Genomic DNA, 53,899 nt, shown 5'->3' with positions numbered 1-53,899 from the left:
TGAGGTCCCTGCCCGGAAGTCTGCGGTGATGGTGCGATGGTGGAGATCGCGCGGCGGCGTGATGCGCCTGCGGGAAGGTTGCAAGGATGCCGTTGAGCGCCTCATCTTCGGGCGCCAGATTACGCTGCGCGTGTGACAGCCGCGCGAAGTTTTTATGACAATTGCGTGAAAACGCCCTGAAACCGCCCCTCGCGCGTCCGCCTTAATGAAAGATTCATCGTTTCGTTACAAAAGCGTCATGCGCCCGTGAGATATATTGCGCGCCGGATAATTAGCGGGGGAATCTCGATGGGAAAATTAACGGTACGTTCCATCTTCGTGTCCGATATACATTTAGGCACGCGGGGTGCTCAGGCGGAATATCTGCTCGACCTGCTCAATAATACGGAATCGGAATACCTCTACCTGGTCGGCGATGTGTTCGACCTGTGGAAGCTGCGCTCGGGCTGGTTCTGGCCGCAGCTCAATAACCGTGTCGTCCAGTCACTGTTTGCCAAGGCGCGGCGCGGCACCCGGGTGGTCTACATCCCCGGCAACCACGACGCGCTGATGCGCGACTACGCGGGAATGGAGTTCAACGGGGTGCGGATCCTGCACCAGACGGAACACGTCACCGCGGACGGACGCCGCCTGCTGGTCACGCACGGCGACGAACTGGACGGCGTGGTCGCCGTCAACCGCTGGCTGCGCCATATCGGCGACCTGAACTACTACTTCCTGCTCATGCTCAACCGCCACTGCGACCGGATGCGCCGGCTGTTCGGGCGGCCCTACTGGTCCCTCTCCGCCTACATCAAGAGCCGTGTGGGCAATGCCGTCGACTACGTGCGCCGCTTCGAGGCCGCGGCCGTCGAGCGCGCGCGCCACGCCGGCCTGGACGGCGTCGTGTGCGGCCACATCCACGTCGGGAACGTGCGCACCATCGACGGCCTGCTCTACGCCAACTCCGGCGACTGGGTCGAGAACTGCACCGCCCTGGTCGAAGAGGCCTCGGGCGAGATCCGCCTGCTGCACTGGGCGCGCGACAGCGTGTTCCTGCTGCCGGCGCGGGAGGCGGCCGCGGAGGTCGGCGTCGAGGAAGGCGTGCCTGGATAAAAGGTGAGGGAGAGGAGTGAGGGGAGAGGAGTAAAATACAAAACTTTAATCGACAAAGCGCTTGACAGGAAAAATGAAGCGAACAGGCTTTTCTGCCTCACGCCTCACGCCTCACGCCTCACGCCTCACGCCTCACGCCTCACGCCTCACGCCTCACGCCTCACGCCTCACGCCTCACCGCCTCACGCCTCACGCCTCACGCCTCACGCCTCACGCCTCACGCCTCACGCCTCACGCCTCACGCCTCACCCTTTTGCTTCTATCGTCCTTTCTGTTAGATTTCCCGTATGACCAAGCAGGTTTCTCATGCGGTGCAGTGGATCACGCCCGACTGGCCGGCGCCGGCGGGGGTGCGGGCGCTGACCAGCCTGCGCGGCGGCGGGGTGAGCCGCGGCACGTATGCGGGGCTGAACCTGGCGCTCCACGTCGGGGACGACCCGGAGGCGGTGCGGGAGAACCGGGACCGCCTGCTGCGCGCGGCCGGGGTGCCGGTCGAGCCGTGCTGGCTGGAACAGGTGCACGGCACGAACGTGATCGACGCCGACGACTGGCAGCCCGGTGTGCAGGCGGATGCCGCCGTCGCCCGCTATCCGGACCTGGTCTGCGCCGTTTTGACCGCGGACTGCCTCCCGGTGCTGCTGTGCGCGCGCGACGGCAGCGCCGTGGCGGCGATCCACGCGGGCTGGCGCGGGCTCGCCGCCGGCGTGATCGAGGCGACCGCCGGCGAGCTCGGTGACGGCGGGTACATCGCCTGGCTGGGCCCCGCGATCGGACCGCAGTCCTTCGAGGTCGGCGACGAGGTGCGCGCCGCCTTTCTCGCCGCGGATGCCGGCGCGGCCGCGGCCTTTCGTCCCTCGCCGGCGGGGCGCTGGCTCGCGGACCTCTGCCAGCTCGCGCGCCGGCGCCTGCAGACGGTCGGCATCACCGAGGTGTACGGCGGCGGGGAGTGCACCCACCGCGATGCCGTGCGCTTCTATTCCTATCGCCGCGACGGCGAGACCGGGCGCATGGCGAGCCTGATCTGGCGGGAAGGCGCGTAGCGCGCGGCGTAGCGGCCAGACTGCGGGGGATCCGTCACGCCGCGCCCGATCCGCGCCCGCGGACCCCGGTCGCCCCGCGTCCTCGAACCGGCGGGCATATTCGTTGTAGAATGCCTGACTTTATCCGGAGCGGCCCGCCCATGATCCACGCACTGAAAACTTGCCTCCCGCGCCGGCTCGCATCCCTGCGGGCACCCCTTGCGCCGCGCCTCCTGCTGGTACTGGCCGCGCTGGCGGCGGCGGGCGCCTGCAGCAATCCGCCCCTCGTCGACGCGGTGAACGACGGCGATGTCGCCGGGGTGGAGGCGCTGCTGGCGCAGGGGGCGGATGTGAATGCGCGCAACCGCGCCAGCGAACCGGTGCTCGACGTCGCGATCCGCAAGGGCCATCTCGACATTGCCTGGCTGCTGCTCAGGCGCGATCCCGACATCAACGCCAAGGGCGAGCTCGGGGTGACGCCGCTGATGCTGGCGATCTCGGGCGACCACCTTGACCTGGCGCGCGAACTGATCGCGCGCGGCGCGCGGGTGGACATGCGCGACGCCATCGGCAATACCGCCCTCATCATCATGCCGCTCACCGATCGCCCGGAGCTGGTTCAGCTCCTGCTCGACCATGGGGCGCAGGTGGATGATCAGAACCAGAACGGACTGACCGCGCTGATGACGGCGGCCTACATCGGCCACGCCGCGAGCGCTCGGCTGCTGATCGAGCGCGGCGCCGACATCAACGCACGCACGCGCGACGGGCAGACCGCCCTGATGCGCGCGGCCCGGCAGGGCCACCTGCCCGTGGTTGAGCTGCTGCTCGCGCACGGTGCGGATGCGCAGGCGCGCAACGGCGACGGCGAGACGGCGCTGACCTGGGCGCGCAAGCAGGGGCACGCGGAGGTGATGCGCCTGCTCGAGGAGGCGCCGGTGCCCGCGCGGCCGGATTCCGGTCCATGACGACGCTGCTGCTCATTGTCCTGTTCTGCCTGCTCGGCGGCGTGCTCAGCGTGGTCGCCGCCGCGGTGTTCCTGCTCGCACCGGAACGCTGGCGCGAACGCGTGCTGCCGCACCTCGTCAGTTTCGCGATCGGGGCCCTGCTCGGGGCGGCATTCCTCGCGCTGCTGCCGCACGCCATACTGAGCCCCGGGGTGCGTGACGTCCACGACATCGGCGCCGCGGTGCTGCTCGGCCTGCTCGGTTTCTTCGTGCTGGAGAAGATGATCCTCTGGCGTCACTGCCACTCGTTCGAATGCGAGGCGCATGTGCCGGAGCACGCGGACGGACACGGGCATGTACATGGCGGCGGTCCGCAGGGCCGGCAGGCGACGGGCATGCTGATCCTGGTGGGCGACGGTCTGCACAACTTCGTCGACGGTATCCTGATCGCGGCCGCGTTCCTTACCGACACACACCTCGGCATCGTCACCGCGCTGGCCGTGGCCGCACACGAGATCCCGCAGGAGGTGGGCGATTTCGCCGTGCTGCTCGACAGCGGCTTCAGCCGCGCGCGGGCGTTCTACTATAATCTGCTGTCAAGCCTGACCACGGTGGTGGGCGGCGTGCTCGCCTATTTCACCATGGCGGACCTCAGGCACGTGACGCCGTACGTGCTGGCGGTGGCGGCGGCGAGCTTCATCTACATCGCGGTCGCCGACCTGATCCCGGGACTGCACCGCCGCCTGCATCCGAAGGTGACCCTGCAGCAGCTCGGCCTGATACTGGCCGGCGTGACGGTGATCTATTTCGCCCACAAGAGCCTGCACTGACGGGAGGTGGACATGGCCGGATGGTTCATGCTGACGGTGGTGGGCGAAGACCGCCCGGGGATCGTGGCGCGCCTGACCGCGGCGCTGTACGACGGCGGCTGCAACCTGGGCGAGGCATCGATGCTGCGCCTGGGCGGCAATTTCACCATCATGCTGATGGTGAGCCGCGCGGGCACCGCGGCGCAGCTCGCCGCGCTGGTCGAGCCGGTCACCCAGTCGCTCGGGCTCAGGCTGCACGTTGACCGCATCGAGGGCCGCCTGCACCAGCACATCGAGCCCGACGTCAGCATCACCGTAGCGGGGGCGGACCGCGCCGGCATCGTTGCGCACGCCGTCGGCGCCTTCGCCGGGGCCGGGCTCAACATCCTCAACCTGGAGTCCGGCGTGGGCGGCAGCGCGGAGCAGCCGCTCTACATCATGCACATCGAGGGCCAGGCGCTGGAGGGGATAGAGTCGCTGCGTTCGGCGCTGGAGATCATCCGGCGCGAGGGCATCGATGTCTCGCTGACACCGGTCGACACGCTGATCGGCTGATCCATCGTGGCGGTGCGGCAGGTCCTGACCTACCCCGACGAGCGGCTCAAGCGGGCCGCGACGCCGGTCGAATCGTTTGACGATGCGCTGCGCGCGGCGGTGGCCGACCTCGAGGAGACGATGCGCGCGGGTCCCGCGGCCGTGGGCATCGCGGCGACCCAGATCGGATGGACGCAGCGCGTGGTGATCATCGATGCCTCGTCCAGGCCGCAGTGGCGCAACCATGGACGGCTGGTGCTGGTGAATCCCGGGATCGTCGCCCGGGAAGGGTCGGTCAGCGGCCGCGAGGGCTGCCTCTCGGTGCCGGACTATACCGGCAACGTGGTGCGCGCGCAGGCGCTGACGCTCGAGGCCTGCGACGAGCATGGCGAGCCGCGGCGCTACGAGATGGAAGGCTTCGAGGCGCGCGTCGTGCAGCACGAGATCGATCATCTGGACGGACTGCTGTTCATCGACCGCGTGGTGAGCCGGCGCAACGACCTGTTCCGCCGCAAGGTCTGCCGCTGAGCGCCCGCGGCGGAGTTATGCGGCGGGGCGGGGCGGGGCACGGCGCGCGGGAGGCGGCATGACGGCCTGGCTGTGGATCGGATTCATCGCCGTCATCGCCGCGATCCTGGTCTTCGACCTGGCGGTGGTCCACCGCAGGCCGCGTCCGATCGGCGTCTACGAGGCGCTTGCCTGGACGGGGTTCTGGGTCGCGCTCGCGCTCAGTTTCAATATCGGCGTCTACTACCTGTACGAGAACCACCTGCTCGGTGCCGGCCTTGCGCCGGGACGCGTGCTCGACGGGCGCGCCGCCGCCGTCCAGTTTTTCACCGGCTACCTGGTGGAGAAGGCGCTCAGCCTGGAGAACATCTTCGTCGTCGCGCTCATCTTCGCGCATTTCCGCCTCCCGCTCGAATACCAGCATCGCGTGCTGTTCTGGGGCGTGTTCGGGGCGGTCGTCCTGCGCGCCGCGATGATCGCCGGCGGTGTCAGCCTGATCGGGTATTTCGCCTGGATGTCGTACGTATTCGGCGCGCTGCTGGTCGCGACCGCGGCGCGCCTGCTGCTGCACCGGGACGAGGTGCGGCCGGAGCGCAGCCTGCTGGTCCGCCTCGCGCGCCGCCGCATCCCCCTGCGCGCGGACCTCGACGGCGACCGCTTCCTCACGCGCGATGGCGGCCGCCGTACGGCGACGCCGCTGCTGGTCGCCCTCCTGCTGGTGGTGGGCGCCGATCTGGCGTTCGCGCTCGATTCCGTCGCGGCCATCATCGCCGTGACGCGGGACCCGTTCCTGATCTTCAGCGCGAGCATCTTCGCGATCCTCGGTCTGCGCCCGCTGTATTTCGCGGCCGCCGGCCTGCTGCCCCGCCTGCGCTATCTCAAGCTCAGCCTGGTGTTCCTGCTCGGCTTCGTCGGGGTGAAGATGCTGCTGGCGCCGCATTACGCGATCCCCGACGGGATCGCGCTGCTGGCGATCGCCGCGATCCTCGTCGCGGGCGGCCTGCTGTCCGCATTGCTCAAGCCGCGCGCCGCGGCGCCGGTCTCGCCGCTGGCGGACGATCTGGGCGAACTGCTGGTGCTGACGGCGAAGGGCGCGCGCCGCATCGTCATCCTGGTGATCGGCTCGACGGTGGTGCTGATCGGCGTCGTCATGATCGTGCTGCCCGGCCCGGCCATCGTGGTGATCCCGGCGGGACTGGCGATCCTCGCCACGGAATTCATCTGGGCGCGCCGCCTGCTGCACCGGCTCAAGCACGAGGCCAGGAATCTCAAGGACAGCGCGCGCGGTTTCTTCGGGCGCAAACGGCGCGGCGCGCCGGAGGCAGGCGGAGCTGACCCGGGCGACGACCGCGAAAACAAACAGGGCGGATAACCGCCCCATTCTGTCCCTCCGGCCCTGTGCCGTTCCCTGGCACCCTGTCATCCCTGCGGCTGCCGGCCTCTGTGACTGTCGTGACGATTACCAGCCGTGACCCGGGCCGCGATCGCAGGAGTCGCCCGGGTAGTCGCGGAACTGCTCCCGCTGTTCCTCTGTGAGCGCGCCCTCGACCTGGGCGCGCGTCTTCGCCCGCAGCATGATCATCTCCCCGATCAGCTCGCCCTGGCGGCGCGCCAGCTTGTCGAAGTCCGCACCATATCCCTTGTCGTCGAGGACCTCGTCCATCTGCTCGCGGTTCTCGATCATGGACTCGCCCAGTTCGCGTGACTGCGAGCGCGACTTGTCCATGATGCCGCGGATCGTCTTGCGCTGTTCGGCGCTGAGATCAAGCTCCTCCGCGAGGTACGACAGTCCGCTCATGCCGTGATGTCCGCTCGGACCGTGATGCGGCTGGTCGTAACCGAACCAGCCGAATTCCGGACCCGGCGGGCGCGAACCCGGATAACCGTCGTGCGCGAGCGCGGCGCCGGTGGCGGTCACCGCGGCGAGCAGGACGCCTGTTGCGATCAGTGATGATGTGTTGCGTTTCATGGTTGCTCTCCTCTTCTCCGTGATGGAACTGCGTCGGGACCGGATCAGGCATGCCCGGCCAGGCCGCGCCCGCCGGTGGCGGACCTGCGGTCGGAGGCTCTGCGCCCGTCTCCGTTTTCGCCAGGGGCGAATCTCATTACCGCCGCGTGCAGCGGATCCCAGCCGATTGCGCCGGTGAGCCCCGGGTATATGGCCAGCAGGGGCAGCAGCGCTAGCGCGCCGATCGGCGCGTCGATCAGAAGCGGGATGGTCGCGAGTGTCAGGCTGAAGGCGATCCTGACGAGGCGCTCGGTCGGATTGATGTTGTGAATGACGTCCTTTTCCATGATGTGTCTCCTTGTGTCAGTGGCGGTTGAAGTGTGTTCCGGGTTCAGTTGTAACGTTCGGCGAGGATCCATTCGCGCGCGCTCTCCAGCCTCGCCGCGGGATAGGTCTTGATCTTCGCGTTGACGAAGTGCGGCGCGATGCGCGGCGCCACCCCGGAGGCGTCCGCGTCGGTGACCAGGGCAATGCGCGTGATCGCCCGGTGCTGGTCCAGGGCGAAGCGCAGATGCGGGGCGAGGGCCGCGAAGGCGTCCCAGTCCCCGCGTCCCGGGGCGCGGATGATGAGACCGTTCAGCCGGCCTTTCCGCTTGAGGTAGGGGTCGACGGCGCGTCCCGCCGCCTCGAAATCCGTCTGCGCCAGGGCGTCGTCCGCCTCAAGCAGGGCAATCGCGTCGTTTTCATCCACGTTGACCGACAGCATGTGCGTTCTCCCGTATTCGTTGATCACGCCGGGCAGGATAGCCCGCGGTAATGCAAGAGTGGGTCAGCGCAAGGTAAAGGCGGGGAAAATGATTGTAAGATTGTGTAAAGCGGCCGCGTGCGGGCCGCACCGCGCCTTATAATCGCCGCTGTATGAAGCGGAGGAGGCACCATGGCGAGACTGCTGCTGGCCGATGATGACGAGGAGTTGTGCGACATGCTGGCCGAGTATCTGCGCGGCGAGGGCTTCGAGGTCGACGTCGCGCACGACGGCGAGGCGGCCCTGCTCGCAGCGGCGCGCGGCGATCACGACCTCGTGGTGCTAGACGTCATGATGCCCCGGTTAAACGGTTTCGACGTGCTGCGCGAGCTGCGGCGCAAGTCGCTCATCCCCGTGCTGATGCTGACCGCGCGCGGCTCCGACATGGACAGCGTGGTCGGCCTGGAACTCGGCGCCGACGATTACCTGCCCAAGCCCTGCAACCCGCGCGTACTGGTTGCCCGCATCCGCGCCGTCCTGCGCCGCGCCGACCAGGGCGAGCCGGACAGGCCGGACGGCGACATCGCCGTCGGCGACGTCGTCCTGCAACGTGGTGCGCGCAGGGTGCTGCAGGACGGCGGGCCGGTCGAGCTCACCAGTACCGAATACAGCGTGCTCGCCGTGCTGCTGGAGGAGGTCGGCCGCGTCGTCAGCAAGGAGTCCCTGTGCGAACGCGCGCTCGGACGCAAGCTCACGCGCTACGACCGCAGCCTCGACATGCACATCAGCAACCTGCGCCGGAAGCTCGGCCCGCTGCCGGGCGGCGAGGAACGCATCCAGACCGTGCGCGGGGTGGGCTACCTGTACGCGCGCGTGGATGAATGACATGTTCAACCTGTTCTGGAAGATCTTCCTTGTTTTCTGGGTCGCGATGATCGCGATGGGCGGCGCGATCGCGTGGACCACCGCGCAGATCGGACGCGAGCGCATCCCGCTGATGATCGAGCGCGAGAAGGAGCAGTTCTCCGAAAGCGTGGCGCAGGCCGAGGAGGTGCTGCGGACGCGCGGACTGGCGGGATTCAGGGAGTGGCTCGACGACAACTGGAGCAACCGCCGGCTGAACGTGTTCCTGATCGATCCCGCCGGACACGAGGTGTTCGGCAATGAACTGCCGCCGCAACTCGCCCGTGTGATCGATCTGCTGCGCGCCCGCGGCTTCATCGGCGAGGCGCGGCCGTGGATCTACGGCGCGCCTCCCCCCGGTGATGTGCCCGGGGGTATGGGCTGGCGGAACGACCCTTCCGCCGGCGCCGAGGGCGCGCGCGAGGAGCCGCGCGCGGGTCGGCCCGAGCATCACGGCCTGATCATCCGTTCGGTGCTGGTGCCGCGCGAGGGCTTCTATCACCTGATCGCGGTCTTCCGCCCGCCGCATCCGGTATGGCACCTGGTCTCGATACCCGGCCTGCTGGCGGCGCTGCTGATCAGCGGGCTGGTGTGCGTCGGCCTGGCGCGCTACCTGAGCGCGCCGGTGCGCCGCCTGCGCGCCGCCACCCAGGCGCTCGCCGCCGGCAACCTCGGCATCCGCGTGGGCGGGATCGGCCTGCGCGGCGACGAGATGGGGGGCTTGAGCCGGGATTTCGACCGCATGGCGGCGCGCCTGCAGACGCTCATCGAATCGCAGAAGGACCTTCTGCGCGATGTCTCGCATGAGCTGCGCTCGCCACTCGCGCGACTGCAGGCGGCGCTCGGCCTCGCGCGCCGCCGTGCCGAGGGACGCGCCGGCGAGGAGCTGGACCGCATCGAGCGCGAGGCCGAGCGCCTCAATGAACTGATCGGCCAGATCCTGTCGCTGACGCGACTCGCGGTCGAGGACGGCGAACACATGCGTGAGCCGGTCGATCTGGCCGCGCTGGTGGATACCATCGCGCGCGATGCCGCCTTCGAGGCGGAGCAGAGCCGGCGCCACGTGCGGGTGCTCGACCGAGCGGCGGCGACCCTCGTCGGCAACCCGGAGCTGCTGCACAGCGCGATCGAGAATGTGGTCCGCAACGCGGTGCATTACACACGGGAGGACACGGCGGTGGAGATCTCGCTCACCCTGGAGGCGGACGCCGGCCAGGCCGGGATCACCGTGCGCGACCATGGGTCCGGCGTCGACGCGTCCCACCTGCAGCGCATCTTCGAACCCTTTTTCCGCGCCAGCGAGTCGCGCGACCGTGCGAGCGGGGGCTACGGACTCGGGCTCGCCATCGCAAAGCGCGCGGTTGAGCTGCACGGCGGCACCATCGCCGCGGCGAACGAGGCGGACGGCGGGCTGCGGATTACCATCCGACTGCCGCTGGCCTGATTCCGGGACCGGGTTTCAGCCCGGAGTGCGCGAAAAAAAGGGCGGCGCGCATGCGCCGCCCTTTCATGCCGCGGATGCGGCGATCAGGTCTGTCTTTCGCTGGCGGGTTTCGAACCGTCGGCCCTGGTCTTGCCGCTGCCGTCGCAGGCCAGTGCGGACGTCGAGGCGAGAATCATTGCAACGGCAAGTATGGCGAGAAAGCGCTTCATAATTACCTCCCGGGTTATCTCGATTCACTACACCTTCCAGACGAAAACTCCAGCGAAAAGGTTTCACCCGGGCAAGTGCGCGGTCCGGCCGATACGCCGGAAATGTGCCGTGATTCCCGTTTCTCCGGCCCGGCGGCGGTGTGTTACGGTCCCCAGCCCGATGTCCTGAGCCATTCGCCCAGGGCGGACGCGTCCATCGGTTTCGCGATATGGAAACCCTGCGCCACGTCGCAGCCGAGCTGCCCGAGGCGTTCGAGGATCGTCTGTTCCGCCACGCCCTCCGCGACGACCCGCAGGCCGAGATTGTGGGCCAGGTCGATGACCGCATGCACGATGGTGGACGCCTCCTTGTTGTGCAGCATGTCCATTACGAAGGATTTGTCGATCTTGATCTCGGACAGCGGGAGCTGGCGCAGGTAGTTGAGGGAGGAATACCCGGTGCCGAAATCGTCGATGGATATGATGAATCCCATGTGCGCCAGCGTGCTCAGGGTCTCGACCACGCGCGGGGGGTTGGACATCATGGCCGTCTCGGTCACCTCGAGGCAGAGGCGGTGGGTGCGGGAGTCGGTATTCTCCGCGCGGTAGCGCTCGACCCGCCGGATCAGCTGTTCGCTCTCCAGGTCATGCATGGACAGGTTGACGGCGATGCCGAGCTCGATCCCGTCAAGTTCCCACGCGTACATCTGGCGCATCGCCTCCTCGATCACCCAGGCGGTGAGGGAGCCGGTGACGCCGTATTTCTCCGCGATCGGGATGAACTCGGCGGGCGGGATCAGGCCGCGTTCCGGGTGGTTCCAGCGCAGCAGCGCCTCGACGCCGATGATGCCGTGCGCGCGGAGGTCCACCTTGGGCTGGTAGTGCAGCATCAGCTGACCGGCGCCGATCGCCTTGCGCAGGTCGCCCAGCGTCTCTAGCGCCCGCGCGTTCTGGTCGTCCTGCTCCGCGCTGTAGAAGGTGTGGCCGATGCGGCGGCGCTTGGCGGCGTACATGGCGGTGTCCGCGCGCTGCAGCAGGGTGCTTTCGTCCGCGCCGTGCAGGGGGAAGAGCGCGACGCCGAGGCTGGCGCCGATGACATAACCGCGGTCCTGCAGGGTGAAGGCCTCCTCGAACGACTGGATCAGGCGCTCCGCGATCCAGGTGGCGGCCTCGGCGTCTGTGTTCGGCAATACGAACGCGAACTCATCGCCGCCGAGGCGCGCCACCGTGTCGGAGGCGCGCAGCAGCGGGGGCAGGCGCGCTGCCACCTGCTGCAGCAGCTGGTCGCCCTGCAGGTGGCCGAGGGTGTCGTTGATCTCCTTGAAGCGGTTCAGGTCCATGATCATCAGGGCCAGCGGCTCCTCGCCGCGCGCGGCGGAGCGGATCGCCTGGCGCAGGCGGTCTGTGAGCAGGATGCGGTTGGGCAGGTCGGTGAGGGGATCGTGCAGGGCCTGGTGCTCGATCGTGGCGAGCTGGGCCTTGCGTTCCGTAATGTCGCGCACGACCGCGATGAGGCGCCGCTTGTCTTCCAGGTGGAAGGCGTTGAGGCTGACCTCTACGGGTAGCCGGACCCGGTCCTGGCGCCGCGCCGTCGTCTCCCAGCGCCGGCCGGCCTGATCGCCGGCGGCGTCCTCCGGGCGCGCTTCGTTCGCGGGCGCCCGCTCCAGGATCCCCGGGATCAGCAGCGCGATGCTCTGCCCGAGCATCTCCTCCGGCCCGTAGCCGAACAGCGTGCAGGCAGCGCGGTTCGCGCTGATGATGCGGCCGCGATCATTGCAGGTGAGGATGGCATCGGGGACATTGTCGGTGACGGCGAGCAGCTGCTCCTGCAGGCGGTTGAACGCGCTCGCGACCTCGCCCACCGCGTCCTCGCGCTGGATATCGAGCCGCAACTCGTGGCTGCCCTCGCCGACGCTTGCGATGGCCTTCTTGAGCCGCGCCAGCGGCGTCAGCACGGCCCACTGCACGGCGGCCATCTGGGCGGCGCTCAGCAACAGCAGCAGCATCACGATACCACCGGTCGCCCAGCGCTGCAGCCGCTCGGTCCAATGTTCGATGTCGCTGGTCGAGAGACCGAGGCGGAGCACGCCGCGCAGCGAGGCCTGGTCGTAGCCATGGCAGCCCAGGCATTCCTCTCGCGTGGGAATGGGCAGATAGAGTGTCATGCGTCCGGGGACGGACCAGTCGACGCCGTGCTCGCCGCGCAGGGCCTGCTCGAAGGCCGGCAGATGCGGCTGGTCCTGGCGGTAGTGTCCCGCGACCGGCTCGCGCTCGAAACGGAGGGCGCCGAGGTAGGCGTTGACGGCGGAGACGGTGGCGAGATCGGTGAAGGCCTCCTTGCCGTCGTGGCGCAGCACCTCGATGTCGAGGATGCCGGCGATGCCGTGCATGCGGTTGATCCACTCGCGGGCGAGCGTGCCCTCGCCGTTGAGCATGAGGGTCTGCAGGGTGGAGAGCAGGGTGTTGGCGTGGGTCCTGGCCTGGCGGAACTCCCACTGACGGACCATTTCGTCCAGGCGGCTGTTGAGCCAGGAACTCCCGCTGAGCAGGAGGACGGCGAGCACGCTGGTCATGGCCAGGGTGATGCGGGTGCCGATGTGCCGCCGGAGTACGCGCATTACTTCCCTATATATCAGGAGTGCCCATCGGCCGGCCGTGACCGGTGTTAGTGGGCTCTTACTACATGGATACTTATATAGCGTCTAAGCAGCGTGAAGTCTTAAGAATTCCGCGAACATCCGGCTACGGTTTAATCCTAGGCCATCGCGAATAATCCCACAAAGAAATACCGGGTGTACATACGGTTGTCAGACTGTAGCGTATGGATTGAAATCTTGACCAAAATGCTATGGTTATGTTCTGGTAAAGGCATGGCCCGGGGTGCCGGACGCCAGGTTTCGCGGCACGCGTCCCGGCCATGAGGACGCGCGCATGAACGAAGATTTCATCAGCTGCTGGAACGAGATCCTGGTGCCGAAGTGGTTCCGCTTCCGCCACCTGCTGGCGGGCAACGGCGGGATCCACAGCACGATCGCCTACCCCTGGTTCGGATTCCGCCCCGGTGAGCGCGTGCTCGACATCGGCTGCGGCTGCGGCGAGACCTGCCACGACATCGCGCGCATGGTGACGGAATCCGGTGAAGTGCTCGGCCTGGATTGCACCGAGGCCTTCGTGCGGGCCGCGCGTGAGGAAGGCGTGCGTGCCGGTTTCACCCAGATGCGCTATGAACTGGGTGACGCGCAGACGCATCCCCTCGAACCGGATTATTTCGACGCCGTTTTCTCGCGCTTCGGTGTGATGTTCTTCGAGAGCGCGGTGATGGCCCTGCGCAACGCGCGCCGCGCACTCAGGCCGGGCGGCCGGGTATGCCTCATCGTCTGGCGGACGATCCGCGACAACCCCTGCTGGGGTAGCGCCAAGGAAATCGCGCTCACCCGCCTCCCTCCCCCCGGCGAACAGGCCAGGACCTGCGGCCCGGGGCCGTTCTCGATGGCGGACGAGGAGACCGATCGCGCGATGCTGAAGGCGGCCGGTTTCGACCGCGTCGAGCTGTTCAGGCGCATCGACGCCGAGATCTGCATCGGTACCGGCGTCGAGGAGGCGATCGATTACCAGATCCTGGTTGGTCCCGCCGGCGAGATCGTGCGCGAGGCGGGCGAGGAGGGACAGCGCAAGCTGGAGCGGATCCGCGCCGATCTGCGCGCGATGCTGGAGCGGCACCGCCGCGGTGACGGCAGCGTGTGGATGCCGTCGAGCACCTGGGCCATCATGGCGCGCAAGACTGAGGACTGAGGACTGAGGACTGAGGACTGAGGGGTGAGGGGTGAGGGGTGAGGGGTGAGGGGTGAGGGAAAACCGTCTTTAACCTGGCATATGGTTTGGCACGGTGTGTGTATCCGCACGGAAACACACGCAAAACGTGCCACCCTGCGATCTCTGCCATCAACCGTCCACGGGTTTTATGTTTTAACTCAGTCCTGAGACCTCAGTCCTCAGTCCTGTGTCATTCGTTCAGAGCAGGCCGGACAGCAGCGTTGCAATGCCGAGGAAGGTGAAGAATCCGATCACGTCCGTGATAGTGGTCAGGATGATCGAGGAAGACTGCGCCGGATCCTGGCCGGCGGCGGACAGCAGCATCGGGATGACCACGCCGGAGAATGCCGCCGCCACCATCGAGATCACCATCGAGCAGCCGATGACCAGCGCGAGCCCGGCTGAGCCGCTCCATACCAGCACCCCGATCGAGGTGACCAGCGCCACCGCGACGCCGTTGATGAAGCCGGCGCCGAGTTCCTTGCGGGCGACGCGCGCCCAATGGCTGATGCTGATCTCGCGCAGCGCGAGGCCGCGCATGGTGACCGCGAGTGCCTGCGCCCCGGTATTGCCCGATTGACCCGCCACCACCGGCAGCAGCACGGCGAGCGCGGTGAACTGGGCGATGGTCGATTCAAACAGGCCCACCACGGCTGCGGCGAGGAAGGCGGTGAGCAGATTGATCTGCAGCCACGGCAGGCGCTTGCGCACCACGAAGCCGACATTCGACAGTGCCCGTTCCTCGCGGCTCGCACCCACCATGGTGAGCAGGTCCGCGCTGCTGTCCTCGCGCACCGCGCTCACCAGGGCGTCATAGTGGATCACCCCGACGAGCTCGCCGTGGACGTCGGTCACCGGCAGCTCCGCGAGCTTGTGGCGGTCGAACTGCTCGACGATCTCCTCCTGGTTTGCGGTCGGCCTCACGGCCGCCGGCGCCGGCCGGGCGAGCTCGATCAATCGGCTGCGCGGCTCGGCGAAGGCGAGATCCTGGGTCTCCAGCAGGTACAGCTGCGGCGGCTCGTCCTCGCCGGTGAAATAGAACTGCTGCGCGGATCGGGTCCGGCGCCGGCGCAGCCGGGTGAGCGCTTCGCGCGCGCTTATGGCGGAGGTGAGCAGGGGAAAGTTCGTGTCCATGAGCGCCCCCGCGCTGTTGGCAGGGAAGCGCATCAGATGTTCGAATTCGCGCAGGCGGGAGGCGGCGATCTGAGCGCCCAGGCGTTCGCGCTGCGCCTCCCGCAGGCGCGCGTAGGCGCGCGCAGACCTCACCGCGTCGGCGCGGTTCAGCAGATGGCGGGCGAGTTCGTCGTCGAGCCGGTGCAGCACCTCGGCCGCGAGGTCGAGCGGGAGCTGCTGCCAGATGGTGATCGCGCGCGCCACCGGCTGGGCCGTCAGCAGTTCGGCGATGTCTTCCGGATGCATGTCCGCCGCCGCGCGCGCGGCCTCGGCGGGATAGCGCCGGAGGTAATCCTCGTTCAGCGCCGTGATCGCGTGGGTGACGTCGTTCGGCATGGCTCGTACCGTGCTATTTTTCGCCCTGCGCCCGGCGGGCGCGGGCGGAGCCGAGGTTGTGGAGGAGCTCCGCCAGCGCCGTCCAGTAGAGTTGCGCCAGGTTGAGCATGCTGTCGATGATGTCCGCGTTGGCGGGCGGATGGACGCCGATCAGCTGCGTGGCCTCGACGACGGACTGGTAGCTGATCGCGCCGACCAGGATGCCATCGCCCTCGATGACCGGGAGCAGGCGCTGGTGCTGCCAGGCGGGGTGCGCCCGGGTCATGATCAGCGTGGTGCGCACCGACAGGCGCGCGGGCACCGGGCGGATCAGCGACTGCAGCGGCTTCTGCGCATCGGCCTTGATCAGGGCGACACTGTCAATCACCCCGGCCAGGCGCTGGGAGCGGTCTACCACGAAGATCTCGTTGCCGGCCGGAGGATAGGCGCGCACCCGCCGCAGCGCCTCGCCGACGCCGAGGTCCGAGGCCAGTGTGAACGGCACGGTCTCCATGTGCGCGCCGACGGTGTCGAGCGGGTAGTACAGCAGGCGTTCGATGTGGAGCCGGTCGCGCAGGCGCAGCCGCGCGAGCAGCGAGCGCGTGTCCTCCGGCGAGACGACCTTGAGGATATGGGCCATGGCGACGGGCGGGATGGCGTGCAGGATGCGCGTGCCGAGGAAATCCGGTATCTCGTGCAGGCAGGCTCCCGCTGTCTTGGGCGACATCGCGGCGAGCAGGCGTGCGGCCAGCTCGGACGAGATCGATTCGAGCAGGCGCGCGCAGCTCTGCGCCGGCAGCTTTTCCAGGGTGCGGGCGGCGTCGAGCGGATGGGATTCGAGGTAGCTGAGCGTGAGATGGTTATTGGTTTTCACGATCGACCCGTTCCGGCAGCTCCGCCACGGCCTCCTCGAACATCTTGGCCGGTATGACGACGCGCCCCTTTGCGGTGCCCAGGATGACCTTGGTGGACGAGAGTTCGATCACGGTGCCCTCGATGCCGCCGATGCGCAGGCGGTCGCCGATCTGGTAGAGCTGTTTGAGCTGGTGTGCCGCGATGACGTTGCTCATGTAGGTCTGCGCGCCGATGCCGAAAGCGAGCGCTACGCTGCCGAAGGTTGCGGCGAGCGCGACGCCGACGATGATGGACAGGAAGGAGATGTTGATCCCGATCTGGTCGACGCCGACCGCGGTGGCCGTGAGCAGGGTGGTGATCTGGACCAGGCGGCCGAGCAGGTCGCCGCGCTGGATGCCGGCGCGCTCCGCGCCGGAGGCGACCAGTTCGCGCAGCAGGCTGCTCAGGATGATGCCGGCGATGATGATGAGCAGGCCGGTCAGCAGGATCGGGATGTAGGTCGTCAGCTTCGATATCCAGGCGACGAAGGTGCCGAGGCCGAGGATGGAGGCGGCGCCCGCCATGAAGAACAGCACGACGAACCAGAACAGGATCTCGCCCGCGATGCGCGCCGGCGGGTAGCGCGGCTGCAGCCGCTCGAGCCCCTTTTGCGCCATCAGGCGCTGCCAGAGCAGGTCCAGGCCGAGCAGCAGGCGCACGCTGAGCGCGCGCACCAGGCGTGCGACCAGCCAGCCGATCACCATCACCACGAACGCGATCAGCAGGCGGGGAAGGTACGTCGCGACCTGGAAGAAGAGATCGGTGAACTCGGTGCGGAACGCCTTGAGCCAGGCCGTCGTATCCATCGAATAATTGTTCCAGAGGGGGTTGCAGCGGTTCCGTGCGTGCCGGTTCCGGTTACTGGCGCATAAGGTAACGCGAATCGACCGCGAAGTCATTACACTGTGCGACGCCGCTATTGACCGGGCAGGAACGGAATCTCAAGATAGAGACCGGGGCCCGCGCCTTTACAGGCGCGGGCATGCGAGCGCCCGATGGCGCCTGGAGGCCAGATGGATCAACAGGAAACAGGGGAAGGGGTCGCCGGCGCGGCGCGGGTACTGCTGGCAGTGGGCGCGCTGGCGGCGGCGCTGGCCGTGATCATGGGCGCATTCGGCGCACATGCGCTCAAGGCCACGCTTGGGACTGAAATGGGTGCGGTCTACCGCACTGCGGTCGACTACCATTTCTATCACGCGCTCGGGCTCCTCGCCGCCGGGCTGGTTGCGGCCAGGATGCCCGGTGTGCGCGCGCTGCGCTGGTGCGGCGCGCTGCTGGTAGCGGGTATCGTGCTGTTCTCGGGCAGCCTCTACGTGCTCAGCCTCGGGGGGCCGGGCTGGCTCGGCGCGGTCACGCCGTTCGGCGGACTCGCCTTCATCGGCGGCTGGGCGCTGCTGGCCTGGGGCGTGACGCGCAACTGCCCGCCGCGGCAGCGCGGGTAGGCCGTCGTGCCCGTCCGCGCCCATGCGGTCATGCGCGGTCCGCGCGCCGCGCTGTCCGCGCTCTGCTGCCTCCTGGCGCTGTCGATCGCCGGCTGCGCCGGCAGTCCGCACCTCTATGCGTCGGTGCATCATCATGCGATCGACCTCGGTGTCGGTTCCCTGGAGCAAGGCGGGCTTGCCTTCGTCACGCCGTCGGTCGCCCTCGGCAAGGAAGAGGACAAGCAGGTCATTGCGCTGATCTTCAGCGAGACGCTCGTCGATCGCCGGCCGCAGATCGCCGTGGTCACGCTGCCGGAGACGCTGGGGCTGATCAACAGCAACGGCTATGCCGAGAACTACCGGCGCATGTACGAGGACTACCGTGATACCGGCATCTTCCGCCGCGAGTTCCTCGCGCAGATCGGAAGCCTCACCGGCGCGCGCTACGTGGCGCAGCTCAACCTGGCCGATTTCACCCAGGATTCGGTCGGCCGCTTCAACCTGCTCGGCCTGCGCCTGCTGGAGACCAAGCGGGCTAGCGCACGGCTGTTCTTCCAGATCTGGGACAGCGCGAACGGGAAGATCGCGTGGGAAGGCGTGCAGGAGATGAACTACGCCTACGACACCACCCGGGAGGAGACGGTGACGTTTCACAGCGTCGTCGAGGCCGCGGCCCTGGGGCTTATCGAGGCCTTGCCGGCGGTGCCGGAAGGCGGGTGAGCAGGCCGGTGCTCCGCGAGCTGTTCTGTTACGGCACGCTGGAGTTCCCGTCCGTCATGCAGGCGGTCGCGGGCCGGTGTTTTCCCGGCATGCCGGCGGTGCTGCCCGGCTACCGCCGTGCGGGCGTGAAGGGTGAGGTCTTCCCCGGCATCGTGGCGCAGCCCGGGTCCGAAGTGAGCGGGACGGTGTTCAGCGGGCTTACCTCCGCGCAGCTGCGCCTGCTGGACGCCTACGAGAACGCGTTCTACCGCCGGCGGCCTCTGCGCGTGCGCGACGCCGCGGGCCGGCGGCGCCTGGCGTGGACCTATGTCGTTCCCGCCTTGTACCGCCACCGCCTGGAGTCTTCGGAATGGGACCCGGGGGTCTTCCTGCGGCGCGACTACGCCCGCTACCTGCGCCGCCTGCGGGGCTGACCGCGGGCGGCATGGTGCCGGGGCGCCATCTGGGATAAATTTGTTCCATATCTGAACAGCATCTGCCGAGGAGGGAACTGTGGAAGACTACGAGGATATACGTCGCGATCTCGTGAACAAGCGCGAGGAGATGCTGGGCCGCCTGACCGCGATCACCCAGGACGTGGGGCGCCTGAGCCAGCCGCTCGACCCCGATTTCGAGGAGCAGGCGGTGGAGCGGCAGAACGAGGAGGTGCTGGACGCGCTCGACATGGCGGCGCGCAGGGAGCTGGTGCAGATCGAACGCGCGCTGGAGCGCATCGAGCGCGGCGAATACGCCATCTGCTCGGTGTGCGGCGACGCCATCCCGCTGGCCCGCCTGCGCGCGGTTCTTTACACTGACCGTTGCGTGGATTGCGCCGAGTTCGAGCCGGCATAAGCGCTAACGCCCTGGAGCTCGCCACAGCGCCGGGAGCCGGTTAAACCGGCGGCTCCGATCCGGGTTCCTCCCGGCTCAGCCGCGCGTCGCGCGGCAGGACCGCCGGCATGCGTTCGCTCAGCTTGCGCGGCGGCAGATCCAGGCGCATATCGTAGATGGACGCGAAGTAGATCACGTTCTGGATGTAGCCGCGCGTCTCCATGAAGGGCACCGTCTCCGCCCACTGGTCCGACTTGACGATGGTGTCGTACGGCAGCCAGCGGTTGACGCGGTGGGCGCCGGCGTTATAAGCCGCCGCGGCCACCAGCGGGTTGTCGTAGCGGTCGATCAGGCGGCGCAGATAGGCGATGCCGAGCTGCAGGTTGGTCGAGACGTCGAGCAGGTCCATGCGGCCGGATGCGGGCAGACGGAGGTGGCCGGCCAGTTTCTGCGCGGTCTGCGGCATCAGCTGCATCAGGCCGAGCGCCCCGGCCGGCGAGCGCGCATCTGCGGCGAATGCACTCTCCTGGCGGATTACCGCGAAGGCAAGGGCGGGATCGACCCCGCGCGCCTGCGCCTCGGCCACGACCTCTGCGCGGTGCACGAGCGGGAAGCGCAATTCCATGTCGTCAAGCTGCGCGGTGCGTCCCATGGTCACGATCGCGCGGTCGTGCCATCCCCAGCTCTGCGCCAGCGCGGCCGCCGACTGCAACTGCCAGTCGGCCATGTCGCGGGTCGCGTAATACCATTCGCGGCGGGCGTCGACGTGGCGGTCGAGCGCGAACAGTTCGCGCGCCCGCGCCACTCCCGGGTATTCCTCCGGGGTGACGCTGCGGGCGACCTCCGCGTCGAGCGGGACGTGATTCATCTGATAGGACCGTCCCAGCCGGTCGGCGGCGAGAAAGCCGTAGTAACTCCGGCTCAGCGCCAGGCCGAGCAGGATCTCATCGGCCTGCTGGCGCTGGTTCAGCTCACCCAGGGCGCGGGCCTGCCAGTAGCGCCAGCGCGGAGACGCCTGCTCCTCCTCGCTCAGCCGGTAGATCGCTGCGAGGACCGCATCCCAGTCCCGCTGGCTTACGGCGGCGCGCACGCGCCACTCGCGCAGCGAGGCGTCGGTGCCCGCGTCCACCCGGGCGAGCCAGTCGAGCGATTCCCTGCGGCCGCGCAGCGCCAGGGCCATGGCGAGGCTGCGTTGCGCCTCAGCCGTCTCATCCGGGGTAAAGTCGTGGCGCGCGTATACCGGACCGTTCCACGCGGCGATCGCCCGGTCGATGTCGGTGCGCGCGAGCCGCTTGAGTCCGTGGATGATGATGCCGTTGCGAACGGGATCCTGCCGCGCGGACGGGGGCAGGGATTCGATCAGGCCGGGGCTGGCGTGGATGCGAAGCCACAGCCCGGCGTCCTCCTTCTGATCGGTGTCCAGCAGGCGCACCAGATAGCGCGCCAGCTTCGTTTCATTACTGTTCATCGCGAGCACGAAGCGCCGCCACGCCAGGTCATGGCTGAGGCCGCCCTCGCGGTGCCACAGCGCGAAGACACGGTCGCACGCGGCGGGCTGCGAGCTGTCCACCAGCCACAGTCGTTCCAGGTCCGCCAGGGCGGCGGCCTTGTCTCCCGTCTGGTAGAGGGCCCAGCGCCGGTGGCAATCCAGCTCGACGTCGCCGCTGTCCGCCGGATAACGCTGCAGCAGGGCCTGCCAGCGCCCGCTGCGCGCGAGGTCTTCGAGCCAGGCCCTCTGCAGGCGGGCGCCCAGCGGGCTGTCGGCGTAGAGCCGGATGAATTCCTCCGCCTCGGTGTCGGCGGCGCCGTGTACGCGCGGGCGCAGGTATGCGTAGCGCAGATAGGGATAGAGCGGGTAGCCGCGCAATCCTTCGAGCAGCGCGCGGTAACGTACGAGGTCGCCAGCGTGGAGGGCGTCTTCCGCTGCCAGGAAATCGGCGCGCAGGCGGCGGTTCTCCCCAGCTTGATCAGCGGCGGCGGGGCCTGCCTGCAGGCAGAGCGCGGGCAGGAGGCAGATCAGCAGGAGAATGCGGCGCATGCCGAATACCATGAAAAAATCGTACCAGCCGGTCATGCACGGGATCGCGGGCTGAGAATACCGGTCATCGGGGTGTGGTGCGGGACGATCGATTTGCGGCGGGGAGAGGTGGCACAGCGGCCGACTGCCGAAGACAGAGGGCGGGGAAACCCCGCCCGTGCCGCTGCGCTGCAGCTGCCGCAGTGCACGGATCCTGCCGTGCACTGCGGCGCGATGAATCAGGCCATGTCTTTCAGAGACTTCAATGCCTGTATCTTGACCACGTTGCGCGCGGGCTTGGCCTTGAACATCATCTCCTGACCGGTGAACGGGTTGACGCCCTTGCGCGCCTTGGTGGCGGGCTTGCGCGTGACCTTCACCTTCAGCAGGCCGGGCAGGGTGAAAATCTTGCCGGCTTTCACATGGGCTTCGACCACGGCCTTCAGGCTGTCCACGACGGTGGAGACATCCTTCTTGGTGATGCCGGTGCTGTCAGCGATGTGGGACAAGGTGGCGGAACGGGTGAAGGAACTGGAAACCTTGGGACGGGCGATTGCTTTTTTGGCGACGACTTTCTTGGTGGCGGCTTTCTTCTTGGTTCCAGCTTTCTTTTTTGCAACCATGGAATTCTCCTTGCTGTAGGTTGGTTGTTGTACGAACTGCATTTCCCGCTTGTATTACAGTACGCGCAGCATAGCAACGTATTTTCCACCGTGCAATCCATTTCTTGTTAAAATCCGGCCGCAGTGACCGCATCCCGATTTTTACCGGATCCGGCGTACTTTGCGATCATCCCTTCCGAGGGAAGGAGGCCTGCATGCGAGGCGCAAAACCCTATTATCGACGGCAGCCGCTGCATTTTCATTGCACGGGTTGCGGCGCGTGCTGCAGCGGCGGCGGCGGATACTACGTCTTCGTCGATCGCGCGGAGGCCGCCCGGATCTGTGCGTATCTCGGCCTGGGCTGGGCATGGTTCCGCCGCCGCTACCTCGGCCGCACCGCGCAGGGCGCGCGCGTGCTGCGACTCGAGCGTGACGGCCGCTGCACCTTCCTCGGCGCCGACGGCGCCTGCAGGGTATACGCCGCGCGGCCGCGCCAGTGCGCGAGCTATCCGTTCTGGCCCGAGGTGGTCGGCAGCCGGGCGGCGTGGCAGCGCGAGGCGCGCCGTTGCGAAGGCATCGATCGCGGGAAGAAGATTCCCCTGGGCCGGATCGAGCGGATGTTGAAGCGCGCGGAGCCCGGAGGGCGCGATGACTGAGGCGCGCGAGATCACCTTCGTATTGAACATTTCGCCGGACGAGTACCTGCGCTATTACCAGGGCGCGGCGCGTCATGTGATCGCGCGCGGCCGCGACGGGCGCACGGTCCAGTTCGCCGCCGGCCTGCTGCGCCGCTTCCTCACCCATGACGGCGTGCACGGGGTGTTCCGCCTCCGTTTCGACGACAACAACCGGCTGGTCAGTCTCGATCGCGTCGAGTCCGCGCGGTGAATCATGGAGCGACACGGGATGGATGAACTGCTCGACATCATGCGCCGCCTGCGCGCCGAGGTCGGCGGCTGTCCCTGGGACCGCGCGCAGACCCTTGAGACCCTCGTGCCCCATACCCTGGAGGAGGCCTACGAGGTGGCGGACGCGATCGAGCGCGGCGACGGTACCGGGCTGTGTGACGAGCTCGGCGACCTGTTGTTCCAGATTGTGTTCTACGCCCGCATCGCCGAGGAGGAGGGGCGGTTCACCTTCGCGGACGTGGCGGCGGGGATCGCCGCCAAGCTGATCCGGCGCCACCCGCACGTGTTCGGCGCCGGACGCGTCGACGATGCCCAGGCCCAGGCGGCGGCCTGGGAGGCGCACAAGGCGCGCGAGCGGCGCGAAGCCGGCGCGCACGGCACGCTGGCGGGCGTGGCACGCGCCCTGCCCGCGCTTACGCGGGCGGTCAAGTTGCAGAACCGCGCGGCGCGTGACGGCTTCGACTGGCCCGACGTCGAGCGCGTGTTCGACAAGGTGGCGGAGGAGATCGCCGAACTGCGCGCGGAGCTCGGCACGCCGGCGGGATCCCCGCAGCGGGTGCACGAGGTCGGCGACCTGCTGCTCGCCGTAAGCAACCTGGCCCGGCACCTGGGCGTCGACCCCGAGGCGGCGCTGCACCAGGCGAACCGGCGTTTCGAGCGGCGTTACGCGCGAATGGAGGCGATCATGGCGGAACGCGGCGGGCGGCTCGCGGATGTCGACCTGGACCGGCAGGAGGAGCTGTGGCGGCAGGCCAAGGCCGAGGAGTCCTGAGGCGCTGACCGGGTCGGGACGGCGGACTGCCGCGCCTGCGCTACGTTCCGGTGCATCCGCCGAGGCGCATCCGGGGCGGAAATTTCCGCGCGTCCAGCCGCCGAAGGCGGCCCGGTTTCAATATTGACAAGGTACGGATTCACCAGCAAAATAGGCGGCTTGCTTTGGGAGGGGTTCCCGAGCGGCCAAAGGGATCAGACTGTAAATCTGACGGCTCTGCCTTCGGAGGTTCGAATCCTCCCCCCTCCACCAGGCATCGCCGTTGTAGAGCGGATCATGATGAGGACCGGGCAACTGCCGGGTCTATAGCTGAGCAGGCGGGTGTAGTTCAATGGTAGAACCTCAGCCTTCCAAGCTGATGGTGTGGGTTCGATTCCCATCACCCGCTCCAGAGATGCATTGGCCCATATAGCTCAGTCGGCAGAGCACTTCCTTGGTAAGGAAGAGGTCACCGGTTCAAATCCGGTTATGGGCTCCATAATCAGGCACCTGGCCAGAGGTCATTGTTTAAGAGAACGCTTCCGGCGTGATTGGCAACTAGAATTTGGGAGACAGTCCGATGTCGAAAGGAAAATTTGAGCGTAAGAAGCCGCATGTGAACGTGGGGACGATTGGCCACGTGGACCATGGAAAGACGACGTTGACGGCGGCGCTGACGAAGGTTCTGGCGGAGAAATTCGGCGGCGAGGTGCTGAACTACGACCAGATCGACAAGGCCCCGGAAGAGAAGGCGCGCGGGATCACGATCTCGACGTCACACGTGGAATACGAGTCGTCGGCACGGCACTACGCGCACGTGGACTGCCCGGGACACGCGGACTACGTGAAGAACATGATCACGGGCGCGGCGCAGATGGACGGCGCGATCCTGGTGGTCTCGGCGGCGGACGGCCCGATGCCGCAGACGCGGGAGCACATCCTGCTGGCGCGCCAGGTGGGCGTGCCGTACATCGTGGTGTACCTGAACAAGGCGGACATGGTGGACGACGCCGAGCTGCTGGAGCTGGTGGAGATGGAAGTTCGCGAGCTGCTGACGGTGTACAAGTTCCCCGGGGACGACACGCCGATCGTGACGGGCTCGGCGCTGAAGGCGCTGGAAGGCGACAGCTCGCCGATCGGGATACCGTCGGTGGTGAAGCTGGTGGAAGAGATGGACCGGTACATCCCGGTGCCGGAGCGCCCGAAGGACAAGCCGTTCCTGATGCCGATCGAGGACGTGTTCTCGATTTCGGGGCGCGGAACGGTGGTGACGGGTCGCATCGAGCGCGGGATTGTGAAGGTGGGCGACGAGATCGAGATCGTGGGCATCAAGCCGACGACGAAGACGACGTGCACGGGCGTGGAGATGTTCCGCAAGCTGCTGGATGAAGGCCAGGCAGGGGACAACGTGGGCGTGCTGCTGCGCGGCACGAAGCGCGAAGATGTGCAGCGCGGCCAGGTGCTGTGCAAGCCGGGTTCGATCACGCCGCACACGAAGTTCGAGTGCGAGGTGTACATTCTGGGCAAGGAAGAGGGCGGCCGCCACACGCCGTTCTTCAACGGTTACCGCCCGCAGTTCTACTTCCGGACGACGGACGTGACGGGGGCGTGCGACCTGCCGGCGGGGATCGAGATGGTGATGCCGGGTGACAACGTGAAGATGACGGTGTCGCTGATCAACCCGATCGCGATGGAAGAAGGCCTGCGCTTCGCGATCCGCGAAGGCGGCCGCACCGTCGGCGCCGGCGTCGTCGCCAAGGTCGTCGAGAATTAAGAGGGCCGGCGAGTCCGCCCCGCCCTCAACCCGCGGGGCGGGGCGGACTTCAGTCCGTCCCCGGATATCCGGCCAGCAACGGCTGGATCGAAGAGCAGGAGGGGACAGACTTAAGTCTGTCCCCGGGTACATATTAAAGATTAGGCCAGTAGCTCAATTGGCAGAGCGGCGGTCTCCAAAACCGCAGGTTGGGGGTTCGATTCCCTCCTGGCCTGCCAATTGAACGAGCGGGAAGTGAAAAGTGGAAAGTGAAAAGCAGGCTGGGAAGCTTCTTTCATTTTTCACTTTACATTTTGGTGCTTAGCTTATGGGCGACAAGATCAAGTTCATCCTGGCCGCGCTGATCGTGGCGGCGGCGCTCGGGGCTTTTTATTATTACGGCGAGGACACCTCCCTGCTGCTGCGGGTGGTCGGCCTGCTGGTGGGGATCGGGGTCGCCACGGCGGTATTCTTCCAGACCGCCGCCGGCCAGCAGACCTGGACGTATATCGGCGAGGCCCGCACCGAGGTGCGCAAGGTCGTCTGGCCGACGCGCAAGGAGACCGTTCAGACCACCCTGGTGGTCATGGGCATGGTGGTGGTGACGGCGCTGATCCTCTGGATCTTCGATTCGATCCTGACGTGGCTGGTGAAGATGTTGACGGGGCAAGGGAGCTGATGGCACATGGCTAAACGGTGGTACGTGGTGCACGTCTATTCCGGCTACGAGCAGCAGGCGGTGCGTTCGCTCAAGGAGCGTATCTCGCACAGCGGGGTCGCGGATCTGTTCGGCGACATCCTGGTTCCGACCGAGGAGGTCGTCGAGATGCGCGGCGGCCAGAAACGCAAGAGCGACCGCAAGTTCTTCCCGGGATACGTGCTGATCCATATGGAGATGAACGACGCCACCTGGCACCTGGTGAAGGAAGTGCCCAAGGTGATGGGCTTCATCGGCGGCACCTCCGACCGGCCGGCGCCGATCTCCGACAAGGAGGCGCAGCAGATCATCGACCGCATCCAGGAGGGCGTCGAGAAACCGAAGCCGAAGGTGCTGTTCGAGCCGGGCGAGGTGGTGCGCGTCATCGACGGGCCGTTCGCCGATTTCAGCGGCGTGGTCGAGGAAGTCAATTACGAAAAGAGCCGCCTGCGTGTGGCGGTGACCATCTTCGGCCGCTCCACGCCGCTGGAGCTGGAATTCGGGCAGGTCGAGAAAGGATAGGACTGGGGACGGAGTGCTGAGGACTGTGAAGTGACTGATGGTCGGGTTCTGGGTTTTACTCAGCCCTCAGTCCTCAGCACTCAGTCCTGTTATTAACCAATCGGGGAGCCGCGAGGCGCTTGCACCCGGGAGTGAGCAATGGCAAAGAAAGTCGACAAGTACATCAAGCTGCAGGTGGCCTCCGGACAGGCCAACCCGAGCCCGCCGGTGGGTCCGGCGCTCGGCCAGGCCGGCGTCAACATCATGGAGTTCTGCAAGGCGTTCAACGCCCAGACCCAGAAGATGGAGCAGGGCATGCCCCTGCCCGTCGTGATCACGGTCTACAGCGACCGCAGCTTTACCTTCATCACCAAGACCCCGCCGGCCTCCGTGCTGCTGAAGAAGGCCGTCGGCATCGCCTCGGGCAGCGCGACCCCGAACACTGTCAAGGTCGGCAAGGTGACGCGCGCGCAGCTGGAGGAGATCGCCAGGACCAAGATGCCCGACCTGACTGCCGCGGATCTGGATGCCGCCGTGCGCACCATCGCCGGCAGCGCGCGCAGCATGGGTCTCGACTCGGAGGGGGTGTGACATGGCGATTTCCAAACGCAACAAGCTGATCCGCGGAAAGGCCGTGCCGGGCAAGATGTACCCGGTCGACGATGCGCTCGCGCTGCTGAAGGAGCTGGCGACCGCGAAGTTCGATGAGTCGGTGGACGTCGCCGTGAACCTTGGCGTCGATACGCGCAAGTCCGACCAGATGGTGCGCGGCTCCACTGTGCTGCCCAACGGCACCGGCAAGACCATGCGTGTCGCGGTGTTCGCCCAGGGCGAGAAGGCCGAGGCGGCCAAGGCGGCGGGCGCCGACATCGTCGGCTTCGATGACCTCGCCGCCTCCATCAAGGCCGGCAACCTCGATTTCGACGTGGCGATCGCCACCCCCGACGCGATGCGCGTCGTCGGTCAGCTGGGCCAGATCCTCGGCCCGCGCGGCCTGATGCCCAATCCCAAGGTGGGTACGGTGACACCCGACGTGGTCACGGCGGTGAAGAACGCCAAGGCCGGGCAGGTACAGTACCGCACGGACAAGGCCGGTATCGTGCACAGCGTGATCGGCAAGGCGAGCTTCACCGTGCCGGCCCTGCGCGAGAACCTGTCCGCGCTGCTGGGCGCCCTCAACAAGGGCAAGCCGGGCACGGCCAAGGGTATCTATATGAAGAAGGTATCGATCTCGACCACCATGGGTCCCGGCCTGGTGATTGATCAGTCGACCCTGGTCGATCAGACCGGCGCGTAAAGAACAGTAGCACAGGCTTTGGGCATCCTCCGCGCCGGCGTGTGCCGCCGCGGAGGGCGTCGAAGACCGCAGGCGCCGGTGTGCCACCCGCAGGGGTGACGCCCGGCCTAAGCCGAACCACCCGATTGCAATTCCGGGGCGTTCTGCCTGCGCAGACGGTGAGACCCGCACAGGATTTCCTGACAACGGTCACCGTGGGTGGGCGCGCGATACGCGCGTCCGTGGTGTGAACGGCAACCCTGTCCGCCCTTCGGGAACGGACGGGACCACTGGGAGGTGAACGCTTGTTATCGCTTGAAGACAAGAAGGCAATCGTCGCCGATGTCGCCCGTTACGCGAGTGTTGCGCAGTCCGCCATCGCGGCGGAGTACAACGGTTTGACGGTCGAGCAATTGACCGACCTGCGGCGCAAGGCGCGCCAGGCCGGGGTCTACCTGCGCGTGGTCAAGAACACGCTGGCGCGCCGGGCGGTCTCGGACACTGAGTTTGCCTGCATGCAGAAAGGCTTCGTGGGCCCGCTGATCCTCGCGTTTTCGATCGAGGAGCCGGCGGCTGCGGCGCGGGTCATGACGGACTTCGCCAAGGCGAACGAGAAGCTCATCATCAAGGTCGTTGCATTGCGCGGCAAGCTGCTGGCGCCGGAAGACGCCAAAAGACTGGCGCAGATGCCGACCAAGAACGAGGCGATCAGCCAGTTGATGGCCGTGATGAAGGCCCCGATCGGGAAGTTTGTGCGTACGCTGGCTGAGCCGGCCAACAAACTCGCCCGTACCGTGGCCGCCGTCCGCGACCAGAAGCAGGCCGCTTGATTATCAACTGATTAATTAAAGATTTAGGAGCATAGACCATGTCAGTAAGCACCAATGATATCCTGGATACCATCTCCAAGATGACGGTCCTCGAGGTCGTCGACCTGATCAAGGCGATGGAAGATAAATTCGGCGTTTCCGCCGCTGCGGCTACGGTCGCTGTCGCGGCCCCCGGGGCCGGCGGAGCCGCTGCCGCCGCCGAGGAGCAGACGGAATTTAATGTCGTCCTGAAGACTTTCGGTGATAATAAGGTCGGCGTGATCAAGGTCATCCGCACCATCACCGGCCTGGGCCTGAAAGAGGCCAAGGATCTGGTCGAAGGCGTGCCGTCTTCCGTCAAGGAAGGCGTCCCCAAGGCGGATGCGGACAGCATCAAGAAGCAGCTTGAGGAGGCCGGCGCAACGGTTGAAATCAAGTAAGCGAACTTCCCGCTGCACGGAAAGTCCTAACGAAGACCTTTGCCCCCGGATCCGCCCGCAGGCGGATCCGGGGGCATGGGCTCTTTTTTATTTTCCGTTCAGGCGCGTGTAGCCGCACAGCCGTGTTCGTCATTCGTGAAGATCTGCTGATGTATATCAATACTTGAGGAACCCCGATGCCATACTCTTATACAGAGAAAAAATGTATCCGCAAGGATTTTGGCAAACGCCCCAGCGTCCTGAAGGTCCCGTATCTGCTCGCCACCCAGATCGATTCCTATCAGACGTTCCTGCAGGCGGAGGCGGCGCCGGACCAGCGCGCCAACCAGGGCCTGGAGGCGGCGTTCCGCTCGGTGTTCCCGATCCTCAGCTATTCGGGCAACGCGGCCCTCGACTACGTCAGCTATGAACTCGGCAAGCCGGTGTTCGACGTCAAGGAATGCCAGCTGCGCGGGGTGACCTACTCGGCGCCGCTCAAGGTCAAGGTGCGCCTGGTGATCTACGACAAGGACGCGCCGGCGAACTCGCGCTCGGTCAAGGATATCAAGGAGCAGGAGGTCTACATGGGCGAGATCCCGCTCATGACCTCGAACGGCACTTTCGTCATCAACGGCACCGAACGCGTCGTGGTGTCCCAGCTGCACCGCTCGCCCGGTGTGTTCTACGATCACGACAAGGGCAAGACGCACTCCTCCGGCAAGGTGCTCTACTCCGCCCGCATCATTCCCTACCGCGGATCCTGGCTCGACTTCGAGTTCGACCCGCTGGACTGCGTGTTTGTGCGCATCGACCGCCGCCGCAAGCTGCCGGCCACCGTGCTGCTGCGCGCGCTCGGCTACAGCAACCAGCAGATCCTGGAGCTGTTCTTCGACATCAACACCTTCCGCATCGGTAAGGACGGCATCAAGCTCGACCTCATCCCCGACCGCCTGCGCGGCGAGACCCTGCTGTTCGATCTCAAGGGACCCAAGGGCAAGGTCATCGTCGAGGCGGGGCGCCGCATCACCGCGCGCCACGTGCGCGAGATGGAGAGCCAGCAGCTCAGCGCCATCCCGGTGCCGAAGGAATACCTGATCGGCAAGACGCTGGCGCACGACATGGTCGACGAACTCACCGGCGAGGTGCTGGCCGAGGCCAACACCGAGCTGAGCGTCGAGCTGATCGACAAGTTCATCGACGCCGGCCTGAAGGAGCTGCGCACGCTCTACACCAACGAGCTCGATCGCGGTCCGTACATGTCCGAGACCCTGCGCATCGACCAGACCCGCACCCAGCTCGAGGCGCTGGTGGATATCTACCGCATGATGCGCCCGGGCGAGCCGCCGACCAAGGAGGCCGCGGAGGTGCTGTTCCGCAACCTGTTCTTCAACTCCGAACGCTACGATCTTTCCGCGGTCGGCCGGATGAAGTTCAACCGCCGCGTGCAGAACGACACCATCGTCGGCCCCGGCATCCTGATCGACGACGTCTACTTCACCACCCCTGCTGGAAGGCGCCCTGAAGCTGAAAGGTGACAACGACGCCATCGCGGTGGCGCAGCTCAAGATCCTGGAGTCGTCCCTGCTCGACCTGCCGGCGCTGCAAGGCAAGGGCGAGGGTGACAAGATCGCCTGGGGCGATCTCAAGAAGGCCCTGGCGGAGTGGGGTTCGGACATCATCGAAAGCCTGCGCGTGCTGGTCGACATCAAGAACGGCAAGGGCACGGTGGATGACATCGACCACCTCGGCAACCGCCGCATCCGCTGCGTCGGCGAGATGGTGGAAAACCAGTTCCGCGTCGGTCTGGTGCGTGTCGAACGCGCCGTGCGCGAACGCCTGGCGCTGGCCGAGTCCGAGGGCCTGATGCCGCAGGAGATGATCAACGCCAAGCCGGTTACGGCGGTGATCAAGGAGTTTTTCGGCTCCAGCCAGCTGTCTCAGTTCATGGACCAGAACAACCCGCTCTCCGAGGTGACGCACAAGCGCCGCGTCTCGGCCCTTGGGCCGGGCGGCCTGACGCGCGAGCGCGCGGGCTTCGAGGTGCGCGACGTGCATCCCACCCATTACGGCCGCGTGTGCCCGATCGAGACGCCGGAAGGCCCGAACATCGGCCTCATCAACTCGATGTCGGTCTACGCGCGTACCAACGAGTACGGTTTCCTTGAGACCCCGTACCGCAAGGTGGTGGACGGGCGTGTCACCGACGAGATCGAATATCTGTCGGCGATCGAGGAAGGCCAGTACATCATCGCGCAGGCCGGCGCCACCCTGGACAAGAAGGGGGCGCTGACCGAGGAGCTGATCTCGTGCCGGCATGAGAACGAGTTCACCATGATGACGCCGGATCGCGCCCAGTACATGGACGTGTCGCCCAAGCAGATCGTCTCGGTGGCCGCCTCGCTGATCCCGTTCCTCGAGCACGACGACGCCAACCGTGCGCTGATGGGCTCGAACATGCAGCGCCAGGCGGTGCCGTCGCTGCGCGCCGAAAAGCCCCTGGTGGGCACCGGCATGGAGCGTACCGTTGCGATCGACTCCGGCACCGCGGTGGTTTCCGCGCGCGGCGGCGTGGTCGACATGGTCGACGCGGGCCGCATGGTGGTGCGGGTGCATGATGAGGAGACCGCGACCGGCGAACCGGGCGTGGACATCTACAACCTGATCAAGTACACGCGTTCCAACCAGAACACCTGCATCAACCAGAAGCCGCTGGTGCAGCCGGGCGACGTCATCGCCAGGGGCGATGTGCTCGCCGACGGCTCGTCCACCGATACCGGTGAGCTGGCGCTGGGGCAGAACCTGCTGGTGGCGTTCATGCCGTGGAACGGTTACAACTTCGAGGACTCCATCCTGATCTCCGAGCGCGTGGTGGAGGAGGATCGCTATACCTCCATCCACATCGAGGAGATCACCTGCGTCGCGCGCGACACCAAGCTTGGGCCGGAGGAGATCACCTGCGATATCCCCAACGTCGGCGAGACCGCGCTGGCGAAGCTCGACGAGTCGGGCATCGTCTACATCGGCGCCGAGGTCGGTCCGGGCGACATCCTGGTCGGCAAGGTGACGCCGAAGGGCGAGACCCAGCTGACGCCGGAGGAGAAGCTGCTGCGTGCGATCTTCGGCGAAAAGGCCTCCGACGTGAAGGACACTTCCGCCCGGGTGCCCTCGGGCATGGCAGGCACGGTGATCGACGTGCGCGTGTTCACGCGCGACGGCGTCGAGAAGGACAAGCGCGCCCAGCAGATCGAGAAGACCGAGCTCGAGCGCATCAAGAAGGACCTCAACGACGAGTTCCGCATCCTCGAGGAGGACATCTTCCTGCGCGTCGAGAAGGTCCTGGTCGGCAAGACCGCCGAGGGCGGGCCGAAGGCGATCAAGAGCGGGACCAAGATCACCAAGACGCTGCTCGACGAGGTGCCGCGCGAGAAGTGGTTCGAGGTGCGGATCAAGAACGAGGCCGCGGTCAAGGAGCTCGAGGGGCTCAACGACCAGCGCGCCCGCCTGCGCAAGACCTTCGACGAGAAGTTCGAGCACCAGCGCGGCAAGCTGAGCCAGGGCGACGACCTCGCCCCCGGCGTGCTCAAGATGGTGAAGGTCTACCTCGCCGTGAAGCGACGCGTGCAGCCGGGCGACAAGATGGCCGGCCGCCACGGTAACAAGGGCGTGATCTCGATGATTGTTCCGGTCGAGGACATGCCCTACATGGCCGACGGCACCCCGGTCGACATTGTGCTGAACCCGCTCGGCGTGCCCTCGCGCATGAACGTCGGCCAGGTGCTCGAGACCCATCTCGGCTGGGCCGCCAAGGGCGTGGGCAAGCGGATCGGCGAACTGCTCGACGCGCAGCACAAGGCGGTCGAGGTGCGCAAGCTGCTCGACAAGATCTACAACACCAGCGGCAAGAAGGAAGATCTCTCCACGCTGAGCGATGACGAGGTGATGGCGCTGGCCGAGAATCTGCGCGGCGGCGTGCCGATGGCGACGCCGGTGTTCGACGGCGCCACCGAGGGCGAGATCAAGGGCATGCTGGAACTGGCCGGCCTGCCGGTCTCGGGCCAGACCACGCTGCACGACGGTCGCACCGGCGACGCCTTCGAGCGCCAGGTCACGGTCGGCTACATGTACATGCTGAAGCTGAACCACCTGGTCGACGACAAGATGCACGCCCGCTCCACCGGTCCGTACAGCCTGGTCACCCAGCAGCCGCTGGGCGGCAAGGCCCAGTTCGGCGGCCAGCGCTTCGGCGAGATGGAGGTGTGGGCGCTGGAGGCCTACGGCGCCGCCTACACGCTGCAGGAGATGCTGACGGTGAAGTCGGACGACGTCCACGGCCGCACGGCTATGTACAAGAACATCGTCGACGGCGACCACCACATGGAACCGGGCATGCCCGAGTCGTTCAATGTGTTGCTGAAGGAGATCCGCGCGCTCGGCATCGATGTCGAGCTGGAGTAAGGCGCGGACGCACGGCGGGCGGGCGCGCGGCGCCCGCGGGGTTACAAGCGAATCTGATCGGGAGACACGGCTTTGAAAAACCTACTCAACATGTTCAAGCAGCAGGGGCAGATCGAGGAATTCGACGCCATTCGCATCGGGCTGGCTTCGCCGGCGAAGATCCGGTCCTGGTCCTTCGGCGAGGTGAAGAAGCCCGAGACGATCAATTACCGCACCTTCAAGCCCGAGCGTGACGGCCTGTTCTGCGCCAAGATCTTCGGGCCGGTGAAGGACTACGAATGCCTGTGCGGCAAGTACAAGCGCCTCAAGCACCGCGGCGTGATCTGCGAGAAGTGCGGCGTCGAGGTCACGGTGACCAAGGTGCGGCGCGAGCGCATGGGCCACATCGAGCTGGCCAGCCCGGTGGCGCACATCTGGTTCCTCAAGTCGCTGCCCTCGCGCATGGGCCTGCTGCTCGACATGACGCTGCGCGACATCGAGCGCGTGCTCTATTTCGAGGCCTTCGTCGTCATCGATCCGGGCATGACCCAGCTCGAGCGCGGCCAGCTGCTCACCGACGAGGCCTACCTCGACGCGATCGAGGAGCACGGCGACGAGTTCGACGCGCGCATGGGCGCCGAGGCGATCCAGCAACTGCTTGGCTCGCTCGATATCAAGGTCGAGGTGGAGAAGCTGCGCGAGGACATCGCCAGCACCAACTCCGACACCAAGCTCAAGAAGCTGACCAAGCGTCTCAAGCTGATGGAGGCCTTCCTCGATTCCGGCAACCGCCCCGAGTGGATGGTGATGTCGGTGCTGCCGGTGCTGCCGCCGGAACTGCGCCCGCTGGTGCCGCTGGATGGCGGCCGCTTCGCGACCTCGGACCTGAACGACCTCTACCGCCGGGTGATCAACCGCAACAACCGCCTGAAGCGCCTGCTCGACCTCAATGCACCGGACATCATCGTGCGCAACGAGAAGCGCATGCTGCAGGAGGCGGTCGACGCGCTGCTCGACAACGGCCGCCGCGGCAAGGCCATCACCGGCACCAGCAAGCGCCCGCTGAAGTCGCTCGCCGACATGATCAAGGGCAAGCAGGGCCGTTTCCGCCAGAACCTGCTCGGCAAGCGCGTCGACTACTCCGGCCGTTCCGTTATCGTGGTCGGCCCGACGCTGCGCTTGCACCAGTGCGGACTGCCGAAGAAGATGGCGCTCGAGCTGTTCAAGCCGTTCATCTTCAGCAAGATCGAGCGGCGCGGGCTCGCCACCACGATCAAGGCAGCAAAGAAGATGGTCGAGCGCGAGGGCCCGGAGGTGTGGGACATCCTCGAAGAGGTGATCCGCGAGCATCCCATCCTGCTCAACCGCGCGCCCACGCTGCACCGCCTCGGCATCCAGGCCTTCGAGCCGACGCTGATCGAAGGCAAGGCGATCCAGCTGCACCCGCTCGTCTGCACCGCGTTCAACGCCGACTTCGACGGCGACCAGATGGCCGTGCACGTGCCGCTGTCGCTGGAGGCCCAGCTCGAGGCGCGCGCGCTGATGATGTCGTCCAACAACATCCTGTCGCCCGCCAACGGCGAGCCGATCATCGTACCGTCGCAGGACGTGGTGCTCGGCCTCTATTACATGACGCGCGAGAAGGTCAACATGCCCGGCGAGGGCATGGTGTTCGCCGACCTCACCGAGGTGCACCGCGCCTACGAGACACGCCAGGTCGACATCCATGCGCGCATCAAGGTCCGCATTGACGAGGTCGTTATCGATCAGGATGGCAACCGGAGCGGGGGCCGGCGCCTGGTCTCCACCACGGTGGGCCGCGCGCTGCTGTTCGAGATCGTGCCTGAGGGCATGTCGTTCGACCTCATCAACCGCGACATGAACAAGAAGGCGATCTCCAGCCTGGTCAACATCTGCTACCGCCGCGTCGGCCTCAAGGAGACCGTGATCTTCGCGGACCGCCTGATGTACACCGGTTTCAGCTACGCCACCCGCGCCGGCGTCTCCATCGGCGTCGACGACATGGTGATCCCGCGCGAGAAGGCCGGCATCATCGAGGCCGCCGAGCAGGAGGTGAAGGACATCGAGGCGCAGTACACCTCGGGCCTGGTCACCAACGGCGAGCGCTACAACAAGGTGGTCGACATCTGGTCGCACACCAACGACAAGGTCGCCAAGGCGATGATGGAGAAGCTCGGCACCGACGTCGCGACCGACAGCGAGGGCAAGGAGATACGCCAGCCCTCGTTCAATTCCATCTTCATGATGGCCGACTCGGGCGCGCGCGGTTCGGCCGCGCAGATCCGCCAGCTCGCCGGCATGCGCGGCCTGATGGCCAAGCCGGACGGCTCGATCATCGAGACGCCGATCACCGCGAACTTCCGCGAGGGCCTCGACGTGCTGCAGTACTTCATCTCGACGCACGGCGCCCGCAAGGGTCTGGCCGACACCGCGCTGAAGACCGCGAACTCCGGATACCTGACGCGCCGCCTGGTCGACGTGGCGCAGGACCTCGTCATCACCGACCTCGACTGCGGCACCACCGACGGAGTGATGATGACCGCCCTGATCGAGGGCGGCGACGTGGTCGAGGCGCTCGGCGCCCTGGTGCTCGGCCGCGTGCTGGCCGAGGACGTCAGGTTGTCGGACGAGACGATACCCGCCGGTACCCTGCTCGACGAGCAGTGGGTCGAGCAGATGGAGAAGGAGGGCGTCGATCACGTCAAGGTGCGCTCGGCAATCACCTGCCGCAACCGCCACGGCATCTGCGCCGCCTGCTACGGGCGCGACCTGGCGCGCGGCCACCTCGTCAACATTGGCGAGGCGGTCGGCGTCATCGCGGCGCAGTCGATCGGCGAACCCGGCACGCAGCTCACCATGCGCACCTTCCACATCGGCGGCGCCGCGTCGCGTGCCGTGACCGTCAACTCGGTCGAGGCCAAGATCGCCGGCACCGTGCGGCTCGACAACATCAAGCTGGTGCAGAACAGCAGCGGTATCAACGTGGCGGTGTCCCGTTCCGGCGAGCTGATCGTCGTCGACGGCGGCGGCCGTGATCGCGAGCGCTACAAGATCCCCTACGGCGCGCTGATCTCGGTCAACGACGGCGACAAGGTCGCCGCCGGCCAGCAGCTCGCCAACTGGGATCCGCACACCCATCCGGTGGTGACCGAGGTCGGCGGACGCCTGAGCTACTCGGACATCATCGACGGCGTGACAGTGCAGCGCCAGACCGACGAGTTCACCGGTCTTTCCAGCATGGTGGTGACCGATCCCAAGTCGCGCGGGCTCAGCACCAAGGACCTGCGCCCGATGGTCAAGATCGTGGACGAGAAGGGCCATGAGCGCCACTTCGCGGGCACCGACATCCCGGCCGTGTACTACCTCCCGGCCGGCGCCATCATCAGCCTCGAAGACGGCGCCGGGGTGATGGTCGGCGACGTCATCGCGCGTATTCCGCAGGAATCCTCCAAGACGCGCGATATCACGGGCGGTCTGCCCCGCGTGGCCGACCTGTTCGAGGCGCGCAAGCCGAAGGACCCGGCCATCCTGGCCGAGATCTCCGGCACCGTGGCCTTCGGCAAGGACACCAAGGGCAAGCAGCGCCTGATCATCGTCGGCGAAGACGGCGAGCGCTTCGAGGGGCTGATACCGAAGTGGCGCCACATCACCGTGTTCGAGGGCGAGCACGTGGAGAAGGGCGAGGTGATCGCCGATGGCCCGCCGTCGCCGCACGACATCCTGCGCCTGCTCGGCGTGGAGCCGCTGGCGAAGTACATCGTCAAGGAAGTGCAGGACGTCTATCGCCTGCAGGGCGTGAAGATCAACGACAAGCACATCGAGGTGATCGTGCGCCAGATGCTGCGCAAGATCGAGATCAGCTCGCCCGGCGAAACCGGTTTCCTGGCCGGCGAGCAGGTCGAGCGCGCGCGCCTGATGGAGGAAAACGACAAGGCCGCGGCGGAGAAAAAGCAGCTTGCGCTGTACGTCCCGGTGCTGCTCGGCATCACCAAGGCCTCGCTTGCCACCGAGTCCTTCATCTCCGCGGCCTCCTTCCAGGAGACCACCCGCGTGCTGACCGAGGCCGCGGTGAGCGGCAAGATCGACAGCCTGCGCGGCCTGAAGGAGAACGTGATCGTGGGCCGCCTGATCCCGGCGGGCACCGGTCTCGCCTACCACCTGGAGCGTCAGCGCCGGGCGGCCGTGCCGGAGGCCCCGGCGGAGGATAAGCAGCCGACCACGAGCGAGGTGGAAGAGGCCCTGCGGCAGGCGCTCAACGTCACCTGAGCGCGGCCGACGCGCCGGAAATCCGTCTCCGCCCGCGCAGGTCCCCGCATCAACGCCCCCCTCCGGGAACGGTCGGGGGCGTTTTCTTTTCCGCCCCGGCGGCGCCCCGTACCGCGTAGCTCATAAGGCCGTATATCTGCGGGATTTCCCGCGCCGGAACAACTCCCGATAGACGCCATTTTCAGGCGCAATGTCTTGACAGGCTGTGATTATCGACCTAAACTCTCGCGTCTTTGCAGAAGCAATCTGCTTCTCTCGAGTACTGGTCACTCAATCTAAGCGTTCAACCGTTGGCGAATGCGCCGCAGGCGCCTCGTCCCGACTGGCTGGACGCTTAACGTTTATGAGGGGTGGGGTAAGTCGGAATGGCGACAGTCAATCAGTTGGTCAGAAAGCCGCGGTCGCGTAAAGCCGCCAAGAGCACGGTGCCCGCGCTGGAAGGGTGCCCGCAGAAACGGGGGGTGTGCACGCGCGTCTACACCACGACCCCCAAGAAGCCGAACTCGGCGCTGCGCAAGGTCGCCCGCGTCCGTCTCACCAACGGGATGGAGGTCACCTCATATATAGGTGGCGAAGGCCACAACCTGCAGGAGCACTCGGTGGTGCTGATCCGCGGGGGCCGTGTCAAGGATTTACCGGGTGTGCGATATCACACGGTGCGCGGCAGCCTCGACACCTCCGGCGTGGACGGGCGCCGCCAGGGCCGCTCGAAATACGGCGCCAAGCGCCCCAAGGGTTGATCAGCCCGATCTTAGACTGACGGACGAAAGACGATGGCAAGACGCAGAGTAGCAGCAAAGCGGGAGCGGATGCCGGATCCGAAATACGGGAACCGGAATCTGGCGAAGTTCATCAACATGATCATGACCAGCGGCAAGAAGTCGATCGCCGAACGCATCGTCTACGGCGCGCTGGATCAGGTGGCGGCGAAGGGCAAGAGCGACCCGCTCGATTCCCTCGTCAAGGCGCTGGACAACATCCGGCCGCTGGTCGAGGTGAAGTCCCGCCGCGTCGGCGGCGCCACCTACCAGGTGCCGATGGAGGTGCGCGGCGAGCGCAGCCAGGCGCTTGCCATGCGCTGGCTGGTGGACACCGCGCGCAACCGCAGCGAAAAGACCATGGGTCTGCGGCTGGCCGCCGAGATCCTCGATGCCTGCGAGAATCGCGGCGCGGCGGTGAAGAAACGCGAGGATACGCACCGCATGGCCGAGGCCAACAAGGCCTTCTCGCATTATCGCTGGTAACAGATTCAGGAACGGGGGCGGACTCAGGTCCGTTCCCGACCGGGTTAAACGGACAGTAGACAGGATCGGACGTGGCTAGAAAGACCCCCATAGAACGGTACCGTAACATCGGCATCATGGCGCACATCGATGCCGGTAAGACGACGACGACCGAACGCGTCCTGTTCTATACCGGCGTGTCGCACAAGATGGGCGAGGTGCACGACGGCGCCGCGACCATGGACTGGATGGAGCAGGAGCAGGAGCGCGGCATCACCATCACATCGGCCGCCACCACCTGCTTCTGGAAGGGCATGGACAAGCAGTTCCCGGAGCACCGCATCAACATCATCGATACCCCGGGACACGTCGATTTCACCATCGAGGTCGAGCGCTCGCTGCGCGTGCTGGACGGCGCCTGCGCGCTGTTCTGCGCCGTCGGCGGCGTCGAGCCGCAGTCCGAGACCGTGTGGCGCCAGGCCAACAAGTACGGCGTGCCGCGCCTCGCCTTCGTCAACAAGATGGATCGCGCCGGCGCCAACTTCCTGCGCGTGGTCCAGCAGATCAAGAGCCGCCTGGGCGCCAACCCGGTGCCGCTGCAGCTGCCGATCGGCGCCGAGGAAAATTACAAGGGCGTGGTCGATCTGCTGCGCATGAAGGCTATTTTCTGGAACGAGGCGGATCAGGGCATGACCTACCGGCTGGAGGATATCCCGGCCGACATGCAGGCGACCTGCGCGGAATGGCGCGAAAAAATGGTCGAGTCCGCCGCCGAGGCCAGCGAGGAGCTGATGGAGAAGTACCTCGAAGGCACTGAGCTGTCGATCGAGGAACTCAAGCAGGGGCTGCGCAAGCGCGCACTGGCCAACGAGATCGTTCCCACGCTGTGCGGTTCGGCGTTCAAGAACAAGGGCGTGCAGGCGATGCTGGACGCCGTGGTCGAGTACCTGCCGGCGCCGACCGATGTCATCGCCATCAAGGGCCATCTCGACGATGCCGCGGAGACGCTCGCCGAGCGCCACGCCGCGGACGAGGAACCGTTCGCCGCGCTGGCGTTCAAGATCGCCACCGACCCCTACGTCGGCACGCTGACCTTCTTCCGCGTCTATTCCGGCGTGGTGAATTCCGGTGACTCCGTCATCAATTCCGTCAAAGGCAAGAAGGAGCGCTTCGGCCGCATCGTGCAGATGCACGCGAATTCGCGTGAGGAGATCAAGGAAGTGCGCGCGGGCGACATCGCCGCGGCGGTGGGCCTGAAGGACGTCACCACCGGCGACACGCTGTGCGACCTCGAGCAATGTCATCGTGCTCGAGAAGATGATCATTCCCCGAGCCGGTCATCTCGGTGGCGGTGGAGCCGAAGACCAAGGCCGACCAGGAAAAGATGGGCATCGCGCTCAACAAGCTGGCGGCGGAGGATCCCTCCTTCCGCGTACGCACCGACGAGGAATCCGGTCAGACCATCATCTCCGGCATGGGCGAGCTCCATCTCGAGATCATCGTCGACCGCATGAAGCGCGAGTTCGGCGTCGAGGCCAACGTCGGCGCGCCGCAGGTGGCGTATCGCGAGGCAATCCGCAAGACGGTGGAGCAGGAAGGCAAGTTCGTGCGCCAGTCGGGCGGCCGCGGCCAGTACGGCCATGTGTGGCTGCGCCTGGAGCCGCTCGAGCGCGGCACCGGTTACGAGTTCGTCAACGGCATCGTGGGCGGCGTGGTGCCGCGCGAGTACATCGCGCCGGTGGACAAGGGCGTGAAGGAGCAGATGGACAACGGCGTCATCGCGGGCTTCCCGATGGTCGACGTGCGTGTCACCCTGTTCGACGGCTCCTACCACGACGTCGATTCGAACGAAATGGCATTCAAGATCGCCGGTTCCATGGCCTTCAAGGACGGCGTGCGCAAGGCGAATCCCGTCATCCTCGAGCCGATCATGAAGGTCGAGGTCGTCACCCCCGAGGATTACATGGGCGACGTGATGGGAGACCTCAACCGCCGGCGCGGCATCATTCAGGCGATGGAGGACGCGCCCGCGGGCAAGATCGTGCGCGCCGAAGTGCCGCTGGCGGAGATGTTCGGCTACGCCACGTCGCTGCGCTCGGCGACGCAGGGGCGCGCCACCTATACCATGGAATTCACCCGCTATTCCGAGGCGCCCAACAGCGTCGCGGAGGCGGTGATCAAGAAGGCCTCCTGAGATTAGTAATCAACACAGCTGAGACAGAACAAGGGGAACTCCTATGTCGAAAGGAAAATTTGAGCGTAAGAAGCCGCATGTGAACGTGGGCACGATTGGCCACGTGGACCATGGAAAGACGACGTTGACGGCGGCGCTGACGAAGGTTCTGGCGGAGAAATTCGGCGGCGAGGTGCTGAACTACGACCAGATCGACAAGGCCCCGGAAGAGAAGGCGCGCGGGATCACGATCTCGACGTCACACGTGGAATACGAGTCGTCGGCACGGCACTACGCGCACGTGGACTGCCCGGGACACGCGGACTACGTGAAGAACATGATCACGGGCGCGGCGCAGATGGACGGCGCGATCCTGGTGGTCTCGGCGGCGGACGGCCCGATGCCGCAGACGCGGGAGCACATCCTGCTGGCGCGCCAGGTGGGCGTGCCGTACATCGTGGTGTACCTGAACAAGGCGGACATGGTGGACGACGCCGAGCTGCTGGAGCTGGTGGAGATGGAAGTGCGCGAGCTGCTGACGGTGTACAAGTTCCCCGGGGACGACACGCCGATCGTGACGGGCTCGGCGCTGAAGGCGCTGGAAGGTGACAGCTCGCCGATCGGGATACCATCGGTGGTGAAGCTGGTGGAAGAGATGGACCGGTACATCCCGGTGCCGGAGCGCCCGAAGGACAAGCCGTTCCTGATGCCGATCGAGGACGTATTCTCGATTTCGGGGCGCGGGACGGTGGTGACGGGCCGCATCGAGCGCGGGATTGTGAAGGTGGGCGACGAGATCGAGATCGTGGGCATCAAGCCGACGACGAAGACGACGTGCACGGGCGTGGAGATGTTCCGCAAGCTGCTGGACGAGGGCGAGGCGGGCGACAACGTGGGCGTGCTGCTGCGCGGCACGAAGCGCGAGGAAGTGGAGCGCGGCCAGGTGCTGTGCAAGCCGGGTTCGATCACGCCGCACACGAAGTTCGAGTGCGAGGTGTACATTCTGGGCAAGGAAGAGGGCGGCCGCCACACGCCGTTCTTCAACGGTTACCGCCCGCAGTTCTACTTCCGGACGACGGACGTGACGGGGGCGTGCGACCTGCCGGCGGGGATCGAGATGGTGATGCCGGGTGACAACGTGAAGATGACGGTGTCGCTGATCAACCCGATCGCGATGGAAGAAGGGCTGCGCTTCGCGATCCGCGAGGGCGGCCGCACCGTCGGCGCCGGCGTCGTCGCCAAAGTCCTCGAGTAATTAAGAGGGGGGACAGACTGAAGTCTGTCCCCCGCTGGATAGTAAACCCCAGCGGGGCGGGGCGAACTTCAGTCCGTCCCCGGATATCCGGCCCAGCAACGGCTGGATCGAAGAGCAGGAGGGGACAGACTTAAGTCTGTCCCCAGTTAAGTAAGTAACAGAATCAGGAAACCGCGATGGCAACGAGTCAAAGGATACGGATACGGCTGAAGGCGTTCGATCACCGGCTGATCGACCGCTCTGCGCGCGAGATCGTGGAGACCGCCAAGCGCACCGGCGCGCACGTCAAGGGACCGATCCCGCTGCCGACGCGCAAGGAACGCTTCACCATCCTGATCTCGCCGCATGCGAACAAGGATGCGCGCGACCAGTACGAGATCCGCACGCACAAGCGCCTGCTCGACATCGTCGATCCGACGGACAAGACGGTGGATGCCCTCATGAAGCTGGATCTGGCGGCGGGCGTCGACGTGCAGATCAAGCTGCACTGAGCAGGAACGAGTTGAAGGAACCGGGGCCATGACAATAGGTGTAGTCGGTCGTAAACATGGGATGACGCGCATCTTCACCGAGGACGGCAATGCCGTGCCGGTGACGGTGATCGAGGTCGCGCCCAACCGCATCACGCAGGTCAAGACGGTCGAGAGCGACGGCTATCGCGCCGTGCAGGTGACCACCGGCACGCGCCGCGCCACGCGCGTCCTCAAGCCGCAGGCGGGTCATTACGCCAAGGCCGGCGTCGAGGCCGGGCGCGGGCTGTGGGAGTTCCGCCTGTCCGAGGGTGAGGGCGAGGCATTCACCGTCGGCGGGGAGATCAAGGCGGACATTTTCCAGGCCGGACAGAAGGTCGATGTGAGCGGGGTCACCAAGGGCAAGGGCTTCGCCGGCACCATCAAGCGTCACAACTTCACCATGGGCGATGCGACCCACGGTAACTCGCTGTCGCATCGCGCCCCGGGCTCGATCGGCCAGCGCCAGTCGCCGGGCCGCGTGTTCAAGGGCAAGCGCATGGCGGGGCATATGGGCGACGCGCAGCGCAGCATTCAGAATCTGGAAGTGGTGCGCGTGGATGCCGAACGCAACCTGCTGCTGGTGCGGGGCGCGGTCCCGGGCGCGAGCGGCGGGAACGTGATCGTGCGCCCGTCGGTCAAGGCTCGCTGAGGATACGCGACATGGATATCACACTGAAAAATGCAACGGGCAATGCGGGCGGCGCGCTCAAGGTCGCCGATGCGACGTTCGGCTGCGAGTTCAACGAGGCGCTGGTGCACCAGGTGGTGACCGCGTATCTTGCGGCGGGCCGCGCCGGTACGCATGCGCAGAAGACGCGCTCGCAGGTCAGGGGCGGCGGCATCAAGCCGTGGAAACAGAAGGGTGGCGGCCGCGCCCGCGCCGGCAGCATCCGCAGCCCGCTGTGGCGCGGCGGCGGCAAGACCTTCGCGGCAGTGCCCGCCGATTATTCGCAGAAGGTCAACCGCAAGATGTACCGCGCGGCGGTCCGTTCCATCCTGTCCGAGCTGCTGCGGCAGGACCAGCTCGTGGTGGTGGACAGCTTCGGTGTCGACGAGCCAAAGACCCAGTCACTGGTGGTGAAGCTCAAGGCGCTCGGACTGGACAGCGTGCTGGTGGTGACCGACAGCACCGACGACAAGCTGATGCTGTCCGCACGCAACCTGCACAAGGTCGAGGTCATGAATACCGCTGAGGTTGACCCGGTCAGCCTGATCCGTTTCGACAAGGTTCTGATGACGGCGGCCGCGGTGAAGAAGTTTGAGGAGCAGCTCGCATGAACCAGGAACGCCTGATGAAGGTCCTGCTGTCGCCGCACGTCTCCGAGAAGGCGACCGTGGTGGCTGAAAAACACAAGCAGTTCGTGTTCCGCGTCGCTCCGGACGCGACCAAGCCGGAGATCAAGCAGGCGGTCGAGCATCTGTTCAAGGTCGAGGTCGACCAGGTGCGGGTGGTCAACTGCATTGGCAAGAGCAAGCGCTTCGGCGCCTCATACGGCAAGCGTTCCGACTTCAGAAAGGCCTACGTGGCGCTGAAACCCGGTTTCGACATCGATTTCTCCGGGCAGCAGTAACAGGACTGGGACAGGACGATCATGGCACTTGTAAAAACCAAACCGACATCGGCCGGACGCCGCTTCGTAGTGAAGGTGGTTCATCCCCATCTGCACAAGGGTGATCCGCACCCGGCGCTGATCGAGAGCATGACCCGCGGCAGCGGCCGCAACAACAACGGCCATATCACGGTGCGCCACATCGGCGGCGCCCACAAGCGCTATTACCGCATCATCGACTTCAAGCGCGACAAGGACGGCATCCCGGCCCGTGTCGAGCGGATCGAATACGATCCGAACCGCAGCGCGCACATCGCCCTGCTGCTGTACTCCGACGGCGAGCGGCGCTACATTGTCGCGCCCAAGGGCGTGACCGCCGGCGACGAGCTGCAGTCGGGAAGCGATGCGCCCATCCGCCGCGGGAACTGCCTGCCGATCCGCAATATCCCGGTCGGCTCGGAAATCCACTGCGTCGAGATGAAGCCCGGCAAGGGCGCGCAGCTTGCGCGCAGCGCCGGCGCTTCGACACAGCTCATTGCGAAGGAGGGCACCTATGCCATCCTGCGACTGCGATCAGGCGAGATGCGCCGCATTCTGGTAGACTGCCGCGCTGTCATCGGCGAAGTGAGCAACGCGGAGCATTCCCTGCGCTCGCTCGGCAAGGCGGGTGCGAAGCGCTGGCGCGGCATCCGTCCGACCGTGCGCGGAACGGCGATGAACCCGGTCGACCATCCGCATGGCGGTGGCGAGGGGCGCAACTTCGGCAAGCACCCCGTGACGCCGTGGGGCCAGCCGACCAAGGGATACAAGACGCGGAAGAACAAGCGCACCGGAAACATGATCGTGCGCGACCGCAGGACCAAGTAAGCGGGCCGACAGGAATCGAGTTGCAGAGGTTAGTCAATGCCACGTTCAATCAAAAAAGGGCCGTTCGTCGACCTGCACCTGATCAAGAAGGTGGACCAGGCCGTCGCGGAAAACAGCAAGCGTCCGATCAAGACCTGGTCGCGGCGTTCCATGATCCTGCCCGACATGGTTGGGCTGACCATCGCCGTGCACAACGGGCGCCAGCACGTGCCGGTGCTGGTGACGGAGAACATGGTCGGACACAAGCTGGGCGAATTCGCCGCGACGCGCACCTTCAAGGGGCACGTGGCGGACAAGAAGACCAAATAGTCACGGGTGGCGAAGATGGAAATTTACGCTAAGCGCAGATACGCGGGTATTTCCGCCCAGAAATGCCGGCTGATAGCGGACCAGATCCGCGGTCTGCCGGTTGACCGGGCGCTGAACATGCTCACCTTCAGCCCCAAGCAGGCGGCGGTGCTGGTGCGGAAGCTCCTGCTCTCCGCCATCGCCAACGCGGAGCACAACGAGGGGGCCGACATCGACGAGCTGAAAGTATCGCGCATCTTCGTGGACGAGGGCCCGCAGCAGAAGCGCTGGAGCCCGCGTGCGCGCGGCCGCGCCAACAAGATATTGAAGCGTACCAGCCACATCACCGTGGCGGTGAGCGACAAGTAGAGCATAGAGAGCGGAACATCATGGGCCAGAAAGTACATCCGACAGGCATTCGTCTTGGCATCGTCAAGGACTGGACGTCAAAGTGGTACGCCGATTCGAAGAACTACGCCGACTACCTGCTTACCGACCTGCGCGTGCGCGAGTATCTCAAGCAGAAACTGTCGGCCGCGTCCGTCAGCCGCATCCAGATCGAGCGGCCGGCGCGCACCGCGCACATCACCATCCAGACCGCGCGTCCTGGCATGGTGATCGGCAAGAAGGGCGAGGACATCGAGCACCTGCGCAAGGAAGTCGCCGCGATGATGAAAGTGCCCGTGCACATCAACATCGAGGAGATCCGCAAGCCCGAGCTCGACGCCCAGCTGGTGGCGGAGAGCATCGCGCAGCAGATCGAGCGCCGCATCATGTACCGCCGTGCCATGAAGCGCGCGGTCACCAACACCATGCGCCTGGGAGCGCTCGGCATCCGCGTCAACGTCGCGGGACGCCTGAATGGCGCCGAGATCGCGCGCAGGGAGTGGTACCGTGAGGGCCGCGTGCCGCTGCACACCCTGCGCGCCGACATCGACTACGGTTTCACCGAGGCGCGTACCGCGTCGGGCGCGATCGGTGTGAAGGTATGGGTATTCAAGGGCGAGGTGTTCGACCGCGATGCGCACGAGAAAGACAGCGCCGCCGACAAGGTTGAATCCGCCTAATTATCTCAGTATAGGGACGCAACATGCTGCAGCCAAAGAGAACCAAATTCCGCAAGCAGATGAAGGGGCGCAACCGCGGGGTTGCGACCAGCGGCAACAAGGTCAGTTTCGGCGAGTACGGCCTGCAGGCGATCGTGGGCGGCCGCATCACGTCGCGCCAGATCGAGGCCGCCCGTCGCGCCATGACGCGCTTCGTAAAGCGCGGTGGCAAGGTGTGGATCCGCGTGTTCCCCGACACCCCGGTGACCAAGAAACCGCTCGAGGTGCGCATGGGAAGCGGCAAGGGCAACGTCGAATTCTGGGTGGCCATCACGCAGCCCGGCAAGATGCTGTATGAAATGGAAGGCGTGACCGAAGAAATCGCGCGCGAGGCGTTCAAGCTGGCTGCCGCGAAGCTGCCCGTCAAGACGGCGTTCGTTACGAGGACGGTGATGTGATGAAGGCGAAAGAGCTGAGAGGCAAGAACGTCGGCGAGCTGAAGCAGGATCTGCTCGGGCTGCTGCGCGAACAGTTCAACCTGCGCATGCAGAAGGGCACCGGCCAGCTTGGCCAGTCCCACCGCATCCGCGCCGTGCGACGCGACATTGCGCGCCTCTACACGGTGCTGAATGACAAGGCGAAAGGCAAAACCTCATGAATGAACAGACAAAGGCGTCGCGCGGCGTGACCGGGCGCGTTATCAGCAACAAGATGGACAAGACCATAACCGTGCTGATCGAGCGCCGGCTGCCGCACCCGGTCTACCGGAAATACGTGCGCAGCTCGTCCAAACTGCACGCGCACGACGAGAACAACGAATGCAGGGAAGGTGACACCGTGGTCATCGAACAGTCGCGGCCCCTGTCCAGGACCAAGTCGTGGCGCCTGGTCAAGGTCGTCGAACGGGCTAAGTGACGGCTGCGGCCACTTGAAGGAGACGGAACAATGATTCAGATGCAGACAAGGTTGGACGTGGCGGACAACAGCGGCGCACGCGAACTGATGTGCATCAAGGTGCTGGGCGGCTCACACCGCCGCTACGCCGGCATCGGCGACATCATCAAGGTCAGCATCAAGGACGCCATTCCGCGCGGGAAGGTGAAGAAGGGCGAAGTATACGATGCCGTCGTGGTGCGCACCCGCAAGGGCATCCGCCGCCCGGATGGCTCCCTGATCCGCTTCGACAGCAACGCGGCAGTGCTGCTCAACAACCAGAAGCAGCCGATCGGCACCCGCATTTTCGGGCCGGTCACACGCGAACTGCGCACGGAGCAGTTCATGAAGATCATTTCGCTCGCGCCGGAAGTGCTCTGAGACGCGGGCGGGAGAGCGAGGCTGAGATGAGCAAGATCAAAAAGAACGACGACGTGATGGTGATCGCGGGCAAGGACAAGGGCAAGCGCGGCACCGTGGTGCGCGTGCTGACCGACGACCGCGTCATCGTCGAGAACATCAACATGATCAAGCGCCACACCAAGCCGAATCCGACACGCGGCGTGGCGGGCGGCATCGTGGAGAAAGAGGCGCCGATCCACATTTCCAACGTGATGCTGTTCAATCCGGTGACTAAGAAGCCGGATCGCGCGGGTTACCGCACGCTGGAAGACGGGCGCAAGGTGCGCTTCTTCAAATCAAACAACGAAGTACTGGACAGTTGAACCGGGCAGGTTGACCGTTATGGCAAGATTGAAGGAATTCTATCGGGAAAAGGTGGTGCCGCAGATGATGCAGCGCTTCGCCTACAAGAGCGTGATGGAGGTGCCACACCTCGTCAAGATCACGATCAACATGGGCGTGGGCGAGGCGGTCGCCGACAAGAAGGTGATCGAGAATGCGGTGGCGGACCTGGAGAAGATCAGCGGCCAGAAGCCGGTGGTCACCGAGGCGCGCAAGTCCATCGCCGGCTTCAAGGTCCGCGAAGGCTGGCCGGTTGGCTGCAAGGTGACGCTGCGCAGCAATCGCATGTACGAATTCCTGGATCGCCTGATCAGCATCTCGATCCCGCGCATCCGCGACTTCCGCGGGGTGAACGGGCGCTCCTTCGACGGACGCGGCAACTTCAGCATGGGTGTGCGCGAGCAGATCATCTTCCCTGAGATCGAGTACGACAAGATCGACGTGATCCGCGGGATGGACATCACCCTGACGACCAGCGCGAAGACCGACGCCGAGGCGCGCGCGCTTCTCGAGTCGTTCAGCTTTCCGTTCAGAAACTGAGGACCAGGCATTATGGCAAAGACTTCCATGGTCAACCGGGAAATCCGCCGTCAGCGCGTGATCCGCAAGTACGCCGGCAAGCGTACCGAGCTGAAGAACCAGCTGCGCGATCCCAAGCTGGGCTTCGAGGAGAAGGCCGAGCTGCGCCGCAGGTTCCAGATGCTGCCGCGCGACGCCAGCCCCACACGGCTGCGCAACCGCTGCCGCCTGACGGGGCGCCCGCACGGCTTCTACCGCAAGTTCGGCCTGGGCCGCAACAAGCTGCGCGAGGCCGCCATGCGCGGGGATGTCCCCGGCCTGGTGAAGGCGAGCTGGTGATCCAACTACTGAGACAGGGCAAAGGATTCAGGAAAATCGTATGAGCATGACCGATCCCATAGCAGACATGCTGACCCGCATCCGCAACGCGCAGCAGAACGGGGTTGCATCGGTGTCCATGCCCGCCTCGAAGCTGAAGGCGGCCATCGCCGGCGTATTGAAGGACGAGGGCTACATCGCGGATTGCGCGGTGAAGCAGGAAGGCAGCAAGAGCACCATGACGATCACCCTCAAGTATTTCGAGGGCAAACCGGTGATCTCGAGCCTGAAGCGTGTAAGCCGTCCCGGCCTGCGCATCTACGAGGCGCGCGACGATCTGCCCAAGGTCATGGGCGGACTCGGTATCGCCATCGTCAGCACCTCGGCCGGGGTTATGACAGATCGCGCCGCCCGCGCCAGGGGCCAGGGCGGCGAAGTACTCTGCCTGATTTCGTGAGTGATGAGCCATGTCAAGAATAGCTAAACAACCGATTCCGCTGCCGACCGGCGTTTCCGTCACCATGAGTCCGGGCGCGGTTGCAGTGAAGGGCGCCAAGGGCGAGTTGCGGCGCGACATTCCGCCCGCGATCCGGCTGGTGCAGGAAGACGGCGAGCTGAAGGTGCAGCTGGTTGACGACAGCGGCCTGTACCACGCCATGTCGGGCACGGTGCGCGCTCTGCTGAAGAACATGGTGACCGGTGTCAGCAAGGGTTTCGAGCGCAAGCTCACGCTGGTCGGGGTGGGATACCGCGCCCAGGTGCAGGGCAAAGCCCTCAACCTGACCCTCGGTTTCTCGCATCCGGTCAGCTATCCGGTGCCGGAGGGGATCGTCATCGAGACCCCGAGCCAGACCGAGATCGTGATCAAGGGTATCGACAAGCAGAAGGTCGGGCAGGTAGCCGCCGAGATCCGCGCCTATCGTCCGCCGGAGCCTTACAAGGGCAAGGGCGTGCGTTACGCGGATGAGCAGGTGATCCTCAAAGAGGCCAAGAAGAAATAAGGTGGGCAGGACACGTGGATAAGAAACAGTCACGCTTGCGGCGCGCGCGTCGTGGACGCGCCAAGATGAAGGAGCTGGAAACCTACCGTCTGAGCGTTTTCCGCACGCCGCGGCACATTTATGCGCAGGTGATCAGCCCTGACGCCTCCGGTGTAATTGCCAGCGCCTCTACGCTGGACGCCGAGGTCAAGGCGGCCCTGCAGGGTTACCCGGGCAACGCCTCCGCGGCGGCTGTCGTCGGCAGGATGGTCGCGGAGCGGGCGAAGGCGGCCGGCCTGACCAAGGTTGCCTTCGACAGGTCTGGGTACAGATATCACGGTCGCGTGAAGGCGCTGGCGGATGCCGCGCGCGAACACGGGCTGGAATTCTAAGCAAGGGTCGATACGATGGCGAGATTCGAGGCAGGCGAGAGCAGCGACGAGCTGCAGGAAAAACTGGTCGCGGTTCGGCGCGTGTCCAAGACCGTCAAGGGCGGACGCCAGTTCGGCTTCTCCGCCCTGACCGTGGTCGGCGACGGCAACGGCAAGATCGGTTTCGGCAGCGGCAAGGCGCGCGAGGTACCGGCGGCGATCCAGAAGGCGATGGAAAACGCGCGGCGCAACATGCAGCAGATCAGGCTCAACGGCGGCACGCTGCAGTATCCGATCACCTCCAGGCACGGGGCCGCCAAGGTGTTCATGCAGCCGGCGTCGGTCGGCACGGGCATCATCGCGGGCGGCGCCATGCGCGCGGTGTTCGAGGTTCTCGGTGTGCGCGACGTGCTGGCGAAGTGCATCGGTTCGCCGAATTCGGTGAACGTCGTCCGCGCCACGATCAAGGGGTTGCAGGATATGACGAACCCGGAAGAGGTCGCGCGCAAACGCGGCAAGAAGGTCGAGGAGATCACGTGATGGCCGCAGGCAAGAAGAACCTGAAGGTGACGCTGGTCCGCAGCCTGCACGGCAGGCTGGCGGCGCACAAGGCCTGCGCGCATGGGCTCGGCCTGCGCCGCATTCGCCACTCCGTCGTGGTGGAGGATTCGCCGTGCACTCGCGGGATGATCAACAAGATCTCCTACATGGTCAAATACGAGGAAGTACGCTGATGATGCGCTTGAACACACTCAAGCCGGCGGAGGGCTCCAAGCAGGTGCGCCGCCGCGTCGGGCGCGGGATCGGCTCCGGGCTGGGCAAGACCGCAGGGCGCGGCCACAAGGGCCAGTACGCGCGCGCGGGCGGCTATCACAAGCTGGGCTTCGAAGGCGGCCAGATGCCGCTGCACCGCCGTCTGCCCAAGGTCGGCTTTGTTTCGCGCTCCGCGCGCGGCAAGGCCGAGGTGCGCCTGTCCGAGCTCGCCAAGGTGAAGGCGGATGTCATTGATCTGGCCGCCCTGAAGGAGGCCAACATCATCAACGGCCGCATCGAGCGCGCCAAGGTGATCGCCTCGGGCGAGATCGGCGTGGCGGTTACCCTGCGCGGCATCGCGGTCACCCGGGGTGCCCGCGCCGCGATCGAGGCCGCGGGCGGAAAAATCGAGGAATAAGTGGCTGCGAACCGATCAGCGCCGGCCGGCGGTCTGGGTGGATTGACGGGCCTGACCGAGCTGCGGCGGCGCCTGGTGTTCCTGCTCGGCGCCCTGCTGGTCTTCCGCATCGGCGCGTTCATCCCGGTGCCCGGGATCGATCCGGTCGCCCTTGCCGCGCTGTTCGATCAGCAGCGCGGCACGATCCTCGACATGTTCAACATGTTTTCGGGCGGCGCGCTCGGCAGGTTCTCGGTGTTCGCCCTCGGCGTGATGCCCTACATCTCGGCGGCGATCATCATCCAGCTGCTGAGCGCGGTGGTGCCGACGCTGGAGCAGATCAAGAAGGAGGGCGAGTCGGGGCGGCGCAAGCTGACCCAGTACACGCGCTACCTGACGGTCGCGCTCGCGGCGTTCCAGGCCGTCAGCATTACCATTGCGCTGGAAGGCCAGCGCATCGGGCCGGTGCCGGTGGTGATCGATCCGGGCCTGGTGTTCCGCCTGACGGCTGCGGCGACCCTGGTGTCGGGCACCATGTTCCTGATGTGGCTCGGCGAGCAGGTCACCGAGCGCGGCATCGGCAACGGCATTTCGATGATCATCTTCGCCGGTATCGTCGTCGGCCTGCCGCAGGCCGTGGGCGGGACGCTGGAACTGGCGCGCACGGGCGAGCTGCACCTGTTCACCGTGCTCGTCCTGGTGGTGCTGGCGATCGGCGTGACGGCGTTGGTGGTGTTCGTCGAGCGCGGCCAGCGCCGCATCACGGTGAATTACGCCAAGCGCCAGCAGGGGCGCAAGGTGTTCGCCGGGCAGGTCAGCCACCTGCCGCTGAAGCTGAACATGGCGGGGGTGATCCCCCCGATCTTCGCCTCGTCGATCATCCTGTTTCCGGCGACGGCGGCGAGCTGGTTCGGCAACAGCGAGGGCATGGAGTGGCTGAAGGACATCGCGGGCGCCCTTTCGCCGGGCCAGCCCGTGTACGTGATGCTGTTCGCGGTGGCGATCATATTCTTCGCCTTCTTTTATACCGCGCTGCAGTTCAACCCGAACGACACGGCGGAGAATTTGAAGAAGTCGGGCGCGTTCATCCCGGGCATCCGGCCGGGCGAGCAGACCGCGCGCTACATCGACGGCGTGATGACGCGCCTGACCCTGATCGGCGCGATCTACATCACCCTGGTGTGCCTGTTGCCGGAGTTTTTGATCGTCTACTGGAACGTGCCGTTCTATTTCGGCGGCACGTCGCTGCTGATCATCGTGGTCGTGGTCATGGACCTGATGGCGCAGATCCAGGCGCATATGATGTCGCATCAGTATGACAGCCTGCTGAAAAAGGCGAATCTGAAGGGCGGACGGCCGGGATCCGGCCTGCTGCGTTGAGGCGGGTTTAGCCCGCAGTATCAATTCGTTACTGGAGTAATGCCATGAAAGTACAAGCATCCGTGAAGAAGGTCTGCCGGAACTGCAAGGTGGTGCGCCGCCGCGGTGTGGTGCGCATCATTTGCAAGGAAGCCCGCCACAAGCAGCGCCAGGGTTGAGGCGCTGCCCGGCCCCTGGCCGGTTGGCCATTGATTTGTCGTTTGTTTGGGCATAAAATTGCCCGTTTTCGTTGACACACAGGAGCGGCGCCCGATTGGCGCGTGGAGAGGCTGAATGGCTCGTATTGCAGGCATCAATATCCCGGTGAACAAGCATGCGGCGATCGCGCTGTGCTCGATCTACGGTATCGGGAGGACGCGCGCGCGCCAGATCTGCATCGCGTCGAATGTCGACCCTGTCAGGAAAATCAAGGACTTGACCGAAGGCGAGGTGGAAGCGCTGCGCGCCGAGATCGGCAAGGTCAAGGTCGAAGGCGATCTTCGCCGCGAGATTTCGATGAATATCAAGCGCCTGATGGATCTCGGGACCTACCGCGGCCTGCGCCACCGCCGCGGTTTGCCCGTGCGCGGCCAGCGCACCAAGACCAATGCGCGCACCCGCAAGGGGCCGCGCAAGGGCGTGAAGAAGTAACACCCAATTTATTTAAGGATCGAGCGATTATGGTAAAAGGCAGCGCACGGACCCGGAAACGGGTCAAGAAGAACGTCGTCGACGGTGTCGCGCACGTTCACGCCTCGTTCAACAACACCATCGTGACCATCACCGACATGCAGGGCAACACCCTCGCCTGGGTGTCCGCCGGCGCCTCCGGCTTCAAGGGTTCGCGCAAGAGCACACCGTTCGCTGCCCAG

At 65.9% G+C, this 53,899-nt stretch carries 65 protein-coding genes, 4 tRNA genes and 1 pseudogene (2 of these 70 only partly in view); 60 read left to right on the top strand and 10 right to left on the bottom strand.

Annotation, left to right across the window (positions count from 1 at the left end; genetic code table 11):
* A protein-coding gene (locus tag IPK65_06265) for a glycosyltransferase (GenBank protein ID MBK8162749.1) crosses the window boundary here: on the bottom strand, position 1 shows a 1-nt sliver of it. The gene continues 1,196 nt to the left of window position 1, outside the view; a 1-nt sliver of its 1,197-nt coding sequence is all that appears in the window; only part of the start codon is in view: it crosses the left edge, with 1 base visible at position 1; the stop codon falls past the left edge of the window.
* 287 nt (positions 2-288) lie between these two features.
* Between IPK65_06265 and IPK65_06260 the strand changes: the two genes are divergently transcribed.
* The 7 genes from IPK65_06260 to IPK65_06230 all read left to right on the top strand — a co-directional run bounded on the left by IPK65_06260 (position 289) and on the right by IPK65_06230 (position 6,283).
* Positions 289-1,095, top strand: coding sequence for a UDP-2,3-diacylglucosamine diphosphatase (locus IPK65_06260; protein MBK8162748.1), 807 nt, complete (start codon positions 289-291; stop codon positions 1,093-1,095).
* Between the two features lie 287 nt (positions 1,096-1,382).
* Positions 1,383-2,135, top strand: coding sequence for a peptidoglycan editing factor PgeF (pgeF, locus tag IPK65_06255; GenBank protein ID MBK8162747.1), 753 nt, complete (start codon positions 1,383-1,385; stop codon positions 2,133-2,135).
* Positions 2,136-2,275: 140 nt separating this feature from the next.
* Complete coding sequence (locus tag IPK65_06250) at positions 2,276-3,082, top strand: ankyrin repeat domain-containing protein (protein MBK8162746.1); 807 nt, start codon at positions 2,276-2,278, stop codon at positions 3,080-3,082.
* Entirely contained in the window at positions 3,079-3,891 is an 813-nt protein-coding gene (locus IPK65_06245; GenBank protein ID MBK8162745.1) for a ZIP family metal transporter, read from the top strand. The genes IPK65_06250 and IPK65_06245 overlap by 4 nt, the downstream gene beginning before the upstream one ends.
* 12 nt (positions 3,892-3,903) lie before the next feature.
* On the top strand, positions 3,904-4,425 hold the full coding sequence (locus tag IPK65_06240) for an amino acid-binding protein (GenBank protein ID MBK8162744.1): 522 nt from the start codon (positions 3,904-3,906) through the stop codon (positions 4,423-4,425).
* 6 nt (positions 4,426-4,431) lie between these two features.
* Positions 4,432-4,932, top strand: coding sequence for a peptide deformylase (gene def / locus IPK65_06235; GenBank protein ID MBK8162743.1), 501 nt, complete (start codon positions 4,432-4,434; stop codon positions 4,930-4,932).
* A gap of 58 nt (positions 4,933-4,990) precedes the next feature.
* A complete protein-coding gene (locus tag IPK65_06230) occupies positions 4,991-6,283 on the top strand; it encodes a TerC/Alx family metal homeostasis membrane protein (protein ID MBK8162742.1) in 1,293 nt (430 codons plus the stop codon).
* Positions 6,284-6,370: 87 nt separating this feature from the next.
* Here IPK65_06230 and IPK65_06225 read toward each other — a convergent pair whose 3' ends face one another.
* The 3 genes from IPK65_06225 to IPK65_06215 are packed head-to-tail and all read right to left on the bottom strand — an operon-like array spanning position 6,371 to position 7,625.
* The gene (locus tag IPK65_06225; protein ID MBK8162741.1) at positions 6,371-6,880 is read right to left on the bottom strand and encodes a Spy/CpxP family protein refolding chaperone; all 510 of its coding nucleotides are present in this window, start codon (positions 6,878-6,880) and stop codon (positions 6,371-6,373) included.
* 44 nt (positions 6,881-6,924) lie between these two features.
* Entirely contained in the window at positions 6,925-7,206 is a 282-nt protein-coding gene (locus IPK65_06220) for a hypothetical protein (GenBank protein MBK8162740.1), read from the bottom strand.
* A gap of 44 nt (positions 7,207-7,250) precedes the next feature.
* The gene (locus IPK65_06215; protein ID MBK8162739.1) at positions 7,251-7,625 is read right to left on the bottom strand and encodes an STAS/SEC14 domain-containing protein; all 375 of its coding nucleotides are present in this window, start codon (positions 7,623-7,625) and stop codon (positions 7,251-7,253) included.
* A gap of 171 nt (positions 7,626-7,796) precedes the next feature.
* Between IPK65_06215 and IPK65_06210 the strand changes: the two genes are divergently transcribed.
* Together IPK65_06210 and IPK65_06205 are read left to right on the top strand one after the other, a co-directional pair.
* Positions 7,797-8,489 carry a response regulator transcription factor gene (locus IPK65_06210; protein MBK8162738.1) on the top strand — a complete coding sequence of 231 codons (693 nt, stop codon included), beginning with the start codon at positions 7,797-7,799 and terminating at the stop codon, positions 8,487-8,489.
* A complete protein-coding gene (locus IPK65_06205) occupies positions 8,482-9,951 on the top strand; it encodes a HAMP domain-containing protein (protein MBK8162737.1) in 1,470 nt (489 codons plus the stop codon). The genes IPK65_06210 and IPK65_06205 overlap by 8 nt, the downstream gene beginning before the upstream one ends.
* 352 nt (positions 9,952-10,303) lie before the next feature.
* Here IPK65_06205 and IPK65_06200 read toward each other — a convergent pair whose 3' ends face one another.
* Positions 10,304-12,757: an EAL domain-containing protein gene (locus IPK65_06200; GenBank protein ID MBK8162736.1), complete on the bottom strand. Its 2,454-nt coding sequence runs from the start codon at positions 12,755-12,757 to the stop codon at positions 10,304-10,306.
* Between the two features lie 313 nt (positions 12,758-13,070).
* On the opposite strand from IPK65_06200, the gene IPK65_06195 reads away from it, so the two are divergent.
* Positions 13,071-13,931 (top strand): methyltransferase domain-containing protein, encoded by an 861-nt coding sequence (locus IPK65_06195; protein ID MBK8162735.1) that lies wholly within the window; start codon positions 13,071-13,073, stop codon positions 13,929-13,931.
* A 219-nt stretch (positions 13,932-14,150) separates the two neighbouring features.
* Here the strand turns inward: IPK65_06195 and IPK65_06190 are convergent, their stop codons facing one another.
* The 3 genes from IPK65_06190 to IPK65_06180 are packed head-to-tail and all read right to left on the bottom strand — an operon-like array spanning position 14,151 to position 17,140.
* Positions 14,151-15,461 (bottom strand): magnesium transporter, encoded by a 1,311-nt coding sequence (locus IPK65_06190; GenBank protein ID MBK8162734.1) that lies wholly within the window; start codon positions 15,459-15,461, stop codon positions 14,151-14,153.
* A gap of 13 nt (positions 15,462-15,474) precedes the next feature.
* Positions 15,475-16,314, bottom strand: a complete 840-nt coding sequence (locus tag IPK65_06185; GenBank protein MBK8162733.1) for a magnesium transporter — start codon at positions 16,312-16,314, stop codon at positions 15,475-15,477.
* A complete protein-coding gene (locus tag IPK65_06180; GenBank protein ID MBK8162732.1) occupies positions 16,301-17,140 on the bottom strand; it encodes a mechanosensitive ion channel in 840 nt (279 codons plus the stop codon). Before IPK65_06180 ends, IPK65_06185 begins: the two co-directional genes overlap by 14 nt.
* Before the next feature lie 207 nt (positions 17,141-17,347).
* Between IPK65_06180 and IPK65_06175 the strand changes: the two genes are divergently transcribed.
* The 4 genes from IPK65_06175 to IPK65_06160 all read left to right on the top strand — a co-directional run bounded on the left by IPK65_06175 (position 17,348) and on the right by IPK65_06160 (position 19,306).
* A complete protein-coding gene (locus IPK65_06175) occupies positions 17,348-17,776 on the top strand; it encodes a DUF423 domain-containing protein (protein MBK8162731.1) in 429 nt (142 codons plus the stop codon).
* A 6-nt stretch (positions 17,777-17,782) separates the two neighbouring features.
* Positions 17,783-18,475, top strand: a complete 693-nt coding sequence (locus IPK65_06170) for a hypothetical protein (GenBank protein ID MBK8162730.1) — start codon at positions 17,783-17,785, stop codon at positions 18,473-18,475.
* On the top strand, positions 18,472-18,888 hold the full coding sequence (locus IPK65_06165; protein ID MBK8162729.1) for a gamma-glutamylcyclotransferase: 417 nt from the start codon (positions 18,472-18,474) through the stop codon (positions 18,886-18,888). Before IPK65_06170 ends, IPK65_06165 begins: the two co-directional genes overlap by 4 nt.
* Positions 18,889-18,967: 79 nt before the next feature.
* Positions 18,968-19,306: a TraR/DksA family transcriptional regulator gene (locus IPK65_06160; GenBank protein MBK8162728.1), complete on the top strand. Its 339-nt coding sequence runs from the start codon at positions 18,968-18,970 to the stop codon at positions 19,304-19,306.
* Positions 19,307-19,346: 40 nt separating this feature from the next.
* Here IPK65_06160 and IPK65_06155 read toward each other — a convergent pair whose 3' ends face one another.
* Together IPK65_06155 and IPK65_06150 are read right to left on the bottom strand one after the other, a co-directional pair.
* Complete coding sequence (locus IPK65_06155; protein MBK8162727.1) at positions 19,347-21,359, bottom strand: transglycosylase SLT domain-containing protein; 2,013 nt, start codon at positions 21,357-21,359, stop codon at positions 19,347-19,349.
* A gap of 182 nt (positions 21,360-21,541) precedes the next feature.
* A complete protein-coding gene (locus IPK65_06150) occupies positions 21,542-21,925 on the bottom strand; it encodes an HU family DNA-binding protein (protein ID MBK8162726.1) in 384 nt (127 codons plus the stop codon).
* Positions 21,926-22,119: 194 nt separating this feature from the next.
* On the opposite strand from IPK65_06150, the gene IPK65_06145 reads away from it, so the two are divergent.
* The 46 genes and pseudogenes from IPK65_06145 to rpsK form a co-directional block, all read left to right on the top strand.
* Entirely contained in the window at positions 22,120-22,560 is a 441-nt protein-coding gene (locus IPK65_06145; GenBank protein ID MBK8162725.1) for a YkgJ family cysteine cluster protein, read from the top strand.
* On the top strand, positions 22,553-22,792 hold the full coding sequence (locus IPK65_06140) for a DUF2835 domain-containing protein (GenBank protein MBK8162724.1): 240 nt from the start codon (positions 22,553-22,555) through the stop codon (positions 22,790-22,792). The genes IPK65_06145 and IPK65_06140 overlap by 8 nt, the downstream gene beginning before the upstream one ends.
* Positions 22,793-22,795: 3 nt before the next feature.
* A complete protein-coding gene (gene mazG / locus IPK65_06135; protein ID MBK8162723.1) occupies positions 22,796-23,584 on the top strand; it encodes a nucleoside triphosphate pyrophosphohydrolase in 789 nt (262 codons plus the stop codon).
* Positions 23,585-23,751: 167 nt separating this feature from the next.
* Positions 23,752-23,836: transfer RNA gene (locus IPK65_06130), tRNA-Tyr, on the top strand.
* A 65-nt stretch (positions 23,837-23,901) separates the two neighbouring features.
* Positions 23,902-23,975: transfer RNA gene (locus IPK65_06125), tRNA-Gly, on the top strand.
* A gap of 11 nt (positions 23,976-23,986) precedes the next feature.
* Positions 23,987-24,062, top strand: a tRNA-Thr gene (locus tag IPK65_06120).
* Positions 24,063-24,143: 81 nt separating this feature from the next.
* Positions 24,144-25,337 (top strand): elongation factor Tu, encoded by a 1,194-nt coding sequence (gene tuf / locus IPK65_06115; GenBank protein MBK8162722.1) that lies wholly within the window; start codon positions 24,144-24,146, stop codon positions 25,335-25,337.
* 142 nt (positions 25,338-25,479) lie between these two features.
* Positions 25,480-25,555: transfer RNA gene (locus IPK65_06110), tRNA-Trp, on the top strand.
* A gap of 89 nt (positions 25,556-25,644) precedes the next feature.
* The gene (gene secE, locus IPK65_06105; GenBank protein ID MBK8162721.1) at positions 25,645-25,995 is read left to right on the top strand and encodes a preprotein translocase subunit SecE; all 351 of its coding nucleotides are present in this window, start codon (positions 25,645-25,647) and stop codon (positions 25,993-25,995) included.
* 6 nt (positions 25,996-26,001) lie between these two features.
* Entirely contained in the window at positions 26,002-26,535 is a 534-nt protein-coding gene (gene nusG, locus IPK65_06100) for a transcription termination/antitermination protein NusG (protein ID MBK8162720.1), read from the top strand.
* A gap of 138 nt (positions 26,536-26,673) precedes the next feature.
* Positions 26,674-27,105, top strand: a complete 432-nt coding sequence (rplK, locus tag IPK65_06095; protein ID MBK8162719.1) for a 50S ribosomal protein L11 — start codon at positions 26,674-26,676, stop codon at positions 27,103-27,105.
* Position 27,106: 1 nt separating this feature from the next.
* Complete coding sequence (gene rplA / locus IPK65_06090) at positions 27,107-27,811, top strand: 50S ribosomal protein L1 (protein MBK8162718.1); 705 nt, start codon at positions 27,107-27,109, stop codon at positions 27,809-27,811.
* Between the two features lie 284 nt (positions 27,812-28,095).
* Positions 28,096-28,620, top strand: coding sequence for a 50S ribosomal protein L10 (gene rplJ / locus IPK65_06085; protein MBK8162717.1), 525 nt, complete (start codon positions 28,096-28,098; stop codon positions 28,618-28,620).
* A gap of 38 nt (positions 28,621-28,658) precedes the next feature.
* Complete coding sequence (gene rplL, locus IPK65_06080) at positions 28,659-29,039, top strand: 50S ribosomal protein L7/L12 (protein ID MBK8162716.1); 381 nt, start codon at positions 28,659-28,661, stop codon at positions 29,037-29,039.
* Between the two features lie 176 nt (positions 29,040-29,215).
* A complete protein-coding gene (locus IPK65_06075; GenBank protein MBK8162715.1) occupies positions 29,216-30,553 on the top strand; it encodes a hypothetical protein in 1,338 nt (445 codons plus the stop codon).
* Positions 30,522-33,473, top strand: a complete 2,952-nt coding sequence (gene rpoB, locus IPK65_06070) for a DNA-directed RNA polymerase subunit beta (GenBank protein MBK8162714.1) — start codon at positions 30,522-30,524, stop codon at positions 33,471-33,473. Before IPK65_06075 ends, rpoB begins: the two co-directional genes overlap by 32 nt.
* Positions 33,474-33,545: 72 nt before the next feature.
* Positions 33,546-37,739 carry a DNA-directed RNA polymerase subunit beta' gene (gene rpoC, locus IPK65_06065; GenBank protein MBK8162713.1) on the top strand — a complete coding sequence of 1,398 codons (4,194 nt, stop codon included), beginning with the start codon at positions 33,546-33,548 and terminating at the stop codon, positions 37,737-37,739.
* 365 nt (positions 37,740-38,104) lie between these two features.
* Positions 38,105-38,479 carry a 30S ribosomal protein S12 gene (gene rpsL / locus IPK65_06060; GenBank protein MBK8162712.1) on the top strand — a complete coding sequence of 125 codons (375 nt, stop codon included), beginning with the start codon at positions 38,105-38,107 and terminating at the stop codon, positions 38,477-38,479.
* A gap of 33 nt (positions 38,480-38,512) precedes the next feature.
* The gene (gene rpsG / locus IPK65_06055; GenBank protein ID MBK8162711.1) at positions 38,513-38,983 is read left to right on the top strand and encodes a 30S ribosomal protein S7; all 471 of its coding nucleotides are present in this window, start codon (positions 38,513-38,515) and stop codon (positions 38,981-38,983) included.
* Positions 38,984-39,054: 71 nt separating this feature from the next.
* A pseudogene (gene fusA / locus IPK65_06050) lies at positions 39,055-41,156 on the top strand (elongation factor G).
* A 43-nt stretch (positions 41,157-41,199) separates the two neighbouring features.
* Positions 41,200-42,390 (top strand): elongation factor Tu, encoded by a 1,191-nt coding sequence (gene tuf / locus IPK65_06045; protein ID MBK8162710.1) that lies wholly within the window; start codon positions 41,200-41,202, stop codon positions 42,388-42,390.
* Between the two features lie 176 nt (positions 42,391-42,566).
* Complete coding sequence (gene rpsJ / locus IPK65_06040) at positions 42,567-42,881, top strand: 30S ribosomal protein S10 (GenBank protein MBK8162709.1); 315 nt, start codon at positions 42,567-42,569, stop codon at positions 42,879-42,881.
* 28 nt (positions 42,882-42,909) lie between these two features.
* Complete coding sequence (gene rplC / locus IPK65_06035) at positions 42,910-43,551, top strand: 50S ribosomal protein L3 (GenBank protein ID MBK8162708.1); 642 nt, start codon at positions 42,910-42,912, stop codon at positions 43,549-43,551.
* Between the two features lie 11 nt (positions 43,552-43,562).
* On the top strand, positions 43,563-44,180 hold the full coding sequence (gene rplD, locus IPK65_06030; protein MBK8162707.1) for a 50S ribosomal protein L4: 618 nt from the start codon (positions 43,563-43,565) through the stop codon (positions 44,178-44,180).
* On the top strand, positions 44,177-44,473 hold the full coding sequence (rplW, locus tag IPK65_06025) for a 50S ribosomal protein L23 (GenBank protein MBK8162706.1): 297 nt from the start codon (positions 44,177-44,179) through the stop codon (positions 44,471-44,473). Before rplD ends, rplW begins: the two co-directional genes overlap by 4 nt.
* 21 nt (positions 44,474-44,494) lie before the next feature.
* Positions 44,495-45,319 carry a 50S ribosomal protein L2 gene (gene rplB, locus IPK65_06020; protein ID MBK8162705.1) on the top strand — a complete coding sequence of 275 codons (825 nt, stop codon included), beginning with the start codon at positions 44,495-44,497 and terminating at the stop codon, positions 45,317-45,319.
* Between the two features lie 36 nt (positions 45,320-45,355).
* Complete coding sequence (gene rpsS / locus IPK65_06015; GenBank protein ID MBK8162704.1) at positions 45,356-45,628, top strand: 30S ribosomal protein S19; 273 nt, start codon at positions 45,356-45,358, stop codon at positions 45,626-45,628.
* Positions 45,629-45,643: 15 nt separating this feature from the next.
* Positions 45,644-45,976, top strand: coding sequence for a 50S ribosomal protein L22 (gene rplV / locus IPK65_06010; GenBank protein ID MBK8162703.1), 333 nt, complete (start codon positions 45,644-45,646; stop codon positions 45,974-45,976).
* A gap of 20 nt (positions 45,977-45,996) precedes the next feature.
* On the top strand, positions 45,997-46,674 hold the full coding sequence (rpsC, locus tag IPK65_06005; protein MBK8162702.1) for a 30S ribosomal protein S3: 678 nt from the start codon (positions 45,997-45,999) through the stop codon (positions 46,672-46,674).
* Between the two features lie 23 nt (positions 46,675-46,697).
* Entirely contained in the window at positions 46,698-47,111 is a 414-nt protein-coding gene (gene rplP, locus IPK65_06000; GenBank protein MBK8162701.1) for a 50S ribosomal protein L16, read from the top strand.
* Positions 47,111-47,311: a 50S ribosomal protein L29 gene (gene rpmC, locus IPK65_05995; protein ID MBK8162700.1), complete on the top strand. Its 201-nt coding sequence runs from the start codon at positions 47,111-47,113 to the stop codon at positions 47,309-47,311. The genes rplP and rpmC overlap by 1 nt, the downstream gene beginning before the upstream one ends.
* Complete coding sequence (gene rpsQ / locus IPK65_05990) at positions 47,308-47,568, top strand: 30S ribosomal protein S17 (GenBank protein ID MBK8162699.1); 261 nt, start codon at positions 47,308-47,310, stop codon at positions 47,566-47,568. The genes rpmC and rpsQ overlap by 4 nt, the downstream gene beginning before the upstream one ends.
* 30 nt (positions 47,569-47,598) lie before the next feature.
* Positions 47,599-47,967, top strand: coding sequence for a 50S ribosomal protein L14 (gene rplN, locus IPK65_05985; GenBank protein MBK8162698.1), 369 nt, complete (start codon positions 47,599-47,601; stop codon positions 47,965-47,967).
* A gap of 26 nt (positions 47,968-47,993) precedes the next feature.
* Positions 47,994-48,311 carry a 50S ribosomal protein L24 gene (rplX, locus tag IPK65_05980; GenBank protein MBK8162697.1) on the top strand — a complete coding sequence of 106 codons (318 nt, stop codon included), beginning with the start codon at positions 47,994-47,996 and terminating at the stop codon, positions 48,309-48,311.
* Positions 48,312-48,330: 19 nt separating this feature from the next.
* Positions 48,331-48,870, top strand: coding sequence for a 50S ribosomal protein L5 (gene rplE / locus IPK65_05975; protein ID MBK8162696.1), 540 nt, complete (start codon positions 48,331-48,333; stop codon positions 48,868-48,870).
* Positions 48,871-48,882: 12 nt separating this feature from the next.
* Positions 48,883-49,188, top strand: coding sequence for a 30S ribosomal protein S14 (gene rpsN / locus IPK65_05970; protein MBK8162695.1), 306 nt, complete (start codon positions 48,883-48,885; stop codon positions 49,186-49,188).
* A gap of 40 nt (positions 49,189-49,228) precedes the next feature.
* Positions 49,229-49,624, top strand: a complete 396-nt coding sequence (gene rpsH, locus IPK65_05965; GenBank protein MBK8162694.1) for a 30S ribosomal protein S8 — start codon at positions 49,229-49,231, stop codon at positions 49,622-49,624.
* A gap of 10 nt (positions 49,625-49,634) precedes the next feature.
* Positions 49,635-50,168: a 50S ribosomal protein L6 gene (gene rplF, locus IPK65_05960; protein ID MBK8162693.1), complete on the top strand. Its 534-nt coding sequence runs from the start codon at positions 49,635-49,637 to the stop codon at positions 50,166-50,168.
* A gap of 14 nt (positions 50,169-50,182) precedes the next feature.
* Positions 50,183-50,539, top strand: a complete 357-nt coding sequence (rplR, locus tag IPK65_05955; protein MBK8162692.1) for a 50S ribosomal protein L18 — start codon at positions 50,183-50,185, stop codon at positions 50,537-50,539.
* Positions 50,540-50,554: 15 nt separating this feature from the next.
* Positions 50,555-51,058, top strand: coding sequence for a 30S ribosomal protein S5 (gene rpsE / locus IPK65_05950; protein MBK8162691.1), 504 nt, complete (start codon positions 50,555-50,557; stop codon positions 51,056-51,058).
* Positions 51,058-51,252, top strand: coding sequence for a 50S ribosomal protein L30 (rpmD, locus tag IPK65_05945; protein MBK8162690.1), 195 nt, complete (start codon positions 51,058-51,060; stop codon positions 51,250-51,252). The genes rpsE and rpmD overlap by 1 nt, the downstream gene beginning before the upstream one ends.
* 2 nt (positions 51,253-51,254) lie before the next feature.
* On the top strand, positions 51,255-51,689 hold the full coding sequence (rplO, locus tag IPK65_05940; GenBank protein ID MBK8162689.1) for a 50S ribosomal protein L15: 435 nt from the start codon (positions 51,255-51,257) through the stop codon (positions 51,687-51,689).
* Complete coding sequence (gene secY / locus IPK65_05935; GenBank protein MBK8162688.1) at positions 51,690-53,048, top strand: preprotein translocase subunit SecY; 1,359 nt, start codon at positions 51,690-51,692, stop codon at positions 53,046-53,048.
* 44 nt (positions 53,049-53,092) lie between these two features.
* Positions 53,093-53,206 carry a 50S ribosomal protein L36 gene (gene rpmJ, locus IPK65_05930; GenBank protein ID MBK8162687.1) on the top strand — a complete coding sequence of 38 codons (114 nt, stop codon included), beginning with the start codon at positions 53,093-53,095 and terminating at the stop codon, positions 53,204-53,206.
* Positions 53,207-53,321: 115 nt separating this feature from the next.
* Entirely contained in the window at positions 53,322-53,678 is a 357-nt protein-coding gene (rpsM, locus tag IPK65_05925; GenBank protein MBK8162686.1) for a 30S ribosomal protein S13, read from the top strand.
* A gap of 29 nt (positions 53,679-53,707) precedes the next feature.
* Positions 53,708-53,899, top strand: the 5' end (the start) of a protein-coding gene (rpsK, locus tag IPK65_05920; protein ID MBK8162685.1) for a 30S ribosomal protein S11. 198 nt of this gene lie beyond the right edge of the window; the window shows 192 of its 390 coding nt (coding positions 1-192); it begins with the start codon at positions 53,708-53,710; the stop codon falls past the right edge of the window.

Source organism: Gammaproteobacteria bacterium, from assembly GCA_016712635.1.
Lineage (GTDB): Bacteria > Pseudomonadota > Gammaproteobacteria > SZUA-140 > SZUA-140 > JADJWH01.
This window is presented reverse-complemented; position numbering and strand designations above follow the sequence as displayed.

Excerpts from the sequence above, each read along its gene's own strand:
- IPK65_06225 (MBK8162741.1), bottom strand. The coding sequence starts at position 6,880 with ATGAAACGCAACACATCATCACTGATCGCAACAGGCGTCCTGCTCGCC.
- IPK65_06195 (MBK8162735.1), top strand. The coding sequence starts at position 13,071 with ATGAACGAAGATTTCATCAGCTGCTGGAACGAGATCCTGGTGCCGAAG.
- IPK65_06215 (MBK8162739.1), bottom strand. The coding sequence starts at position 7,625 with ATGCTGTCGGTCAACGTGGATGAAAACGACGCGATTGCCCTGCTTGAG.
- pgeF (MBK8162747.1), top strand. The coding sequence starts at position 1,383 with ATGACCAAGCAGGTTTCTCATGCGGTGCAGTGGATCACGCCCGACTGG.
- IPK65_06190 (MBK8162734.1), bottom strand. The coding sequence starts at position 15,461 with ATGCCGAACGACGTCACCCACGCGATCACGGCGCTGAACGAGGATTAC.
- rpsL (MBK8162712.1), top strand. The coding sequence starts at position 38,105 with ATGGCGACAGTCAATCAGTTGGTCAGAAAGCCGCGGTCGCGTAAAGCC.
- IPK65_06230 (MBK8162742.1), top strand. The coding sequence starts at position 4,991 with ATGACGGCCTGGCTGTGGATCGGATTCATCGCCGTCATCGCCGCGATC.
- IPK65_06210 (MBK8162738.1), top strand. The coding sequence starts at position 7,797 with ATGGCGAGACTGCTGCTGGCCGATGATGACGAGGAGTTGTGCGACATG.
- IPK65_06145 (MBK8162725.1), top strand. The coding sequence starts at position 22,120 with ATGCGAGGCGCAAAACCCTATTATCGACGGCAGCCGCTGCATTTTCAT.
- IPK65_06180 (MBK8162732.1), bottom strand. The coding sequence starts at position 17,140 with ATGGATACGACGGCCTGGCTCAAGGCGTTCCGCACCGAGTTCACCGAT.
- rpsM (MBK8162686.1), top strand. The coding sequence starts at position 53,322 with ATGGCTCGTATTGCAGGCATCAATATCCCGGTGAACAAGCATGCGGCG.
- rpsQ (MBK8162699.1), top strand. The coding sequence starts at position 47,308 with ATGAATGAACAGACAAAGGCGTCGCGCGGCGTGACCGGGCGCGTTATC.
- rpsC (MBK8162702.1), top strand. The coding sequence starts at position 45,997 with ATGGGCCAGAAAGTACATCCGACAGGCATTCGTCTTGGCATCGTCAAG.
- IPK65_06155 (MBK8162727.1), bottom strand. The coding sequence starts at position 21,359 with ATGACCGGCTGGTACGATTTTTTCATGGTATTCGGCATGCGCCGCATT.
- rplB (MBK8162705.1), top strand. The coding sequence starts at position 44,495 with ATGGCACTTGTAAAAACCAAACCGACATCGGCCGGACGCCGCTTCGTA.
- IPK65_06250 (MBK8162746.1), top strand. The coding sequence starts at position 2,276 with ATGATCCACGCACTGAAAACTTGCCTCCCGCGCCGGCTCGCATCCCTG.
- nusG (MBK8162720.1), top strand. The coding sequence starts at position 26,002 with ATGGCTAAACGGTGGTACGTGGTGCACGTCTATTCCGGCTACGAGCAG.
- rpsG (MBK8162711.1), top strand. The coding sequence starts at position 38,513 with ATGGCAAGACGCAGAGTAGCAGCAAAGCGGGAGCGGATGCCGGATCCG.
- IPK65_06205 (MBK8162737.1), top strand. The coding sequence starts at position 8,482 with ATGAATGACATGTTCAACCTGTTCTGGAAGATCTTCCTTGTTTTCTGG.
- rplX (MBK8162697.1), top strand. The coding sequence starts at position 47,994 with ATGAGCAAGATCAAAAAGAACGACGACGTGATGGTGATCGCGGGCAAG.
- rplV (MBK8162703.1), top strand. The coding sequence starts at position 45,644 with ATGGAAATTTACGCTAAGCGCAGATACGCGGGTATTTCCGCCCAGAAA.
- rplE (MBK8162696.1), top strand. The coding sequence starts at position 48,331 with ATGGCAAGATTGAAGGAATTCTATCGGGAAAAGGTGGTGCCGCAGATG.
- rpsS (MBK8162704.1), top strand. The coding sequence starts at position 45,356 with ATGCCACGTTCAATCAAAAAAGGGCCGTTCGTCGACCTGCACCTGATC.
- mazG (MBK8162723.1), top strand. The coding sequence starts at position 22,796 with ATGGAGCGACACGGGATGGATGAACTGCTCGACATCATGCGCCGCCTG.
- tuf (MBK8162710.1), top strand. The coding sequence starts at position 41,200 with ATGTCGAAAGGAAAATTTGAGCGTAAGAAGCCGCATGTGAACGTGGGC.
- rplF (MBK8162693.1), top strand. The coding sequence starts at position 49,635 with ATGTCAAGAATAGCTAAACAACCGATTCCGCTGCCGACCGGCGTTTCC.
- IPK65_06150 (MBK8162726.1), bottom strand. The coding sequence starts at position 21,925 with ATGGTTGCAAAAAAGAAAGCTGGAACCAAGAAGAAAGCCGCCACCAAG.
- rpsJ (MBK8162709.1), top strand. The coding sequence starts at position 42,567 with ATGGCAACGAGTCAAAGGATACGGATACGGCTGAAGGCGTTCGATCAC.
- rplL (MBK8162716.1), top strand. The coding sequence starts at position 28,659 with ATGTCAGTAAGCACCAATGATATCCTGGATACCATCTCCAAGATGACG.
- rpsN (MBK8162695.1), top strand. The coding sequence starts at position 48,883 with ATGGCAAAGACTTCCATGGTCAACCGGGAAATCCGCCGTCAGCGCGTG.
- rplD (MBK8162707.1), top strand. The coding sequence starts at position 43,563 with ATGGATATCACACTGAAAAATGCAACGGGCAATGCGGGCGGCGCGCTC.
- rplK (MBK8162719.1), top strand. The coding sequence starts at position 26,674 with ATGGCAAAGAAAGTCGACAAGTACATCAAGCTGCAGGTGGCCTCCGGA.
- rplW (MBK8162706.1), top strand. The coding sequence starts at position 44,177 with ATGAACCAGGAACGCCTGATGAAGGTCCTGCTGTCGCCGCACGTCTCC.
- secE (MBK8162721.1), top strand. The coding sequence starts at position 25,645 with ATGGGCGACAAGATCAAGTTCATCCTGGCCGCGCTGATCGTGGCGGCG.
- rpmD (MBK8162690.1), top strand. The coding sequence starts at position 51,058 with ATGGCCGCAGGCAAGAAGAACCTGAAGGTGACGCTGGTCCGCAGCCTG.
- tuf (MBK8162722.1), top strand. The coding sequence starts at position 24,144 with ATGTCGAAAGGAAAATTTGAGCGTAAGAAGCCGCATGTGAACGTGGGG.
- rpsH (MBK8162694.1), top strand. The coding sequence starts at position 49,229 with ATGAGCATGACCGATCCCATAGCAGACATGCTGACCCGCATCCGCAAC.
- IPK65_06075 (MBK8162715.1), top strand. The coding sequence starts at position 29,216 with ATGCCATACTCTTATACAGAGAAAAAATGTATCCGCAAGGATTTTGGC.
- rplP (MBK8162701.1), top strand. The coding sequence starts at position 46,698 with ATGCTGCAGCCAAAGAGAACCAAATTCCGCAAGCAGATGAAGGGGCGC.
- IPK65_06140 (MBK8162724.1), top strand. The coding sequence starts at position 22,553 with ATGACTGAGGCGCGCGAGATCACCTTCGTATTGAACATTTCGCCGGAC.
- rpsE (MBK8162691.1), top strand. The coding sequence starts at position 50,555 with ATGGCGAGATTCGAGGCAGGCGAGAGCAGCGACGAGCTGCAGGAAAAA.
- IPK65_06175 (MBK8162731.1), top strand. The coding sequence starts at position 17,348 with ATGGATCAACAGGAAACAGGGGAAGGGGTCGCCGGCGCGGCGCGGGTA.
- rplC (MBK8162708.1), top strand. The coding sequence starts at position 42,910 with ATGACAATAGGTGTAGTCGGTCGTAAACATGGGATGACGCGCATCTTC.
- rplN (MBK8162698.1), top strand. The coding sequence starts at position 47,599 with ATGATTCAGATGCAGACAAGGTTGGACGTGGCGGACAACAGCGGCGCA.
- IPK65_06220 (MBK8162740.1), bottom strand. The coding sequence starts at position 7,206 with ATGGAAAAGGACGTCATTCACAACATCAATCCGACCGAGCGCCTCGTC.
- rpmC (MBK8162700.1), top strand. The coding sequence starts at position 47,111 with ATGAAGGCGAAAGAGCTGAGAGGCAAGAACGTCGGCGAGCTGAAGCAG.
- IPK65_06200 (MBK8162736.1), bottom strand. The coding sequence starts at position 12,757 with ATGCGCGTACTCCGGCGGCACATCGGCACCCGCATCACCCTGGCCATG.
- rplA (MBK8162718.1), top strand. The coding sequence starts at position 27,107 with ATGGCGATTTCCAAACGCAACAAGCTGATCCGCGGAAAGGCCGTGCCG.
- IPK65_06240 (MBK8162744.1), top strand. The coding sequence starts at position 3,904 with ATGGCCGGATGGTTCATGCTGACGGTGGTGGGCGAAGACCGCCCGGGG.
- IPK65_06260 (MBK8162748.1), top strand. The coding sequence starts at position 289 with ATGGGAAAATTAACGGTACGTTCCATCTTCGTGTCCGATATACATTTA.
- rplO (MBK8162689.1), top strand. The coding sequence starts at position 51,255 with ATGCGCTTGAACACACTCAAGCCGGCGGAGGGCTCCAAGCAGGTGCGC.
- IPK65_06245 (MBK8162745.1), top strand. The coding sequence starts at position 3,079 with ATGACGACGCTGCTGCTCATTGTCCTGTTCTGCCTGCTCGGCGGCGTG.
- rpmJ (MBK8162687.1), top strand. The coding sequence starts at position 53,093 with ATGAAAGTACAAGCATCCGTGAAGAAGGTCTGCCGGAACTGCAAGGTG.